Source organism: Bradyrhizobium sp. AS23.2 (assembly GCF_001908185.1).
Classification (GTDB): Bacteria; Pseudomonadota; Alphaproteobacteria; order Rhizobiales; family Xanthobacteraceae; genus Bradyrhizobium.
This window is the reverse complement of sequence record NZ_LGHM01000023.1, coordinates 1-42,926: the sequence shown is the minus strand read 5'-3', so window position 1 is coordinate 42,926 and position 42,926 is coordinate 1. Positions and strand designations below refer to the sequence as shown.

Sequence of the window (42,926 nt, the reverse complement as noted above, 5' to 3'; positions counted from 1 at the left end):
AGCGGCGCGGCCGGAGCCGCCGTCTCGACGGGCGGAGCCTCGGCGGTCTCTGCCGGAGCCGCTTTGACCGCCTCCTTCACGACCTCTTTGGGCGCTTCAGTCACCGCAGGCGCTGCGGGCCCGACCGGCGCAACCGCTGCGGCTGACTCCACTGCGGGCGCAGCAGGCTTTGAGACTTCCTTGGGCGCTTCCACAGCGTGAGCAGCTTCGGGCATGGCCGCAGCAGGCACCGGCGCAGGCTTCGGCGCTTCGGCAACCGGCATCGCGGCGGGAGCTTCCGTTTTGACCTCGGGCTTCACCTCTATCTTGGCTTCTCGCGCGATCGTCTCCGACGTCGGCGGTGCGATCTCGCGGTGGGCGTCCTTCGGCCTCTCGGCCGCCGGCTTTTCCGGAGCCGGCGCCTGTGCGTGACCGGCAGGCTTGGCCTGCGCGATCACCGCCTCGGGCGTCGCGGCCATTTTGCCCTTGTCCGGCTGGAAGGCGACGTCGACGACGTAATTCTTCTCGTCGCGGAAGGCGTGCACGTCGGAATCGCCGATCAACGCGATCTCGACCGTGGTCTGGTCGATGTCGGCCTTCTGCTTGATCGATGCGACGTTCGGCGGCGCGGCGACGACCGCGTCCGCCAGGTCGAAGCTGAGACTGGCGTTGAAGGCGAGCGTGAGCTTCTGCTCGTTGAGCACGGAGGAGACGCCGACGCCGTCGGGCATCTCGAACACGAAGCGCACGAAGGTTGGCTGCACCGAGGCGCGCACGCGGATCTGCGGACGCTTCCTGGTCTCGGCCGCGGCACGCTGCGCGCGCAACGCCCGTTCGGCCACGCGCGCACGCTCGGCCAATTCCTTGACCACGTCCATGGGCAGGCTCGGCGGCGGCCCCTTCCAGCCCTCGGGCAGGAGGTCGATGAAGGTGCGCTCGCCGGCATTCATGGTGTTGACCGTGACGCGCCGCGCCAGCGACAGGCGGATCGCGCTGCCGTCGGGATCGCGGCGGGCGGAGTTGACGTAGTCAGGCGCGGCCTCGGGCACGCGGTCGACGGGAATGTCGACGGGGCGGTCGAAGCGGACGATGAGAATGGAGCCGGCCGTCGTCACCTCGGAGGGAACATCCTCGCCGAGCTTGATCACGAGACGGGCGAATCCGCCGCCGGCCGAAAACGTCGCCTCACCCCGGACCGCATCGGCCGCACGGGCAGGCGCACCGAAGCCGATCAGGAGGCAGGCCGCCAGCACAGGTGCCTTGCGGACATGACGCGACAGCCCCCGCGCCACGGCGCGGGCTCGCGACACAAATCCAGCGGCAGCCTTCTGCGCCATTGGCGGCATTTCTTCCGGTTCGATGGCCCATCCCGGCACTGGCGCCGGCGCGTGCCGTCGACTGTAGGTTTTGCCAATTAAGGACTTCTTAAGTATGCGTCCTCAATTCGGCTTTTGCGTCGGCTTGCCGTCGATCTTGGGCAGGTCGCCGGCCGAGGCCGATTGATCTCCGCCGCCATTGGCACGGCGGGCCATCTCGACGGTCAGCCGCTCGGCGGCCTCGGGCGACATCAGGCCGAGGATGTCCGACATCTTTCGCGGCGCGATTTGCGAGGCGATCTCGATCAACACGCCCATCTCGAGCCGGTCGAACACCCGCGCGGCGTCCTTGGGCTTCATGCTCTCATACATGATCACGAGGCCCTTCATGCGCTGGGCTTCGGCAGCCTTCTGCTCGGCCTGGGTCGTGGAAATGCGGGATTCCACCGCCTTCATCTCCTCGACCTTGTTCTCGATGCGCTTCTCGGCCGACTTCAGCAGGCTCTCGCGGATGTCGATCTCGCGCTGGCGGGCCTCGATCTCCTGGCGGCGCGCCTGCAAGCGTTCCAGGATCGCGCGCTCCGAGGCCGAGACCTGCGGCTGGGCCTCGTCCATATTGACCACGCCGCCTTCGGGCTTGGTCTCGGGAGCAGCCGGCTTCGGCGGCTCCTTCGGTGCGCCATGGGTCGAGCCGGTGATATCCGGGTCGTCGCGGCCGGTCGGGAAGTTCAGATTTTCCTGGGCCCAGGATTTCTTGGTCTGGCTCGGCTGGTAGTCGAAGACATAGCCGCCATTGACCACGAGGCCGGCGACCTTGAGCATGGCGAGGCCTGCGACGGCAACCAGGACGACCGGTATGACGCGGATGTTACGAAAGGACTTCATGCCCTGACTTCATGCGGCAAGACCGTTGGATCGTCGGCGCTCGGAGAATGCTTCCGCCGCAGCCGCCACCGCCTTCGCGGACGAGGGCTTGGCCACGGGCGCCGCAACCGTTTCCGGACTGGCCACGGGGCGCGCGGCAATCGCGATCTTGGACAGGCGCCGCACCACGTTGTCGGCTTCGCCGAGCTGCTTGTAGAGCTGGTCGGACATTTGCGTTGCCGCCGCAAGCTGGCTGCCGAGGTTCTCGTTGACGTCGCGTACCGCCAGCTTCAGCCCGCCGATCGCGCGTTCGGCGATCTCGGTGGCAGTGATCAGCTCGGCGATGACCGCCTTCAGCGAATGCTCGTCGGCCTTGAGCCGGGTCAGGCGCTTGTTGAGCAGGATGCAATAGCCGATGGTGAGCATCAGCAGGATAGCCACCAGCGTTTCGATCGCCATTCCAAGGGAGTGGTTCATGGGGCCTCCATCATCTTGTTCTGCTCATCCACCTTCTCAAACATCGCAAGTGTCGTACTTGGCTTGCGCAGGGGTTTCGTCACCCGAATCGCGACGCGGTCGCCGACCCGGCCCATCCGTCCCTCGGTCAGGGTGACGTCGCCGCAGCGCACGGTCACGTTGGCATCCGCGCGCATGTCCAGCGGCAGGGTGTCGCCGACCTTCAGCCGCATCAGCTGTTTCAGCGGAATATCGGCCTCGTAGAGCACGGCATCGACGGCGATCTCGGCCTGCACGATCTCGGTGGCAAAATGGCCCTCCCAGACCGGGTCGCGGCCGAACTTTTCGCCCATGAACATCTGGAGCAGGACGCCCCGGATCGGCTCGATGGTCGCGTACGGCAGCAGCAGCTCGATGTTGCCGCCGCGGTCCTCCATGTCGATGCGCAGGCGCACCAGGATCGCGGCGTTGGCCGGACGGCTGATCGCGGCGAAACGCGGATTGGTCTCCAGCCGGTCGATCGTGAAGGTCACCGGCGACAGCGGCCGGAACGCCTGCTCGGCGTCGGCCAGCACCACCTCGACCAGTCGCTTGACCAGTTCGGTCTCGATCGTGGTGTAGGGCCGGCCCTCGATGCGGAGCTGGCTCGTGCCGCGGCGACCGCCGAGCAGCACGTCGATCATCGAGTAGATCAGGCTGGAATCGACCGTCGCCATGCCGAAGTTTTCCCACTCCTCGGCCTTGAACACCGAGAGCACGGCCGGCAGCGGGATCGAGTTCATGTAGTCGCCGAAGCGCACCGAGGTGATGCGGTCGAGCGAGACTTCGACGTTGTCGGAGGTGAAATTGCGCAAGGAGGTCGTCAGCAGCCGCACCAGGCGATCGAAGACGATTTCGAGCATCGGCAGACGCTCGTAGGAGACCATCGCCGAATCGATGATCGCGCGAATGCCGGAATGGTCGTCGATCGTGACGTCGCCGACCGTGAAGCCGAGGAGGTTGTCGATCTCCTCCTGCGACAGCACCCGCTCGCCGGAGTTCTTGCCGGTGCCGAGATCGCGGCTGCCGTCCTCGACCATCGCCGCCCATTGCAGGGCCATGGTCTCGGATAATTCGTTTTGAGCAGCAGCCTTCGCGGCCTCGGCGGGATCCTCGGAATCGAGCGAGGCCTCCCACTGGGCGGCAATTGCATCCTGGTCGACTTGGTCGTTGCCCGCCATGATCCCTAGCCCGCCATGCTCACTGGATCACGACTTCCTTGAACAGCACCGCGCTGACCTGGATCGGGGCAACGGCCGCGTTGACGCGCTTGGTCAACTCTTCCTTGAGGCGGAAGACGCCGGCGGAGCCGTTGAGGTCGGAGGGGCGCAGTTCGCGCACATAGGTCTGGAAGATGTCGGTGACGCGCGGCATCGTCGGCTTGATCGCCTCGATCTGCTTCTCTTCCTTCAGTTCCAGCACGATTTTCAGCCGCAGATATTGCACGCGCTCGCCCGGCGCGCCGGCGAGGTTGACCATGATGTCGGGCACGTCGACGAAGGACGGCGGCTTCGGCGGGGGCACCGCCTCGGCGTGATGCTCGTCGTCGCCGTGACGGAACAACAGGAACCAGGTCGCGGCGCCGCCTCCGAGCAGGACGAGCGCGGCGACGATGATCACGATCAGCTTGAACTTGCTCTTCGGGGCAGCGGCTTCCGCGCCTTCGGCGGCTGCGCCGCCTTCCGCTTCATTCTCTGCCATGGTCGATCGCGCTCGCTCATCTCATACGGGGCGAAAGAGCGAAGCCTCCTGGCAGACAGTGACGCGATACAAATGCCCCAGCGCAATGCGCTCCTCTTGCACGCAACGCTACGGTAATAATGGTTAACGGAACCTTTCGATTGGGCCTCAGGTAGGAAAAATCTGCCGGGCAAACATGGCTAACAGAACCTTTCTGCCGCCTTCCCGCGCCTGCCAAAAATCTCCAATACATTGAAATTACACAATTTTCTAGGTTGGCACGACTTTCGCTGAGAGAGGGCCGAGACCCCGCGGTTTGGGAGAACCCGACGGTCTCGATCACGGGGTCCGCCAAGGCGCTTGGGAGAGCGAGGTGGCAGATCTCACTCAGGGGAGATTTCCGATGCAGAACGCGCTTCTGATCGGCTTGTCACGTCAGATGACGTTGGAACGGCAGATGGATGTCATCGCCAACAACGTCGCCAATGCCAACACCAACGGCTTCAAGGCCGACCATTCGCTGTTCGAGGAGTACCTCAACTCGAACGCGCGCGAGGACAATTTCGTCGGTTCCGACCGTCGCGTCTCCTATGTGCAGGACCGCGGCACCTTCCGCGACGTCGGCCAGGGACCGATGGAGCCGACCAACAATCCGCTCGACATGGCGATCGACGGCAACGCCTTTTTCGCGGTGCAGGCCAATGGCGCCGAGTTCTACACCCGCGACGGCAAATTCTCGCTCAACAGCACCGGCCAGCTCGTCACCTCCGACGGCAACCTCGTGCTCGGCACTGGCGGCCCGATCACCTTCCAGCCGACCGACCACGACATCAACGTCGCGCCCGACGGCACCGTCACGGTGCTCGAAGGCACGGCAAAGACCGACTCGATCCGCGGCAAGATCCGCATGGCCTCGTTCGACGATCCGGCCAAGCTGACCAAGCTCGGCGCCAACCTCTACAGCGCCGGCTCCGCGACCCAGCAGGCCAACACCAAGTCCAGCGTGCGCCAGGGCTACATCGAGAAATCGAACGTCAACGCGGTCGGCGAGATGAGCCGCATGGTCGAGGTCATGCGCAGCTACACCGCAATCGCCAGCCTGCTCCAGCAGCAGAGCGACCTCCACAAATCGGCGATCGAGAAGCTCGCCGACGTTCCGGCCTGATTGAGGGAGAACTGACATGCAGGCGCTTCACACCGCAGCGACCGGGATGGCGGCACAGGAACTCAACGTTCAGGTGATCTCCAACAACATCGCCAACCTGCGCACCACCGGCTTCAAGAAGCAGACCGCAGCATTCCAGGACCTAATCTACGAGCACGTCCGCCGCGTCGGCGCCCAGTCGTCCGACCAGGGCACGATCCTGCCCGTCGGCGTCGACATCGGCGGCGGCGTCAAGACCGTCGGCACCCCGCGCAGCATGACGCAGGGCACGCTGTCCCAGACCGGCAACGATCTCGACCTCGCGATCTCGGGCGACGGCTTCTTCAAGATCCTGATGCCTGATGGCACCTACCAGTACACCCGCGACGGCACCTTTCAGACGGACAATCAGGGCCGCATCGTCACCGCGCAGGGAAACCCGGTGCAGCCGACGATCACGATCCCGAACAACGCGTCGGGCCTGACCGTCAACGTGCAGGGCCAGGTCTCGGTGACGCTGCAGGGCTCGTCGGCCTCGACCATTCTCGGCCAGATCGGCCTGACCCGCTTCATCAACAAGGCGGGCCTCCAGCCCGTCGGCAGCAATCAGTTCACCGAGACGCCCTCCTCCGGTCCACCCCAGGACGGCACGGCGACCGCCGAAGGATACGGCAACATCACCCAGGGCAGCCTCGAGCAGGCCAATGTCGACGTCGTCTCGGAGATGAGCGACCTGATCGCGGCCCAGCGCGCCTACGAGATGAACGCCAAGGTGATCAGCGCCGCCGACCAGATGATGCAATCGACCACGGCGCTGTTCCGCTGAGGTGATGACGATGATCCGCACCACCCTCGCCACGATCTCCGCTCTTTTCGCGCTGGCGCTGCCGGTAGAGGCCGCCGACGACGTCGTCGCCGTGCCGACGCTGCGCGCGAGCGTCACCGTCACCGCCGACGTGGTACGGGTCGGCGACCTCGTCGACAATGCCGGGTCCGCCGCGCTGATCCCGGTCTACCGCTCGCCCGATCTCGGCACCACCGGCGCGCTGCCGGTTGCGCAGGTCCTGAGCGTGTTGCGCGCCAAGCAGGTCATCGGCGTGATGACCGGCGACATCAAGGAGGTGTCGGTCACCCGCCCCGCCCGTACGCTCGCCAACAAGGATCTCGAAAACGCGGTCGCCTCCGCGCTCGAGCGCCGCTTCGGCCTCGGCGATGCCGCCAACATCAGCGTCACGTTCGATCGCGGCATCGCCGACATGCAGCTCGATGCCTCCAACACCGGCGCGCTTCAGCCGGTCGCAACCCGCTACGACGCGCGCAGCGGCCGTTTCGACATCGCCTTCGAAATCGGCAATGACAGCAATCCGGCGCCGACCAAGCTGCGCTTCACCGGCACCGCGATCGAGACGGTCGAAGTGGCCGTGCTGACGCGCGACATCGATCGCGCCGAGCTCCTGAAATCCTCCGACATCACGGTCGAGCGAAAGCCGAAGGCGGAAGTCACCGGCGAGCCCGCCTCGCGCGACCGCACCATCGGCATGCAGCTCCGCCGGCCGATGCGAGCGGGCAATCCGATCCGCGTCGCCGACATCGTCAAGCCTGACTTCGTGCAGCGGGACCAGAGCGTCACCGTCATCTACCAGGTGCCCGGGATCTACCTCACCACACGCGGCAAGGCGATGGAGAGCGGCGCCGAAGGCGACACCGTGAGCGTGCTCAACTTGCAGACCAAGCGCACGCTCACAGGCGTCGTCACCGGCCGCGGCCAGGTGACGGTGCAGGGTGCAAGCCAGTCCGCCCCGATGGCGCCCGCGGTCGAGCAGACCTCCTCGCTCCAGCGCGACGAAACGCCGGCTGCGGCCCTCGCCCGGAGCCTGGTCGAGGCTCCACGGTCTCCGGCCCAGATCGCACAAGCCCAGATCCCGCAAGTTCGCGCCTCGCAAGCTCCAGCCAAGTCAGAGTAAGTCATGTCCCCGTTCAGTTCGGCTTCCCGTCTCCGTCGCATCGCGATCTCGGCCCTGCTGCTGGCAACCTGTGCGCTGGCGAGCGGCTGCTCCTCGATCGATCGCCTGTCGCAGATCGGCGAGCAACCGAAGCTGTCCGCGATCGACAATCCGACGACGCAGCCGGGCTACAAGCCTGTGCAGATGCCGATGCCGAAGCCGGAAGTCGCCTCCTACAATCCGAACTCGCTGTGGCGCAACGGCAGCCGCGCCTTCTTCAAGGATCAGCGCGCCCATCAGGTCGGCGACCTCCTGACGGTGACGGTCAATTTCACGGACAAGGCCAACATCGCCAACGAGACCCAGCGCAGCCGAACCGCCACAGAAAATTCGGGGATTACAAACTTTATCGGCGCCCAGACGATTACCCAGCCGCTCAAGATCCTGCCCGGCCGCCTTCTCACCACCGACTCGACATCCTCCGCCGACGGCAAAGGCTCGGTTCAGCGCCAGGAAGCCCTGCAGACCAACGTCGCCGCCGTCGTCACGCAGGTCCTTCCGAACGGAAACCTGGTGGTCGAAGGCAAGCAGGAGATCCGCGTCAACTTCGAGGTTCGCGAACTGGTTGTCGCCGGCATCGTGCGGCCCGAGGACATCCAGAGCGACAACACCATCGACTCCAGCAAGATCGCGCAGGCCCGCATCGCCTACGGCGGCCGCGGCCAGATCATGGACGTGCAGCAACCGCGCTACGGCCAGCAAGTCATGGACGTGCTGCTGCCCTTCTAAGTCTCTCCCGAGCTCCCACATCGTGTTCGCGAACCTAGGCGCGAACGACGATGTACTACGCGGCCCTCGCTAGCTCCCCTGGCGAGGGCCGCATGTATTTTGGCGATGGTGCGGCGCGCAGCGAGTTCAGCGCCGCCGCCCCAGACTCCGTCATTGCGAGCGCAGCGAAGCAATCCAGACCGTCACCGCGGAAAGAGTCTGGATTGCTTCGCTGCTCTCGCAATGACGCGGTGGCGTCAGGTGAACTCCGCCTCGACGGTCCCCAACCCCTCCAGCTCCATCCGCACCTTATCACCGGCCTTCAGCCACAGCGTCTTGACCAAACTCCCGGTCAGCACGAGCTGCCCCGCGTGCAGGCCCTTGCCCTCGGCGGCGAGATGATTGGCGAGCCAGGCGAGCGCGTTGTGAGGGTGGCCGAGCACGTCGGCGCCGGTGCCGTGGCTCACCTCCTCGCCATTGACGATGGCGCGGCCTTTGACCGCCCCCCAGGTCCGGCACCGACGAGCGCGGCACCGCCTCGCCCAGCACGCAACCGGCGGCGAAGAAGTCGTCGGCGATCAGCGTCGGCACGCCCATCGTCTCCCATTTCACATAGCGGTCGTCGACGATCTCGATCGCGGGAGCGTAGGCGTCGACCGCCTCGCCGACCCATTCGGCTGTGAACGGCGCCTCGCCGGCGGCGAGAGTGCGCTGCAGCCGCACCGCGATCTCGCATTCGACGCCGACCCGGACGTAGTCAGAGGCAGCTAGCTTCACGCCGCTGTCATGGACGCCCTTCTGGAACACGCCGCCGCCGCAGGGATGCCTGATGCCGATATAATCCTGCATCACCGGGCTGGTGCAGCCGATCTTGTAGCCGACGAGCGAGCCGACATTCTTCAGCAGAAGGTCGTGCAGCGCGCGCTGGACCTGATAGCCCTCGTCCTCGTCGGCAGGTGGATGCTGCAGCGCCGCGAGTGGCGCACGGTTGCGGCGCGCCAGCGCAATCGCCTTTGCGGCTTCGAGAATGTTGTCCATCGGCGCCGCCTCCCACGCTACGTTGTTCAGAGCGGCAGTTCAGCATTCCCGTCCGGGCCTGACAAGCGCGGGCGGCGTGTCCTCTCAGCCCTTGACGAGGCCGAGGCGGATCAGGCTTTCGGCCGTGCTGAGGATCGCTTCGTCGTTGGAACGAGCCTGCCAGCCGAGCAGCGACCTTGCCTTGGCGCTGGTGGAATGCCTGACCTTGCCGAGCATCGGCACGACGGCACGCAGCAGAGGAATCCGGTTCGCGGCCAGCCGCACCAGCCAGTCCGGGGCCTGGAGCCGAGGAACCCGGCGCGCCCCTGGTCCGAGTTCCCGCCGCAGCACTTTGGCAATGTCGAGGATCGACATCGTCTCGCCGGAGACCGCGATGAAGCGCTCGCCCTTGGCTTCCGGCGCAGTCATCGCCCGCAGATGCAGGTCGGCCACGTCGCGGACGTCGACCACGCCGAAATAGACCCGCGGCACCGCCGGCATGGCGCCGTCGAGCAGCGATTTGACGATTTCGATCGAGCCGGAGAAATCCGGCCCCAGCACCGGACCGAAAATGGCGGCGGGATTGACGACCGACAGTTCGAGCCCGCCACCCTCGCGCGCGACGAAATCCCAGGCCGCCCGTTCGCCCAGCGTCTTGGATTTGACGTAGGGCTGGACGTCGGCGCCATCGAGGTTGGTCCAGTCGGTCTCGTCGAACGGCTTGTCGCGCGGCGAATGGCCGTAGCCGATCGCACCCAGCGACGAGGTGACGACGACGCGCCTGACGCCGGCCTCGCGCGCGGCGCGCAGCACCCGCAGCGTCCCTTCGCGCGCCGGGATGATCATCTCGTTCTCATCGTCAGGCACACTGGTCGACAGGGGCGAAGCGACATGGAGCACGTAGTCACAACCGGCGACCGCCCCGCGCCAGCCGTCGTCCCGGGTGAGGTCGGCCGTGAAGAAGGACAGGCTCTCCGGCGAAGCCGCCCCACCCTCGCGCAGCATTGCCAGCACGTCGGCTTGCCGGTCCGGCCGGCGCACCGTGGTCCGCACCGCGTGGCCGGCGGCCAGTAGGCGCAGGACGACATGGATGCCGACGAAGCCCGACCCGCCGGTGACCAGGACAGTGCTCATTGCCACTCCCTCGTTGCGTGGGCCGCAAAACTCGTTCCGCACGGCCCTGCTCAGGGGCGCATCTGGTCACTATCTCCGAGGGAACAAGTAGAATCCAGTATGGCGCTGATGAACGGTTCCCAACGCTTCGGCGTGTTGCGGCGGTCGATCGGCAGCGTCACCCGGCACATGCTGGCTCCGCAACCACGCGAGCTCAAACAAGGCGGACTGGTGTCGCGCACCGCCTTCGCGGAGAAAGCCGCTACGGGTCGAGTACGAGCTGACCGACGCGGCCTGCGGCTGTTGCCGGCGTTTAAGGAAATGTTGAGCCGGTCCAGGCTTTATGAGGACGCGCACCATGCGGTCTCGCAATTGGCGCACGAGGGGTGATTGCCGCGATACTTGATGCGGCGGGACCGACGTCTCAGCATTCGAGTCGATCTCGTTGATGCGACTCGCAAAACCTCCCTCACCTGAAGTGAAGGCTGTTTCTCATCCAAACTCACGTGAGCTCGGAGGAATAGACCTTAGCCCATTGATCGCGATTCACTTTTCGCGATTGCGCTCGCGCGTTGAGGCGCACGTCTGCTGGCAGCAGGCAAAATGCCAATTGCGGCGCGAAACGGCGCCCTAGTTCCAAAAACAAAGAGCCGCAACTCTGCGGCTCGGACTCTATTCGTCGCGGTAGACCTTCTCGCGTTTCTCGTGGCGCTCCTGCGCTTCCACCGAGAGCGTCGCGATGGGCCGGGCCTCGAGCCGCTTCAACGAGATCGGCTCGCCGGTATCCTCGCAATAGCCGTAGGTGTTGTCCTCGATACGCTGGAGCGCGGCGTCGATCTTGGCGATCAACTTGCGCTGGCGGTCGCGGGCGCGGAGTTCGATTGCGCGGTCGGTTTCGGACGATGCCCGATCGGCGAGATCGGGGTGGTTCACGTTCTCCTCCTGCAGAGCCTGCAGGGTGAGCTTGGACTCTTTGAGGATCTCATCCTTCCAGGCGAGGAGCTTCAAACGGAAGTACTCCTTCTGCCGGTCGTTCATGAAAGGCTCTTTTTCGGTCGGTCGGTAGTTTTTCAACTTTTCCAAGGGCGGCCTATCTGTCTAAGCAACGACTCGCTAACGGAACGGGGTCCCGTTGAGCGGGGCCTTATATAGCGGCCTCCTGTGACAGACAATATTTCCCTGCCCTCGCGATTGGTACCCCCAAGCCCTTGCACAGGAAGGTCTATCCGCAGCCCCGGAGGGCGGCTTTCGGCTCAGTAGCCGACTGTGAAGCGCTGCCTCAAATGGGCCGGCCGCTCGATCTCGTCGGCGAGCGCAATGGCGTAGTCGGCGAAGGTGATCCAGCTTTTCCCGTTCGCATCTGCGAGAAGCTGGTCGCTGCCGAGCCGGAACTTGGCTGTCCGTTCTCCCTCGGTGAACAGCGCCGACGGCGAGAGGAAGGTCCAGTTCAGTTCCTTTTCCTGCCGCAGCAGCTCGAGAAAGGCCGAACCTGCCTCCGCCTCAGCCTTGTATTGGTCGGGAAAACCGGGAGTTGTGACCAGCTTGACGCCCGGGGCGACCTCGAGACTGCCGGCTCCGCCGACGACCAGATAACGGCCCATCTTGGAATCCTTCGCCGCGCCGATCAGCTTGACCGGGTCGCTGGCCAGGAAGTGCACGGAACTCACGGCAACCTCGTGCCCCGACCAGAGTTCGGCGAGACCAGCCTGGTCGAGCACGTCCCCTTTGGTGGGCGTGACATTTGGCAGGGCCGCGATCTTCTCGGGGTTCCGGGCGATAGCCGTGACCGCGTGGCCGCGGCGGGACAGTTCCTTGGTGATCTCCGACCCGGCCCGGCCCGAGGCGCCGGCGATTGCGATTTTCATCGAAGCCTCCTTTGCTTCACTAGTAACTAATAGTTACTAGATATATTAAAGGATGCTGGTGTTAAGAGAGCACTTTGTGCTTACCTGATTACGCCGGAGTAACCGGCAAGCGCCCGAACGAACGGATCGCGAGGACCCGACAATGAAACCCGATGTCTATGCAGCGAACTGCCCCACGCGCCAGATCCTCGATCGCGTCGGCGACAAATGGGCGGTGCTGATCCTGCTGCTGCTGCGCGAGAAGCCGATGCGTTTCAATCAGCTGCGTCGCACGATTGAAGGCATTTCGCAGAAGATGTTGAGCCAGGTTCTCAAATCGCTCGAACGCGACGGCCTGATCAAACGCCGCGCCATCGCGACCGTGCCGGTGACGGTGGAGTATTCGATCACGCAGCTTGGCGTGACGCTGGCGGCGGCGGTCGATCCCCTGCGCGATTGGGCCGAACAAAATCTGAAAGACGTGCTCGCCGCCCAGCGCCGCTACGATTCGCAGCAGAAGGAAGAAGCGGCGTAAGTTGGTGAAGCCAGACCCGTCATCCTGATGTGTGAGCAGCGCGGTGCGTAGCACCGTGCTGTGGGCCTCGAAGGATGTGCGGCCGAGATGCGCCGGCGGGGCCGTCGCCCTTCGAGGCTTGCCCTGCGTTGCAGGGCGCGCACCTCAGATGATGGATAGCGGTCAGGCCTGCCCGGCCTTCGCCAGTTCGACCTCGACGCGCAACTCGATCTCGGAGAGCACGCTATCGAGGCCGGGATCGCCCGAGGACGATTTCAGGTTCGTCGCCGCATCGCGCAGTCGCATCACGGTGGAAGCGTCGAGATTGCCGGACAAGAGCCCCATCTTGAGATCGTCGAGCACGTCGAGCGCGGTCCTGCCGCGGGCGACCGAACGTTTGCGGCGCTCGACCGGATCCTCCTCGATGCCTTGCAGCGCAAGCAATGCGTCGATGTTGGCGGCGGCCTTCGGCGCGGCAGCGGCCCGCGTCTCCTGCGCCGACGAGGTGTCGGGCAACACGAAGGTGCCGGAGCCCGTCCGCCTGGCCTGGCCGGCCGGCGTTCCGAGCGTGGTGCCATTCGGTCCGTAGATGCGCATCGCAGCAATCCAAGTGATCGATGCGTCACCTTCGCTGTTTTATGGTTAACGGCGCGTAAACAACCCGGCAAAATCTGCCGACAGGCGGCAGTTTCGCTCCTCAGGGACAACACCTGCTGGCACCGGCCGCAACGAATTTATTCAACTCATTCAATTACCTAACTCCGCCGCCCCGCGTTGGCACGGCGCTCGCAAGGAAAGCGTCGGACCAGCTCGTCATGGGAGTGTCGCAGACGGTCCGAGATTTGAGGAGCCTCGGGGAGCAGAGGATGCCAGGCGTTCGTTGGATGAGAATCGTTGGGGTGGCCTGCGCCGCGCTGTCAGCGCTGGCGCTCTCGGTCGCGCCTGCAGCCGCGACCTCGCGCATCAAGGATCTCGCCAACATCGAAGGCGTGCGGCAGAACCAGCTCATCGGCTACGGCCTCGTGGTCGGCCTCAACGGCACCGGCGACACGCTCAACAACATCCCTTTCACCAAGCAGTCGCTGCAAGCGATGCTCGAACGCATGGGCGTCAACATCCGCGGCGCCACCATCCGCACCGGCAACGTGGCCGCAGTGATGGTGACCGGAAACCTGCCGGCCTTCGCCACCCAGGGCACGCGCATGGACGTCACTGTCTCCGCGCTCGGCGACGCCAAGGATCTGCGCGGCGGAACCTTGCTGGTCACTCCCCTGCTCGGCGCCGACGGCAACGTCTACGCGGTCGCCCAGGGTTCGCTCGCGATCTCCGGTTTCCAGGCTGAGGGCGAGGCGGCCAAGATCGTGCGCGGCGTTCCGACCGTGGGCCGCATCGCCAACGGCGCCATCATCGAGCGCGAGATCGAATTCGCGCTCAATCGGCTGCCGAACGTGCGGCTCGCGCTGCGCAACGCCGACTTCACCACGGCCAAGCGGATCGCGGCCGCGATCAACGACTATCTCGCCGTCAAGACCGCCGAGCCGATCGATCCCTCGACGGTGCAGCTTTCGGTCCCGCCGGAGTTCAAGGGCAACGTCGTCGCCTTCCTCACCGAGATCGAGCAGCTTCAGGTCGATCCCGATCTCGCCGCCAAGATCGTCATCGACGAACGCTCGGGCATCATCGTGATGGGCCGCGACGTCCGGGTCGCCACCGTCGCAGTGGCGCAAGGCAACCTCACCGTCACCATCTCCGAGAGCCCGCAGGTCAGCCAGCCCAACCCGCTGTCGCGGGGACGCACCGTGGTGACGCCACGCACCAGCGTCGGCGTCACCGAGGACGGCAAGAAGTTCGCCGTCGTCAAGAATGGCGTCTCGCTTCAGCAGCTCGTCGACGGGCTCAACGGCCTCGGCATCGGCCCCCGCGACCTCATCAGCATCCTCCAGGCCATCAAGGCCGCCGGCGCGATCGAAGCCGACATTGAGGTGATGTGATGCAGACCGGCATGATCAACACCGCGCACGTCGTCAACTCCGCTTTCTCGAACTCCGCCTTTTCGGTGGAGAGCTGCAACGGTCGGCCCGACTTCGAGCTCGCCGCCGCGCTGCAGAAGGTCTCGCCGCAGCAGCAGACCAAGGCGCAGAAGACCGCCACCGATTTCGAGGCGATGTTCCTCAACAGCATGTTCTCGCAGATGACCTCGGGCCTGAAGGGCGAAGGCCCGTTCGGCGACACGCCGGGCACCGGCGTGTGGCGCTCGATGCTGACCGAGCAATACTCCAAGAATTTCGCCAAGGCCGGCGGCGTCGGTGTCGCCACCGAAGTCTACCGCACCCTCATCCTGCAGCAGGCGAAAACGATCCGCACGGCATAAGGTCAAACGAGATGAACCACTTCAACGCCTCACGCCAGCCGATGCAAGCGCCGCGCCCGAACAATGCGCCCGAGAGCGCCGCGGCACGCAAGATCGCCGAGCAGCTGATGGATGCGATGAGCTCGCTGCTCGGACTGATCGAGCGCGAGACCGAGCTCGTTCGCGCCGGCAACGTCCGCGAGGCTATGACCCTCGAGAGCAAGAAGCAGGAGCTGTCGCGGAACTATGTCGGCGCCGTCAGCCAGTTGAAGGCGAACCAGGCCGACCTCGCGAAATCCGCGCCCGAGCTGCTCTCGACGCTGCATCGGCACCACGACGCGTTCCGCGCAATGCTCCAGGTCAACCTCACCGTGCTCGCGACTGCACACGCGGTCTCCGAAAGCGTCGTGCGCGGCGTCAATGCCGAGATCCAGAAGCGCAACGTGCCGAACACCTATACGGCGGCGGGGCGTCGCGCCGCTCCCGGCCCGCGCCACATCACCCCGCTCGCGGTCAGCCGCTCGCTCTGAGCACACAAGCCAAGAACACGCGACAATTTTAGCAAAAATCGCGCGGCTGCGTCGTCGCGCGGTTAGGTACGTTTCCTAACCTGACCTTCAATCCTGGCGTTCCATAGTTGCGCGAACAGACGGGTTGGGATTTGACTCGGGGGCAAAGCCAGGAGGCTGCCGTGAGTACAGATTTCAGCATTCGACCGGTGGGGATACCGGTCGCTACGTTACCCATAGCGACATCGAGCGCGGCGGCGAACGATGCCGTGCAGACCGATTTGCCCGCGCGCCAGACCGTCGGCGCGAGCGACGCTGGGGCGGCCGCGCGCTATGATCTGCAGTATAGCCAGAACGTTTCGCATCAGGTCGTGTTCGACCAGGCCGCCGCATCCTTCGTTTTCCAGGTCGTCAACGAGAAGAACGACCAAGTCGTGGAGCAATTTCCGGACGAGGCGATGCTGCGCCGCCGTGCCTATTTCCACGCGCTCGACCTCAGCAAGGCCGATGCAGAACGCCCGCTGTCGACCGATCGCAGCGCCTGAAGTCGTGAAGGCTGATCAGCAGAGCTAAACGGTTTGCTTCAGCAGCTCCTCCTCCCGTCTGATGAGCTTCTGGATCTCCTTCAACGAGTTGTACAGGGAGCCGCTCAGAATCAGCGTGCTTGCAGCCTCGATCGACTTTCTAAAGCTCGGCACCGCCTCGAGCAGATCCTTGACGAAGCTCACATAGAGCTCCTGGTATTTCGGAATATCGTTCTCCAGGTACATCATCTGGATGCAGAGATAGAGCCGCTTCACGGGCGTATTGGCTGTCTCCGCGGTCAGCAGGTCCTTCTCGCGCAGGATCGGCGCCTCTCCCGAGATCAATAGCCTGGTTCGCGTATCGGAGTTGGTGATGAGACTTTGACCGATGATGATTCGCTCGAAGGGCTTCAGTTCAACTTTCAGCGCCATCGCTGTTACCTCCTGCGCTCATACCAAGAACAAGCCGTCTTCGGCTGGCCCATTCGACGAAGCGAGAGATGAAAGGCTCTTGCTCCGGCGGCTGACCAGGTTCATCGGATGGAATCCCACCGCCGGCTGCGCGCAGATCGGCGGAGCCACTTCGAACGTCTGCTTGCGGCCCAAGCCGTGGACTTCCGTTGCCAAACGGTAAATGGATTTGGTTAACGAGACTTTAACTACCCCGGCGCGGCCCACAGACCGGCGACCAGAAGGCTGCGCGATGCGGAGTCCGGCCGCGATCAGGCCAGGTCGGCGTAAGCCGTATTGAGCACGGTCGCCCCGGTCGCGGGATTGGTGACGACCGTCTTGATCTGCGCGTGACCGACCTTCTTCAACAGGAACTTGGTGTCGCCGATTCGGAAGGAATTGTCCTTGATCAGCACGTCCTGGTACTGAATTGGGCCCGTGCCGCTCTGGTATTTGACCTTGGCGCGAAACCCTTGAACGTCGAAGATTGAGAACGAAAACTTCTCGCCTGTGGAATACGCGCCGTTCCAGGTTCCCGTATAAAGGGTGGAATCGACCGGAACATACTTCACATTCGACGACGACGGCGTTGGCGCCGACTTATAGCTGCTGCTCAGAATGCTAAGGATGTCTGCCATCGCTTAAATTCCGCTCAATCGGCACGTCCTCTCAGGCGCGCCCGCCCAATCCCGCCGCGATGTTGCGGTTGATTTCGATCAACGGCTTGAAGTGCTCCCGCTGAGGGCTGATCTGCAGCGCCGCTGTCTGGGACAGCACGAAGACACTGATGTTGGCGATGTTCTGCCGCACGTGCCATGGCTGCGGGTTTTCATCGCGCTGAGCTTCGCTGAGAAAGATCGACCAGAGCTTGCGGTTGTAAATCAGCGCTTCGGACATCTGGGAATAGGTCGCATCCGGATCGGTCATCGCGGCATGCAACTTGTTCGCAGCTTTCAGTAGTGCCTGGGCTTCAATATCTCGGGGGGATGAGGTGGCAGTCGCGACACGCGCGTAGGCTTGAGCGGCAGCACTAGACATTCGTCACCTCAGCAACCCCTTCTTCCGTCCGGCAAGCATCCGGATTCCGTCTTGCTAACGCCTAAAGGCGGCCAATTAAGATTAGCTTACTCGCTGCCCGAATTCGCGTCATCGCTGGACTGCGCCGCGCTTCTGGCCGGTCTGCTTCGGCCGAACTGCCCCAGCCATCGCCAAATCGGAACATCTCGTTAACCACGTTTCGTAAGCAGTGGTTAATCATATTTTAAAAGCTTTTGTTCACACTTGGGATGGCTGAAACCACAAAGCGCATTGACCCGGACCAGGACGCCGGCGGTGCACACCAAGGGAAGTCATTCATGTCCGACGTCGTCCTTACCGCCGCAGTCCGCCAGAACCTGCTCTCGCTGCAGGGCACCGCCGACCTGCTCGCGACCACGCAGGGCCGTCTCGCCACCGGCAAGAAGGTCAACAGCGCGCTCGACAATCCCACCAACTTCTTCACGGCCGCTGGCCTCGATGCCCGCGCCAGCGACATCAGCAATCTCCTCGACAGCATCGGGAATGGTGTCCAGGTGCTGCAGGCGGCTGACACCGGCATCACCTCGCTGCAGAAGCTGGTCGATACCGCCAAGTCGATCGCCAACCAGGCACTGCAGCAGCCAACGGGCTACAGCACGAAATCAAACATCCAGTTCACCGGTACGGGGGTTCCCACCGGCACGGGCGTAGCCACTGCCGCGGACCTCACCACCAGCAAGCTCAACGGCGGTGTTTACACCTTTACGAATGCCGCCGGCACTGCTGTCACGATCACCATCGGCACTTCGCCAACGAGCTTCAATCCGGTGACCAAGACCGCGCAGGTCCAGTCCCTGGCCCAGCTCAACCAGGCGCTCGCGGATGCAGGCGTCAACCTCTCGGGCTCAATCACCGGTTCTGACAGTCTGACTTTCACATCGACCAATGACGGCGCGGGACAAGTGATCACCGGGACCGCTGCACCCACGGCTCCCTCGGCGCTGGACGCGATCAACATCAGTGCCAATGCGGCCGGTGGCGGCGCAGGTGGCGCGGTCGTCGCGGCGGTGCCCGACCCTGTGTCGCAGCAGGCTCGCGCAACTCTCGTCAGCCAGTACAACCAGATCCTTCAGCAGATGACCACGACGGCGCAGGATGCCTCCTTCAACGGCATCAATCTGCTCGATGGCAACTCGCTGAAGATGATCTTCGACGAGACCGGCAAGTCGACGCTCACGATCGCAGGCGTCACCTTCGATCCGAACGGTCTCGGCCTGACCCAGTTGGCCCCCGGCACCGACTTCACCGACAACGTCCTGACCGGCAAGGTGCTGACGGCGCTCAACAACGCCAGCGCCACGCTGCGCTCGCAGGCCTCGGCCTTCGGCGCCAACCTGTCGATCGTGCAGATCCGCCAGGACTTCTCGAAGAAGATCATCAACGTGTTGCAGACCGGCTCGTCCAATCTGACGCTCGCGGACTCCAACGAGGAAGCGGCCAACAGCCAGGCACTCTCGACCCGGCAGTCGATCGCGGTATCGGCGCTCGCGCTCGCCAACCAGTCACAGCAGAGCGTGCTGCAGCTGCTGCGCTGACGGCTCGTCTCCGCTACGCTCGCGATAAGTGGCAGGGCTGTGCCCTGCCGTTTTTTTTTGTCGCAAGACTCATCGACGCTGGCGTTGGATCAACTGCGACTACAGCGCCCGAGCATCTCAAACAACCGATGCGGTCAAAAAAAAAGCGGCAGGACCGAAGTCCCGCCGCCTGCTCTTCAGCTATCCGTTGAACTCAGCGCAGCAGCTGCAGCACGCTCTGCTGCGCCTGGTTGGCAAGCCCCAGCGCCGATGTTGCGATCGACTGGCGGGTCGACAGCGCCTGGCTGTTGGCCGCTTCCTCGTTGGAATCGGCCAAGGTCAGATTTGACGAGCCGGTCTGCAGCACGTTGATGATGTTCTTGTTGAAGTCCTGGCGGATCTGCACGATCGACAGGTTGGCGCCGAAGGCCGAGGCCTGCGAGCGCAGCGTGATGCTGGCGGTGTTGAGCGCCGTCAAGACATTGTTGGTCATGAAGTTGTCGGTGAGGTCAGTGCCGGCCGTAAGCTTGCTCAGACCGAGACCATTGGGATCGAAGGTCACACCTGCAATCGTCACCGTGGACTTGCCGGTTTCGTCGAACACCATCTTCAAGCTGTCACCGTTGAGCAGGTTGATGCCGTTGAAGGAGGCATCCTGCGCTGTGGTCTTGATCTGCTCGATGATCTGGTTGTACTGCGCAACCAGACCGGCGCGGGCATTTTGCGACACCGAGTCCTTGACCGCGGCCGTGACCGAGCCGAGGGTGCCGCTGGCGGCCGCCGTCGAGATGTCGACCGCGTCAGCCGCGGTGGGGGTGGTGGCGGTGGCGCCGGCAGTGATGGTCTGGCCCGACGCATCGTTGGACGAGGTGAAGGTCAGCTTGGTGGGCGCCGCGGCGTCGAACGAGGCCTGCAGGTTGACGCCCGCGTCAGACAGCGCCTGGTTGAGCTGATCGAGCGAGTTCACCGTGGCCGTCTTGGCGGTGCTGTCGAAGGCCGTGTAGGAGGCCCCGATGGTAATCGTAGCCGCCGTACCCGCCTTGGTGGTGAAGGTGATCACCGAACCTGTGAGTGCACCCTGGTTCAGGTTCGCGGCGGTGGCGGTGCCGGCTGCCGCGTTGGCGCCGGTGAAGGCGACGCTGGCCTTCGACGTGTAGCCCGATGGCTGCTGCAGCGCCTGGTTGGCGATCGACTTCGCGGTATCGACCAGCTTGGAGAGCGAGGTGATGCCGGTGTCGGCGGCCTGCAGCACCTGCACGCCGTTGCCGATGCTGTCGAGCAGGTTGCTGATGTCGCCGGCGCGGTTATCGAGGCCAGCGGCGGTGAAGAAGTTGGTGGGGTTGTCGAGCGCGCTGTTGACCTTCTTGCCGGTGGCGAGACGGCTCTGCGTGGTCGCGAGCAAGTCGGCAGTGCCCTGCAGCGAGAGCAGGTTCTGGCGGACTGAGGCAGTGAGGGTGATGTTGGACAGAGACATGAAACAACCTTTCTGGCGTTACACAACATCGGCCTTCTTGGCCGGTACCGGACCCTACGAAGCCATTGATCAACGAAAACTGAATCGATCCGATAGGATGCCGCAATCACTGCGGGCTTCGGAGCTCATGCTTTAAGAAGGATGAAGATCGTTCGGAATACTCCCATCGCACGCCAATGATCGTGGTTAACAGGCAACGAACATGTTGCAGGAGCAATCCCTGACGTGCCAAATCGCGGCCGGCAGCCGTTCACGAACGGCGCGCGATAGTCGCTCGTTACCGAAGCGTTGATGGAGAACAGGCGTGGCCCTAAAGGTCGAGCTCAGAGCACACGAACGCATCATTATCGGCAACTGCGTGATCACCAACACCGATCAGCGCGCCCGCTTTCTCATCGATGGCGACAACGTGCCGATCCTGCGCGAGCGCGACATCCTGACGCCGGAAACCGCCGACACGCCGGCCAAGCTCGTCTATCTGGCGGTGCAGCTGATGTACATCTCGCCCGATCCGCAGAGCCAGCACGGCACCTATTTCAACCTAGTGCGCGACATCGTGACGGCCGTGCCGAGCGCCTGGCCGATCATCGAGGGCATCAACAACAACATCATGAGCGGCGATCTCTACCGGGCGCTGAAGGAAGCCCGCAAGCTGATCGCCTATGAAGACAAGCTGCGGGAGCAGTTCGAGGCCACCCATCCCAAGATCGATGCCAAGATCGATGCCAAGGATGACGTCAGCTCGGCCGCCTGAGCGCTTCACCCATCTGAAACAAAAACGCCCCGGACCAGGTCCGGGGCGTTTTTGTTTCAGGGCCCTCTCCGGTCACTGCGCCGCGAGCGGCGGCGCCGCGACCTCGATCAATCCGTCGCCACTTCGCCGCGCGCCGAACTCCAGCACGGCAGCCACAAGCGCATCGATGTCGGTCTCGTCGGTGCGATGATTGACGATGGCCGCGCGGATCGCGAACTTGCCGTCCAGCGTCGTGCTCGACGGCGCCGCGATGCCGGACTCCTGGACATCGGCAACGATCTCGCGGTTGGTCTCATCGTCGGCGCGGTAGCGGAAGCAGACAATGTTGAGATTGACCGGCGCCAGCAGCTCCAGCCGCGGCTCGGCGAGAACGCGCACTTCCAGATATTTTGCCAACGCACAGCTTCGCGCGATCACCGCACCCAGACGGTCGGTACCGAACGTCTTCAGCGTGAACCAGGTCTTCAGCGCGCGGAAGCCGCGCGATAGGTCGGGACCGAGATCGCAGGGCCAGACCGCGCCCGCCGCAAGCCCCCTCGCCTCGCGACGCAGATAGGCCGCCGGCTGCGCAAAGGCCTGCCGATGCTGCTCGCCGTCCCGCACCAGCAGAAGGCCGGCATCGTATGGCACCTGTCCCCACTTGTGGAAGTCGAGCGCGATCGAATCCGCAAGCTCGATGCCGCCGAGCAGCGGCGCGAGCTCGGCTGAGAGAATCGCAAGCGCACCGAAGGCACCATCGACGTGAAACCAGATTCCCTCCTCGCGGCACAGCGCTGCGATCGCCTTGAGATCGTCGATCGCGCCGATGTCGACCGTGCCGGCGGAGGCGACGACGAGGAACGGCTTGAAGCCGACCTCGCGATCGATCGCGATCCGCGCGCGCAGCGCGGCGACGTCGATACGATGATCGACATCGACGTCGATCTTGCGCAGCGCATCGGTGCCGAGCCCGGCAATGTCCATGGCCCTCGACACGCAGCCATGCGCGGCACACGATGTGTAGGCCGTGAGCAGCGCGCCGTCATTGCCGATACCGTGCTGTCGTGCCACCGTACCGAGCGCGCTCGTCCGCGCCACCAGCACCGCCATCAGATTGGCCATCGACGTGCCTGTGACGAAGATGCCGCTCGCGCTCTCCGGAAAGGCGAAGAGGCGGCGCATCCACTCGACGATCTGGCGCTCGACCTCGATCGGCATGTGGTCGCGTCCGCCAAGATTGGCGTTCAGGCCCGCCGCGAGCATCTCCGCGATCATGCCGACCGCGGTGCCGCCGCCATGCACCCAGCCCATGAAACCGGGATGGACGTTGCCGGTCGCATAGGGCGCAACATGCCCGGCGAACTCGCGATAGACCTCGGCGAGATCGCTCGCCTCGCGCGGCACATCGGCCTTCAATGCCGCGCGGATATCGTCGGGGATCGGCTGCCACACCGGCCGCGCGCGAACATTGGCGATGCTATCGATCGTCTCGTCCAGCATGCGATGGGCGAGCGCGCGAAACGCGCTCCAGTCCTGCGGATCGAGCGAGGTGCGCGTGACGGAGCTTTGCGTGTTGCGGATCATCTCGTTCATGCTGCACTCTTCTTGCTCGCTTCTGCATGGCGCGACAGCATGGCCGTGAACGCGGCAAAGATCTTCCGCATCTGCGGCGGCTTGTACGGAAACACATCCGGCGGATCCATGTTGTGCACCACCGCCGTATTGTCGGCCTCGAAGATCAGAAGCTCGCCGTTCTGGTTCTCAGCACAGTCCACGGTGAAATATTCGAGCCCGAGGCGGCGCGACATCTCGGACAGGGCGGCACGATGACGCGCGGCGAACGCGTCGTCGAAGTCGAGCATGAAGGCTGCTTCCTCCGCTCGTTTCTCGACGCTGAACGCCATGTAGGCGTTGAGATACCAGATATCCCAGCGATCAGCGATCGCCATATGGCAGGCATAGGGCTTTCCGTCGACGACTGCGAGGCGATATTTGCGAAACAGCCCGTCGGGACTGCTGTAGTCGACGAAGCGGGCCACGAAAAATTCCTGCTCCTGACGATCGGTCAGATAGTTGGCAAGTGCGGAGTGGTCGTCGAGCTTCGCAAGTCCCACGCCAGCATGCGTGCCACGCGGCCGCGCGATCATCGGAAAGCGCAGTTCTCTTGTGACGTCTTCACAGGCGATCTGCCCCTGAGACAGCGCGAGCATTTGCGCACGCGCTACGCAAACGGTTGCGGGAATCTCAAGACCGTCGATTCCAGCAAGCAGGCGGTGAAGCTTATCGCGGTCGAGGCTGGCAATCCGATTCGGGCGATTGAGCAACGGCCGCGGCCAGCGCGGCGCGGCACCCTCGATCACGGCAAGCGCGTCGCGACATTCCTCGGAATCGGAAGCTACGACGATAGCGATGTCGTGATCCGGCAAGGACTCGGGCAGACCGACCCCTTTCACGACATAAAGCGTCATCAGTTCGATATCGGAACCTTCGAGTAAAAACTCGATCGGGGTGTTGCCGCCCATGTCGATGGCGGCCGCCAGCGCCAGCACGCGCAAGGATGGCCTTGCGGTCGCGCACGGCGAGCGGAACAGTTGGTGGAAGGCCAGCACCTCTGCTTGAATCGCAAGGCCAGCGTCTTTCTCACCGAGAAGCTGGGCAATCAGCGACAGATCGAGCCCCTCGCCTGCCTGCGCCTTCCCGTCCGCGACACGTGCCATGAGCGAGTCGCACAATGGACGCAGGTCCACGCCATTGAAGGCTTGCTGCGTGAGCTGGGCAAAACCGATGCGATCGGCATATTTCGGCTCGCTCTTGGCGATCGGCAAGTTCGCTTGATGCTGCATATCAGACTCCGGATACGGATAAATGCGACTGCGCCGTCTCGTCGGCACGGTTCAGCAGCAGCTCGATCTTCACCAGAACATCGGCGATGCGATTGAGAATGTGCTGCAGATTGCGTTGGGCCTGTGCCGTGTCCGGCGACCACGCCTCCGTCACGAGCCGCGCACCGACGCAAAGGCGCAGCGCAGCCTGCGGTGCGACGTCGGGCCGCTCCAAGCGAACCGGCTGGCCGATCAGGCAGCGCTGCTCGGCGACCTGCCGGTCGGCCGCGCTACCGCTGATCTCCTCGTTCATGTCACGCACCAGTGCCCGGTGAACGGCGCTGGTCTCGGCAATCGAGACCGGTCTGCCGTCACGCTGCAGCGTGAATGGAAAGATCGTGGCTTGCGCGAACTCTTCGTCGTCCGCGCCACCGCTCTCAGCTGGGCTCGGGACGGCTCGAAGCGACGGTGACAACGCGATCATGCTGTCGATGCCGGCGGCAAGTTCGGCCAGCGCCTTGGCGCGGAAAGCCCCGGGGACGGCATAGTAGCTGCCGATCTCCGCGAGCGCCGCCTCCCAGCGCAGCCATTGACCGAAATTCGGCCGGCGCTCGAAGCGAGAGCGTAGCGCCGTCCAGGCCATCGGCCAGTCGCAGCGACCGGCATAGTCGAAGAAGCCCGGCGCGATCTCGCCAAGTCGATCGACCGCGCGAGAAAATCCCTTGGGAACCAGCAGCGCGCCGCTGAAGGCGGGTCCGCCGAAAAACTTCGAGCCGGTCATCAGCACCATGTAGCCGCGATCGAGGTAGGCGCGCAGACGCCGGCGCCCGAGCCGCATCTGGCAGGCATCGACCATAACCTGCACTTGGCCATGCCAGCGCCTGGCAATCTCGTCGAGGCAGGCCTCGCTTGGGGCACGCCAGCCGAGTTTTGACGAATCCATGATCTGCAGCAGAACGCGGCGGCCTTGCGCGAGGCTGTTCTCGACTGCGCGCAGTACCGTGGCATCCGCATCCGCGCGCATCGCGATGTCGGCCCCGGCCTCGAGCAGCGGCAGCGCGATACTGTCGCCGGCGAGCCCCGCGACCGCGCCATCCTTGCGGACCGCAAAGCCGCTTGCCGTCATGGAACTGAAATGGTGCCCGCGTGCGGTATGGATCGTCCCGCTACCGGTCTGGTCTGCGCCGACCACGATGGTCACCGGCGATGCGCCAAGCACTGCGCGCGCCAGGAACAGGGCGTGGAGCTGCGAGTCCGTGCCGGACGGCGAGAACACGACGTCGACGCGCGGCGCGAGCTGGAGATGGCCGCGCAACTCGTCGCGCATGTCCTCGCAGCGCGCGTCGAAGGCGACTTCGACCTCGTCGAACAGGCACTTGTGCATCAGCTCTTCGCGCGCCAGCGCGGCACGGTCATAGGCTACTTGCGAGATCGTTGACGCCGTCGAGGAAGCAAAATTCCAGAGCTCCGGCTCAGGCGATGCCGCGCAGCCATAGGCGTTGACGCGATCCTTCGGATCGAGCGTCAGCCGCGGATCTCCGCCGGAGACGAGCAGTGTATCCAGCGGAGTGAAGAGATCGAGCAGACGGGTGCGCGAGCCACCGTCGGACGCTCGCTCGGTGATTGGCAGATGGGATGCGCCGGCGCTCATCCCGGAAGGCTCACGCCGCATCGGCCGCGGGCGCCGGCGCGAATTGCGAGGCGATGTCGCCGTGGAATACCGACGGCCCGACGTGATCGAGCGAACTCTGGATGTCGGCCCAGATTTCGCCGCCGATGTCAGTCCAGCGCTTGCAGAAGGCGAAGTCCTCGGAGAGATACGTACCGGTCGCCGGATCGATCATGCATTCGAACAATGCGAACCGGCTCTGGCTTGCGGCCAGCGTGTCGTGCTCGAGATTGGACATGCCGTGCACGGCGCGCTGGAGCGCGAAGATCGAGCTCGCGTAAATGCTCGACACCTGCCCGCCGAAGCACGGCGTGGCCACCACCAGCTGCATCTTGTCCGACATAGACGGCTCCGCCCCGCTCAATCCTCACCAAGAGGTAAAGAGGCATGGTTAACGGCGCCTTAACGTTTCCTTACAGGAACTTGACGAGCGAGAGCTCCGCGAGTTTCGCGGTGGTCTGGTAGGATGCCTGGAGCGCGTTCTGCAGCGACAGGATCTCGCTCGCCACCTGGTCCGGCGAGGTCGACTCCGCCTGGTCGATGATGTTCTGGAGCTGCACCTTGGCCTGGGTCTGGCGCGTGGTCGCGTCCTTCATCGTGCTCTGGGCCATGGCGATGTCGGTCTGGATATCCTCGATGCGCTGCTGCCCGGGCTGCTTGGTCAGCGCCTGGGCCGTACGCTGGCTCAACGCCGCAATCTGCCCACCCGAGTACTGCCCGGTCGGCGAGGTCGAGAACGTGCCGAACACGGCGATCGACTGCAGCTGGCGCCGGATCGCATCCTCATCGGCCTGGGCGCCGTATTGAACCGTGATGGAATCGTCGACCCGCGCCACCGCGGTGGAGCGCGCCGAGCCCGGTCCGTCATTGCCGGTGTACCATTTCACGGTGTTGGCCGAGCCGTTGACTAGCGTTGTCGCCGAGCTCGCGGGCGAAGTGCCGACGCGCAATGGTGGCTGCGTAGCTGTCACCGGGGTCGAGCTGAAACCGAGCGAACCGAGCGCGGCCACCGCGCCCGGAGTCGAGCCCGATATGCTCAGGCTCGCCGCATCGTCGGTGTTGATCGTGATTGCGCCGCCGTGGATCGCCGACGGCTTCGAGGTCCCCGTGATCGAGTCGATCTTGCTGAGCAGGGTCTGGATACTGTCGGTGACATTGAGCTGATTACCGGTCGCGCCCGAATTGACGAAGGTCAGCGTGGTGCCGTTGACGGTAATGCTGTCGCCGAAGGAGAAGCCTGGCGAGATCGAGTCCGAGGGAGCCGTGCCGGACAGTGCGGTCGCCCCGCTGATCGGTGTTGCCGCCTGGCTGGTCTTGGCACTGCCAATCGCCGAGCTCGCGGTGTTGAAGAAATTGTCGCCAGCCGTGATCGCAGATGCCGCCACCAGCGAGGTATTGGCGAGCTTCGTGATCGCTGTGTTGAGGGCCGTATTGAGATTCGCGGCAGTGTTGGCCGGACTGGTCGAGTCGATCGCAAAACTGCCGGCGGGCGTCGGCGTGGCCGTCGACGCGGTCAGGTCGATCTGCTCGGTCGATCCATCGGGCAGCGTGAACTTGACGCTCAGCTTGTCGCCGTTGCTCGGGTTGGTGCCGTTGAGATCAACCGAGAACGACACCGGAGAGCCGCTCGGGCCGGTGACGGTTGCCCCCGTCAACGTCGAAGAAACTGCCGCGATCTTGAGCCCGAACGGCGAGCCGGCGACGTCCTCCGACACCTTTACCGAGCTCGGCGTCGGCTGCGTCTGCACCAGCCGCCCCATGCCGTTGGTGCCAAGGTCGGCGGCCTGGCGCTCGGCCATGACGGTCTTCAGGCCCGCCTGCGTCGTGGTGCCGTTGATGATGTCGTCGGCATTGGCGACCGACTGGGTGTTGAAGGCCGTTCCGGAGAACAGGTAGCGATTGCCCGCCTGCGTGTTCAACACACCGACCATCGAGCCGAACTGGGCCGCGGCCGTGCTCTGCGCAATCGTCTGTCCGTTGACGTTGAGGTCCTGCCCGGTGTTCGCGGCTCCTGTCTGCACAGTGCTGCGAATGGTCGTCAGCGCCTGCAACGCCGTATTGGCGAGGTTGATGCTGACATTCACGTTGGTGATCGTGTCGGTATAGGCGGCGATGTTCGACAAGTGCGCCCGCGAGGCGATTGCAAAGCCCTCGTTGGTGCCCATCCCGGAATAGTTCTGCGACAGCTTGCCGGTCGAGAGTTGCGTCGACAGGTCGGTGAGCTGCTGGTTGATGTTGCGGATCTGGGAGCCGAGAACCGACGAGGAGTAGTTGATGCTGCTGATCGACATCTTTCAGAGCCCTGTACTGGTTACGCTTGAGCCTGGAGCAACGTGTTCATCATGCTCTGCACCACCGACATCACGTGCGCGTTGGCGGCATAAGCATTCTGAAGCTGGATTAGGTTCGACATCTCCGAGTCCAGGTTGACGCTGGCAGTCGAGTTGAACTTGGCCTGGAGCGTCGAGACCACGACGCTCTGGCCCTGCTGGAGCTGGGTCGCCTGGGTCGCGGCATTGCTCTGGACGCTCAGGAACTGCTGGAGGTAATTGGAAATGCTGCCGCGGAACGGCTGGCTCGCCGAGCCGAGACCGGTCTGCGGCGAATAGGAGTACACCGCCGTAGTGAGCTGCGAGTAGAGATAGTCCGAACGCGTGGTGTCGCCCGCGGGCGTCACGGGCGAGGTGCTGTAGACCGACATCCGGGTCGGATCGGTCACCAGCTGCGTATTCACCGCGATGCGTCCGGCAAGGCCGGTCATCTGCGAGCCCGAAGCCGTGATCGCGCCGGTGTAGAGCGCCTGCCCGCCGTCGGTGAACAGTGGTAGTTGCGGATTGCCCGAGGTGAGCGAGGAGATCGTCTTTGTGATCGAGGACGAATTGACCTTGGCGAGGCCGGTGCCGTCATCGGTGATCCTCAGCGTCGTCGCCGGCGACGGAGCCGCGGAGAATGTCAGATGCGTGCCGGAAAGCGCGGTGTTCAGCGCAGAGGCGATCGCGCCCATGCCGCCGGAAAAGTTGACGCCGACCTGCATCGGGTTGGCATTGGTGGCGTTCTGCAGCGGCAGTGCCGCCGGATCGGTGACGTTGACCAGCGTGATCTGGCGCTGGGTGTTGGTCGTCGTGTCGGTATAGGTGATGTTGACGGTGTTGCCCGGCTGCGCACCGGCGAGGTCGACGTTGAAGCCGGCCGGTGGACCCGCGACCGCGCTGCCGGCCGTTGTCTTGTCCGAGAGCGCGCTCGACATCGTCGCGGCGAGCTGGTCGATCTGGTTCTGCGCCTGCACCAGCGTCTGGTCGCGCAGCTTCAGATCGGCCGCGATCTGTCCGGAAGAGACAACGTTGTTGGCGACGACGTCGAGCGACGAGCCGTTCGGCAGCTTGATGGTCAGCGCGCCGACCCCGGACTTGGCCGGGTCGGTGTTGTAGAGCGACGTCGCCGACAGGGCGCCGGCGGACGAGAAGGAGAATTGCGAGGCGAGCCCGGCGCCGACGAGCTGGATGCCGGTGGTGGTGTAGATGTTGGCCTGGTTCGAACCGTCGGTCGTGACGCGAACGTCGACATATTTCGACAGCGTATTGATCGCCTGATCGCGCTGATCCATCAGCGTTGCGGCGGTCGGATCGTTCGGCAACAGCCCCTGGAGCTTGGTGTTGATGTCGGCGATCTGCTGCATTGCCGCGTTGGCCTGCTGCGCCGAGGTGCCGAGGTCCTGGTCGACGTTGGAGCGCAGCGACTGGATGCCCTTGGTGGTGGTGTTGAGCTGCTGCGCCAGCGCCTGCGCAGCACCAACGGCGACGGTCTGGGCGGACGACGAGCCTGCGCTCGTCGACAGCGCCTGCAGCGCGGTGGTGAAATTGTTCAGCGCGGTTTCGAGCGTGCCGCTGTTGCCCGGCGTGCCATAGACATTCTGAAGCTGCTTCAGGATGTTGGCTATCTGGTCGGCATAACCGCTGCCGCCGGTCTCGGTACGCAGCTGATTCAGCACATAGCTGTCGAGCTCCCGGCTGACGCCGGTCGTCATCGCCGTCGCACCGAAGTCGCCGGTGGTGACCTCGATCTGGTTCGGCGTCTGGACGACGTAACCCGGCGTCTGCGAATTCGCGACGTTCGAGGAGACGATCGAGAGCGCGGCCTGGTTGGCACGCAGACCGCTCATCGCACTGGCGAGGGCTGAACTCAAACCCATGTTGACTAGCCGCCTTTGGTTATGTCACGCGCCGATCAGCGCAACACGTTCAGGAGGTCCTGCACCATCGAATTTGCCGTCGTGATCACCTTGGTGTTGGCCGAATAGGCCTGCTGGGTCACGATCAGCTTGGTGAACTCGTCGGCGATGTCGGTGTTCGAGCCTTCCAGCGACGAGCCGCTGATGGTGCCTGAGGCCCCCTCGATCGCCGGACCCGACAGGTCGGTGACCGCATAGGCGCCGCCGTCCATCGCCTTGAGGTAGTTGGTGCCGTTGAAGTGCGACAGCGTCACCTTGGCAAGGTCGAGGTTCTGACCGTTGGAGAAGGTGCCGATCACGAGGCCGTTGTTGCTGACAGAGACCGAACGAAGCTGACCGGCCGCGTAGCCGTTCTGCGTGATGGTGTTGATGGTCACCGCGCCACTGGTGGTGGCATATTGCGTCAGTCCGCCCGAGGAGATGTTGAAGGCCACCGAGCCGAGCTGCTGACCGCTGACGCTGACGTTGTTGATGGTGATGCCGGAGCCGCTCGGCGAGGTGAGCGAGCCGTCGCTGGCGAAGGTGAAGGCCTGGCCGGTGTTCACCCAGGCGGTCTGCGTACCGGTCGCATTCGGGTCGGTCTGGTAGAACAGGTTCCAGGTGTCGGAATGCCCCGCACCGAGCGAGGCGCTGTCGGTCTTGGCCCAGCGCAACTGCAGGTTCACCGGGGTGCCGGCAGCGTTGTAGGCGGTCACCGCACCGCCACTGATCGACTCCTTGGTGAAGGTGTCGACGTCGCTGCCGATCACCGTACCGGTTCCGACCGTGCCGGTGCCACGTGGCTGGTTTACCGGGCTGGTGAATCCGAGCGCGGAGGCGGAGAACGCAGACGCCGTGCTCTGGATGCTGAGGTCCTGCGCCGTGCCGGTGTGGAACGTGATGGCACCGTTCGCGGTGTTGATGGTCGGCGCTACACCCGTGGCGGTGCCGATCGCCGCAAGCAGGTCGCCGACGGTGCCGTCGGCGGGAACGTGCGTCGCGTCATGCAGGCCGCCCGCCGCGGTAATCGTGATCGTCGTCGCAGGGGACGTACCGACGATAATGGTATCGCCTGCCGCAAAGCCTGTTGTCAGCGAGTCGCTCGGCGCGGTGCCCGACAATTTCGTCGCTGCGGTGATCGGCCCCCCCAGACTGTTGTTGGCACCCGTCAGGCTAGTTTTGGTGGCATCCGTGCGCGGAGCCGGAGAGCCGACCGGCAGCGGATTCGACGTGAAGTCAGCCGGATCGAGACCACCATAGGCCACGAGCGTGCCGCTCGCCGCAGTGGAGCTCGCCACCGTCTTCGGCTGCGTCGGCAGATTCGCTCCGTACTGGATCGAGCTCGTCGCCTGCGCCGGGACAAAGTTGTTCTGGAACTGCAGCACCGTCGGCACGCTGCCGGTCGGATTGCCCGTCTTCGGATCCACCGTGACGCCCATCAAATAGTAGCCGGCGCCGTTGACGAGATTGCCGTTGGCATTGAGCTGGAAGTCGCCGCGGCGGGTGTAATAGTTGACGCCGTCGAACACCGGCACGTTGTCGACAACGCCGCTCGCCTTCTGCACCGAGAAGAAGCCGTCGCCGGTGATCGCCATATTGGTGGCGACAGCAGAGGACGAGATCGTGCCCTGCGAGGTGATGGTGGCCTTCGCGTTGGCCGTCACGCCGCCCGCGACCTGCTTGTTCGGCACCGAGGCGTCGGGAATGAGATCGACGAAGCTGGTCCCGATGCCCTTGTAACCGGTGGTGGATGAGTTCGCGATGTTGCCGGAAATGTTCTGAAGCGCGAAGGACTGCGCCTGCAGGCCACCCACCGAGGTGTTCATTGCATCGAAGATACCCATAACTTTGTCTCCAAATCCGATCTCGGCGGCGCCGACGCATGGCCGCAATCGGAGGAGACAGTCGCAAAGGCTATGCCAATGCGGGTACTCTCAACAAATCAATGACTTAAATAGACAGGCCCCGGTCGGATGACCGGGGCACAATTGCCGGGCCGGCAACAATTGCCGGGACGTTAGGTCTTTCCGGGGCGGTCCACAGGACCGAACCCGGAATCTCGAGATTCTCAGATGCGCAATCGCGCACCGTAGCTCGATGCTTACGCATCGCCCCGGAATGACAACTACAACTGCCTACGTGGCCGACGCAGCAGCCGGGTGGAAGACCAGCCCGAAACCGTCGATGCAGTAGCGCAATCCGGTCGGCTTCGGACCGTCGTCGAAGACGTGGCCGAGATGGCCGCCGCAGCGCCGGCAATGCACCTCGGTGCGAACCATGCCGTAGGTACGGTCCTCGGTCTTGCCGACATTGCCCTCGATCGGCTGGTAGAAGCTCGGCCAGCCGGTGCCGCTCTCGAACTTGGTATCAGACGCAAACAGCGGCAGGTCGCAGCCGGCGCAGGCGAAGATGCCCTTGCGGTGCTCGTTGAGCAGCGGGCTGGAGCCAGGCCGCTCGGTGCCCTGATTGCGCAAGATCTCATATTGCTGCGGCGTGAGCTGGGCGCGCCACTCGGCTTCAGTCTTCTGGATCTCGAACTTTTCCGCGGCCTTCTCTCCGGCCTCGGCCGGGGACCCTCTCAGCCAGCGGAAGGCCGAAAGGCCGAACAGGCCGGCGACAGTCGTCAACAGGATGCGGCGGTCAAACATCTCATTCTCCGTGCGCGGGGAGTCCACGCCCTGAGATACGGGCTCTAACGGCCGACGTTACACTTCCGGGCGGAGTTTTTCTCAACTTATTGCGAGACGCTGTGGTCATGAGAAGCCGGTTCCACCTCCTTGGCCACAGGTTTCGGCGGCGGGGTCGGCCGCGGCCGGACACCAGGCGGCGGACGTCGCGGACCGGTACCGGCGGCCCGGTTAGCCGAGGCCAGACGCGCCTCGCGTTCCCTGTCCTTGACCCGCGCCCGTTCGCGGTAGCGGGCAAGCGAGCCTGCGACGGCCGAACTCGCCCTGCCCCAGATCCCGACCAATTGGCCGGCGACGCGTCCGGTCGCACCGCCCGCCCAGACCAGCTCGAACGGCGAGAACAGCCGCCAGCGCTCGTCGCCCCACAGGATGCTGCGCGCGATCAACTGTCCGGCCATGGCCGAGGTGTTCATGCCGTGGCCGCCGAAACCGCTCGCCACCCACAGACCTTTGCGCAACTGGCCGATCTGCGGCATGCCATGCACGGTCTGACCGGTGGCACCGCCGAACATGTCGGTGACCTCGACATTGCCGAGTTGCGGAAAGATGGATCGGATCCGTCGCCTGACGGCGCCCGCAAACCGCTGCGGACGCGCAGCCCAGGTGGTCTCCGGGCTCTCCCACATCAGCCGGTCGCCGTCGACGATGCGGAAGTGGTCGACGCCGTCGGAATCCATCACCGATCCCTTGAAGGCGATGATCTCATGCACGCGCTCACCGAGCGGCGCGGTGATCCCGGCATAGCGCCAGACCGGCAGCAGCGTCTCCGACAGGCGCCTCAAGGGCGCGCCGAGATGGATGTTGCCGGCGAGTACGATGTGCGTGGCTCGCAGCCGCGCCGAGGGCGTCACAATGCGCTTGCGGACGCCGGAATGATCGATGCTGACCACCGGCGTATCTTCGAAGATGCGCGCGCCGGCGCGCCGCGCCAGCGCAGCAAGGCCGTGCACATATTTGCGGCCGTCGACCTGGAACGCCCGGGGATAATATACGCCGTGGAAGTAGTGATCGGTCTTCAGCACCTCGCGAACGCGATCGGCCTGCCAGCCCTCGACCTCGGTGTCGAAATCCTCGCTCAGCGTCTGCAACCGGCTGATCAGCCGGTCGCCGGCATCGACATTGGAGACCTCAAGCACGCCGTCGCTTGGGCCGATCCCCGGCATGTTCTCTTCCGTTGCGTTGGCGCGGACGAACTCCGCGCCCTCCTTCGACAATGCCCACAATTCGCGCGCGTCCTCGAAGCCGATGCGCTCGATCAGCTCGGTGAGCGGCAGTGCAAAGCCCGGCATCACCGTGCCGAGTTGGTTGCCGGAGGCGTTCCAGCCGATATGGCGGCCCTCGAGCACCGCGACACTGGCTCCCAGCCGGGCCGCCTCCAGCGCGATGGAGAGCCCGGCAAGCCCCGCCCCGATGACGCAGATGTCGGCGTCGAGATCGAACGACAGCCGCATGCGCTCACGACAGCCGGCTTCTTCCTGGGACGCGCTTGTGAAAGTCTCACTCATGTCGTTTTCTTAAAGGACCGATCGGGCGCTTGTCACCTTGTCCTCAACCGGCGCCTGTAGATTATTCTGGATGCGTAACGATTCGAGAATGCCATGCGCCGTTTGATGCTGCTGCGTCACGCCAAGACCGAGACCGACGCGCCGAGCGGCCGTGACCGGGATCGCCGCCTCGACGACCGCGGCCACAGGGATGCCGCGCAGATCGGCGACTGGATCGCCGCCCATCCGCCCTTCCCCGATACCGTGCTGGTGTCGCATGCGGTCCGGGCCCGGCAGACCTGGGACATCGCCTGGACCGCGATGGAGAACCGCGTCGCGGCGCCGCAGGTCGAGATCCTGCCGGAACTCTATGGCGCCCATCCCGCGCAGATCCTGGAGTCCGTTCGCACTGCAACCGTCCCGGCCAACCCGAAGCGGTTGTTGCTGGTCGGCCACAATCCCGGCATGCACGAGGTCGCGCTCATGCTGATGGGCGGCGGCGATCACGCCGGCACCAAGGCGCTCGCCCACAACCTGCCCACCGCGGGGCTTGCGATCTTCGACTTTGACGTCAAGGATTGGGAGGACGTGGCCTACCGCCGCGGCAAACTGGTGCTGTTCGTCAGCCCCAAGCTGCTTCGAACGGGATGAGACGCGCGGGCGCGGTCTCGACTGGTTGATCCAGCCTGGTCAATAGGGAGGCGTAGATGTTCAAGTCCATTCTCGTGCCCATCGATCTCGCCGATACCGATCTCGCCAAGCCGGCGATCGCAACTGCGTTGACACTGTCGCAGACCTGGAACGGATCGATACGCTTGCTCAACGTGCTGCCGATGACGCCGGTAATGCTGGCCGAATACGTGCCGGCCGATTTCGACGAGCAGCAGCGCCAGACTTCGGAAGAAGCGCTCGCCATCGTCGCACGCGAATCCGGCATCGAGCCTTCCCGCATCTCCAGCGTGGTGCGCCAGGGCGGCATCTATCACGAGATCCTGGAGGAAGCAGTCCACATGAAGGCCGACCTGATCGTGATGACCTCGCACCGGCCGGCGATGCGCACCTATTTCCTCGGCTCCAACGCCGGGCACGTCGTGCGTTATGCGAAGTGCTCGGTGCTGGTGGTCAGGCACTAAGCTCGGAGCAATAGCGTGAAGCAATGGTGGCGGAGATGGATTTACGAAGTCCCGCTCGCGATTGGCGACGCCTTGTGGGAGGTGCTGGTCGTACAATTGGCGGCGCTGCTGGACAGACTGACGGTGCGGAAGGTCATCGCCTTCATCCCCGTCGCTATCATCGTATTAGCCTACTATCACAGGATCCCAATTCCGCCGGAGCTGATGCTGGTCGGCGATTTCCTCGCCTATATCGACATCTTCTCGGTGCTGTTCCTGCTAGGCGTGTTGAGCCGCGTCACGACGATTCTGTTCGTCGTGAGGCAGGCGGCGGCGCGCATCGCCCTACTCGTCGGCAGCGTCGTCGCACATATGCAGCGCCTGGACGTCCGGCATCGGCGCGAACGCGGCACGCCAACACGGCCTCGCCGCAAGCCGGACCGTACTGAGGATGATTGGGCTTTTGGCAGCGCGTGGGACCAGGTCGCGATCGCCTGATCCCAGCGGCGGGGCGCTGCGCCGTAGCTCGTAGCCCGGATGGAGCGAAGCGCAATCCGGGGCCAATGCGTCCGCGGGCACGAATCCTGGATTACGCTTACGCTCCATCCGGGCTACAAGATTTGTGTTGCCTGACGGGCAAAACATACAAATCGCAGGTCAATCCGCTCGGCTAAATATATTCCACTTTACCGAAATTCCGAAACGGCGTATGTATCGCCTTACTCCGGCCCAAGGAAGAGGGGCGCATCGCGATCGTCACGACACGCGGGCCGGGTGGCGGTGGACGAGGGCCACATCGGCGCGAAATGCTACGCAGGGCGGGCAACCGTCAGCGAGGGCGTCGCGCAAACGACCAGTGCGGCTCGCGTACGGCAAAATCGTGTCGTCCTGGCGCCCGGAGCCTGTGCGCCAAATCTTGCGGTGATGCGACGGCCCGACCGGGTCCGCGCGTCAGCCGTCCGTGAGGTGACGGGGGCAATAGTGCATCGCTCCCCGGGGAGAGCGCGACATAAGCCGTAAAACCACTGCGCAGGGAAGGCCGGGATGTCTTGGCTTCACCTGTATGCCGCTGTGCAGATTTCGTAGCGCAACTTTCGCACAGTGGACCGCGGGTGCCAGCCGGCATCCGGCCTTCCCTGCGCCCTCTTTCACGGAGGGCAACGACGCAGCAAAGCTCGGGCGAAACAAGCCGCGAGGACGCAAGCCTATGTCAGTCATCTAACAACGGTCTCGTGCCCCGGACGCTGCGCAGCACCAAGAGCGCGTTTACGCGCCTCTTCGACGCGCTATGGTGGTGCGCTGCAGAGCCGGGGCCCATGCATCAGCGATCCGTGTGGATTCCTGGGTCCCGGCTCTGCGGGGCGTCACCGCGTGCCGCACCGCGTCCGGGACACGAGAGGGACGAGTGTCGCTACTCCGCACGCCGTCAGCTCAAAGATACCGCGTCAGTTCGGCCTTGACCTGCCCGTAGACCGCGTCCTCGATCTGGCTGCGCGTGATCCCGATGTCGCGCAGGGCGCGGTCGTCGAGCTCGCACAGCGTCTTGACAGCGGAGCGGTGCTCCAGGCGGTCGAACAGCGCATAGGCGCCGCTGGCGAGCGCGCGGAAAAATCCGCCCGATGAGGATGGGCGTAAACTCCGCCCGGCAGTTTGCGAGATCGTGTTCATTTTTCTTCTCCGGCCTGCTGTCCACGCGGCAAAGCGGATGCCGTTGGCGCAGACGCGGAAAGCGCCTGAACCCCATTTGCCGTCGGATTGCTCTCGCACACCTCGGCTCAATCGCGGACCTTGATGGAACTTAAATGCTCCAGTACATTGCTCGGTACAAGGAAAACATTGCTCTCGGTGCAATAATGTCCAAGTTCGAGTACGTGAAGCTTGCCGATGCCATTGCCGCCGATATCTCTAACGGCACGTTAAGGCCCGGCGACCGGCTGCCGCCGCAGCGCAATTTTGCCTATGATCGCGGCATTGCGGTCTCGACCGCGAGCCGGGTTTATACGGAGTTGCTCCGCCGCGGCCTCGTCGTCGGCGAGGTCGGCCGCGGCACCTTCATCTCCGGCGATATCAGGCGCGAAGTCGAGACGATGAGCGAGCCGCGCGATGCGCGCATCGACTTCGAGGTCAATTACCCCCTGGTGCCGCAGCAATGGGCCATGATCGCCAAGAGCCTTGCGGGGCTCGAGCGCGTCGACGCGCTCGAATCCGTGCTGCGCATCTCGACCAGCACCGGCACCAAGAGTGCGCGCAATGCCGCCGCCGCCTATCTCGCGCGCAAGGATTTCGCGCCGCAGGCCGAGCAGATCGTCTTCACCGCCAATGGCAAGCAATCGCTCGCGGCCGCGCTCACGGCGCTCGTGCCCACCGGCGGCCGCTGCGGTGTCGAGGCGCTGACCTATCCTTACGTCAAGAGCATCGCCGCGCGGCTCGGCGTGACGCTGGTCCCGATTCCGATGGACGAGTACGGCGCACGGCCCGACGCCATCCAGAAAGCGCATCGCGAGGCCCACCTGTCGGCGCTGTATCTCCAGCCCATCATCCAGAATCCGCTCGGCGTCACCATGAACGCGACACGGCGCGCCGACATCATGCGCGTCGCCGAAAAGCTCGACCTCACCATCATCGAGGACACCGTCTATGGCTTCCTCGCCGACGACACGCCGCTCGCGGCGCTCGGGCCGGACCGCTGCATCGTGCTCGACAGCCTCTCCAAGAAGGTCGCGCCGGGGCTTGCGCTCGGCATCCTCGTCACGCCGCCGCATCTGCGCGAGAGCGTGATGAGCGCCGTCCGCACCGGCGGCTGGATCGCCTCAGGCCATGCGGTTGCGGCCGGGCAGCGGCTGATGGCCGACGGCACCGTCGCCGAGCTGACGCGGCTGAAACGCATCGACGCCGCGCGCCGTCAGCAGACCGCGGCAAGGCTGCTGGCCGGCTATCAGCTCGCCGCCGACCCGCGCTCCTATCATCTCTGGCTGACGCTGCCGCCGCACTGGCGCTCGCAGACCTTCGTCGCGGCGGCAGCCCGGCGCGGCATCGCATTGACACCATCCTCGACCTTCGCGATCGCGCATGGCCACGCGCCGAATGCCGTGCGCCTGGCGCTCGCCCCGCCCTCGCCCGAGCAGCTCGACTCCGGTCTGCGCACGATCGTGTCGCTGCTCGGCACCAAGGAAGAGGATTTCGACTCGACAGAGTAGCCAGAGCGTTTTCGAGCGAAGTGGATACCGGTTCGCGTAAAGAAGACGCGTTAAAACAAGAATCTAGCCCCTCGCCTCTCAGGGCTCCGGCCATTCCGCGATGAAGCCCTTCGCCTTGTACGGCTCGATCTTGTCCCATTCGTGCAGCATGCGGCGGCAAAATTCGGCGTCGGTATGCCATTGCCCGCGCGGTGTCGCGAAACTGTCGACGGTGACCAGCATCTTCTCGACCTCGGGCCAGTGCCGGTGCAGCGTCATCGGGTAGCGCCGCGCGGTCCAGGTGTTGCCAAGGCAGATCACGCGGCGGATATTCCGCAGTCCCAGCGCCGCCTCGATGATCGGCAGCGAGAGGATCACGTTCTCACCGGTGTTCATCGCACGATGTTCCTCGAGGATCCGGTCCGCCGGAATGCCCGCCGCGACCATCGCCGCCTTGATGATGGTGCACTCGGATTGCTCCGAGCCCGGCGTCACGCCGCCGCTGACAATCGACCAGCGGAAATAGCCCTCACGCCACAGCCGCGCCGCGGTCTTGGCGCGCAACGCGACATCCTCTCGCGTGCCGAACATGAACAACAGATCGGCCGGCGCGAGTGGCGTGTCGATCAGATGCCTGCGGTTGATCTCGGAAATCTCATCCGCGCTCGGCAGGCGAGCGCTGCTATCCTTGGTCGACATGCCTGCACGATGCGGCAGCGGCGCACGACCGCGAAGTCACGTTTGATTGCGGCCGGTTGCAAAGCTAGGGCAGCAGCGACCCGGGCAGACGGTCGAGCGTATAGCTCCGCGGCTGGTTGCGCCGCACGAAACCGCCGACCTGCCAGGCGAACAGCGCGGCAAAGCCGACGATGAACAGCGCGCCCGCAAATTCGCCGATCGCAAGCGCGCGGATCAATAGGCCCGCCATCGCCACCGTCAGCACCGCCAGGAACGCCAGCACCGCCGCATAGGTCTTGCGGCCAAGCCCCGCAGTCAATTGGGCGCGGCTACCGGCCTGCGCCATCCGCGCATGCAGCGCGACGATGAACGCGCGAAAACCGTTGTCTTGTGGCGCCATCAGCGCCGCGGTCTGCCAACTCGTCGACAGGATCGCGATGCGGCCGCCACTGGCGTGGCTGATGTCGGCGCGAAAGCGGTGCTGCTGCATCGACACAGGGCGGAACGACAGCCGGATCGCCGAGATCTCGTCATAGCGCCACAGGCCGGAACGGCCTGCGATGTGCCAGGAAAGCCCCTCCTCTGTCAGCTCGAAGCGATGCGCCGAGCCGATCAGCGATGCCTTGTAGGCATAGCTCCTGGCCGAAGCGTCCTCAGCTCCCAAAACCTGCATCTTCAAATCAATACCATCCGCGCAATCCCGTCTGCGATCCGCTTGCGCGATCGCCCTCGCCCATCCTACAAGCGGGGCATGGCTGAGACGACCTTTTTTCCGCGCCGCCTGATTCTCGGCGCCGCCGTGATCTCCGGCGTGCTGCTCGCGGTCGCGGTGCACATGCTGGGCGCGCGCTACGGGCTCGACCTCGGCGGCCTCTGGCGCTCCGACACCCATGAGTTCATACCCGCGGGCGCGGCGATCGCCTGGTGGCTGATCGCGACCGTCGGCTTTTCCGGCGGATATTTCACGGCGACATTGATGCAGAGCGCCGTCTCCGGCCAGATCCCGCAACGGATGCGGCAATTCCTGATCGCCGTCGGCGTACTCCTGCTTGCGGGGGCGGGCCAGGTGGCCTCGGCGCCGAGCCCGATCCCGACCGTCTCGGGTGTGCTCGCCGGGCTCGCCGCGCTGTGCCTCGGCGCCGTGATGGCGTTCTGCGGCGCGCATTTCGCACTGCGCCGCGGCTAGAGCATGACCCGGAAAAGTGTGAAGCGGTTTTCCGGAAAGATCATGCTCAAACCATAATCTCCTTCACCCTGACGCGCGCAGCCTTGGGCGTTCCAGCATTATCGTGACGTCTGACGCAGGCCTCGGCTTGCTGAACAGATAGCCCTGCGCCTGCGTGCAGCCTTCGCGCCGCAGGAGCTCGAGCTGCTCATCGTTCTCGACGCCTTCCGCGGTGGTCACGATGCCGAGGCTGCGCCCCAATCCCGTCACCGCGCGGATGATCGCCACGGAATCCTCGCGCGTCCCAAGCTCCGACACGAAGGAGCGGTCGATCTTGATCTTGTCGAAGGGGAAGCTGCGCAGATAGCTCAGCGACGAATAGCCCGTGCCGAAATCGTCGAGCGAGATCCGCACGTCCATGGCGCGCAGCTCGTGCAGCGTCGTCAGCGTCGCCTCGCTGTTCTGGAGCAGCACGGATTCGGTGATCTCGAGCTCAAGGCGGCGCGCCGCGAGCCCCGAGGCGGCCAGCGCCTCGGTCACGGATGCGATCAGGTTCGGGTTCTTGAACTGCACCGGCGACAGGTTGACGGCAACACCGATATCGTCCGGCCAGGTCGCTGCGTCAGCGCAGGCGCCACGCAGCACAAGCTCGCCAAGCTGGACGATGAGTCCGGTTTCTTCGGCGAGCGGAATGAAGTTGATGGGCGAGATCAGGCCGCGGTGCGGATGGTTCCAGCGGAGCAGCGCTTCGAAGGCGACGACGCGATCGCTGGCGACGTCGCGGATCGGCTGGTAGTACACGGCGAATTCATTGCGTTGCAGCGCCGCGCGCAAATCCATTTCCAGAAGGCGCCGCGCCTGCGCGCGGGCATCCATGCCGGTCTCGAAGAAGCGGTAGGTGCCGCGGCCGTCTGCCTTGGCGCGGTACAGCGCGAGGTCGGCGTTCTTCAGCAGTTCATCGGGGTTGTCGCCGTCCTGCGGCGACAGCGAGATGCCGATCGAGACGCCAATGACGATCTGATGATCATCGATCTCGTAAGGGGCGGAGATCACTTCGACGAGACGGCCGGCAAGCACTGTTGCGGCGGCTTCCTCGGACCGGCCGATCTGAACCACGGCGAACTCGTCACCGCCGAGCCGCGCCACGGTGTCGTTCTCGCCGACACAGGACGCAAGCCGCCGGCCAACCTCTTTCAGCAGCGCGTCGCCGATCGGATGCCCCAGCGAGTCGTTGATGTCCTTGAAATGATCGAGATCGAGACAGAGCACCGCGAGCTGGTCATTTGTCTTTGCCCGGCGCAGTCCCTGTTCGAGCTGCTCGTGGAACAGCACGCGGTTCGGCAGATTGGTCAGCGCATCGTGGCGCGCCATGTGCGAGATCTTGGCTTGCGCCTCCAGCCACTCTGTAATGTCCTCGAAGGTCGCGACCCAGCCACCGCCCTGCATCGGCTGGTTGACGACCCGGATCGAGCGGCCGAGCCGATTGACGACGTCGGTCGTGGTGCGCCCCTCACGCGCATCGGCGACGAGGCGCGCGAAGAACTCAACGGGATCTCCGTTCCACTGGCCCTTGCCCTGCTCTTCTTTCAGCACGTCGAGCAGCGGGCGGCCGGTGAGCTGCATGTCCGAGCGGCGCAGCATCGCGGCGTAGCGCTCGTTGAAAAGCAGAATCTTGCCGTCGGCATCGAACATGCACAGGCCCTGCGACATGTTCTCGAGCGCGGTATCGAGCACGACCTGCTGACGTCCGAGTTCGCCCTTGGCGCGACGGTCGAGCACAGCCGCGGCGAGCGCGATAGCGAGAATGCCAGCGGCCGCGCCGGCAGTCAGGATGGACAACGACGCCGGCGGGATCGAAAGACCGCCGATCACCAGCGAAGGATCGGGCGTCAACTCCAGCGCCCCCATCGCGGTGAAATGGTGTGAGACGATGGCAACCGTCAGCAGGACCGTCCCGCCCAGCGCGTTGGACAGGCTGTCGCCTCTTCCCGCGACGAACAGGGCGAACGATCCAAAGACGATGCCGAGCAGGATCGAGACTGTCACGGTACCCGTTGCCCAGCCGACATGGGCGGGAATCTCGAACGCCATCATGCCGGTGTAATGCATGGCCGCCACACCACCGCCGACGACGGCACCGCCAAGCGCAACCAGCGGCCCCCGCGTCGTCGAAACCGAGATGCTGAGACCGATGAAGGTGACTGCGATCGCAAAGATCAGCGACAGGACCGTCACTGGGATGTTGTAGGCGCCGCCGGCGCCCGGCCCGTATGCCTGCATCGCGATGAAATGGGTCGCCCAGATGCCGCAGCCGGCAACGGCAGCATCCAGCGCGATCCACGCTACGCGAGAACCTCCACGCGCAGCACGGGCCCGATGAAACAGGCTGATCGCCGCCGCGCTTGCGAGCAGACACACCGCGCCGCCAAGTGCGACCAGGCGCCAATCGTGCTGGTCCGTGAGACAGTAAAGAACTTGATACATCGCCGGTCCCTGTTGGACAGGCACTAGTCACGTGAATCTAAAGTTCGCCACATAATGTCTGCTGAGCTTTGTGACAGAAGCGTTTGACGGAAGCCAAGATCTGGTCTGCGGACTTGGTCCATTTGAAGGGCTTC

General features: G+C 64.5%; 42 protein-coding genes and 2 pseudogenes. 17 read left to right on the top strand and 27 right to left on the bottom strand.

Translation table 11 applies throughout. The features are described 5' to 3' along the window. The 5 genes and pseudogenes from AC630_RS05070 to fliL all read right to left on the bottom strand — a co-directional run. Positions 1–1,316, bottom strand: a pseudogene (locus AC630_RS05070) (tetratricopeptide repeat protein); the annotation flags it as partial. A 102-nt stretch (positions 1,317–1,418) separates the two neighbouring features. Continuing rightward, positions 1,419–2,180 (bottom strand): MotE family protein, encoded by a 762-nt coding sequence (locus AC630_RS05065; RefSeq protein ID WP_074117371.1) that lies wholly within the window; start codon positions 2,178–2,180, stop codon positions 1,419–1,421. Positions 2,181–2,189: 9 nt separating this feature from the next. Next, positions 2,190–2,636 carry a DUF6468 domain-containing protein gene (locus AC630_RS05060; protein ID WP_074117370.1) on the bottom strand — a complete coding sequence of 149 codons (447 nt, stop codon included), beginning with the start codon at positions 2,634–2,636 and terminating at the stop codon, positions 2,190–2,192. Continuing rightward, a complete protein-coding gene (gene fliM, locus AC630_RS05055) occupies positions 2,633–3,835 on the bottom strand; it encodes a flagellar motor switch protein FliM (RefSeq protein ID WP_074117369.1) in 1,203 nt (400 codons plus the stop codon). Before fliM ends, AC630_RS05060 begins: the two co-directional genes overlap by 4 nt. Before the next feature lie 19 nt (positions 3,836–3,854). Then, the gene (gene fliL / locus AC630_RS05050; protein WP_074117368.1) at positions 3,855–4,355 is read right to left on the bottom strand and encodes a flagellar basal body-associated protein FliL; all 501 of its coding nucleotides are present in this window, start codon (positions 4,353–4,355) and stop codon (positions 3,855–3,857) included. A 382-nt stretch (positions 4,356–4,737) separates the two neighbouring features. On the opposite strand from fliL, the gene flgF reads away from it, so the two are divergent. From flgF to flgH, 4 genes are read left to right on the top strand one after another with little or no spacing between them, the layout of a single operon-like run. Further along, positions 4,738–5,499, top strand: a complete 762-nt coding sequence (gene flgF, locus AC630_RS05045; protein ID WP_074117367.1) for a flagellar basal-body rod protein FlgF — start codon at positions 4,738–4,740, stop codon at positions 5,497–5,499. Between the two features lie 16 nt (positions 5,500–5,515). Beyond that, complete coding sequence (flgG, locus tag AC630_RS05040) at positions 5,516–6,304, top strand: flagellar basal-body rod protein FlgG (protein WP_074117366.1); 789 nt, start codon at positions 5,516–5,518, stop codon at positions 6,302–6,304. 10 nt (positions 6,305–6,314) lie between these two features. Then, positions 6,315–7,442, top strand: coding sequence for a flagellar basal body P-ring formation chaperone FlgA (gene flgA / locus AC630_RS05035; protein ID WP_074117374.1), 1,128 nt, complete (start codon positions 6,315–6,317; stop codon positions 7,440–7,442). Positions 7,443–7,445: 3 nt separating this feature from the next. Then, positions 7,446–8,210 carry a flagellar basal body L-ring protein FlgH gene (gene flgH, locus AC630_RS05030; RefSeq protein WP_074117365.1) on the top strand — a complete coding sequence of 255 codons (765 nt, stop codon included), beginning with the start codon at positions 7,446–7,448 and terminating at the stop codon, positions 8,208–8,210. Positions 8,211–8,446: 236 nt separating this feature from the next. Here flgH and AC630_RS05025 read toward each other — a convergent pair. Together AC630_RS05025 and AC630_RS05020 are read right to left on the bottom strand one after the other, a co-directional pair. Then, positions 8,447–9,227 (bottom strand): annotated as a pseudogene (locus tag AC630_RS05025) (2-keto-4-pentenoate hydratase). Positions 9,228–9,311: 84 nt separating this feature from the next. After that, on the bottom strand, positions 9,312–10,340 hold the full coding sequence (locus AC630_RS05020; protein ID WP_074117364.1) for an SDR family oxidoreductase: 1,029 nt from the start codon (positions 10,338–10,340) through the stop codon (positions 9,312–9,314). Between the two features lie 99 nt (positions 10,341–10,439). On the opposite strand from AC630_RS05020, the gene AC630_RS45220 reads away from it, so the two are divergent. Continuing rightward, complete coding sequence (locus AC630_RS45220; protein ID WP_074117363.1) at positions 10,440–10,709, top strand: winged helix-turn-helix transcriptional regulator; 270 nt, start codon at positions 10,440–10,442, stop codon at positions 10,707–10,709. A 282-nt stretch (positions 10,710–10,991) separates the two neighbouring features. Here AC630_RS45220 and dksA read toward each other — a convergent pair whose 3' ends face one another. Next, the gene (gene dksA / locus AC630_RS05010; RefSeq protein WP_008554760.1) at positions 10,992–11,357 is read right to left on the bottom strand and encodes an RNA polymerase-binding protein DksA; all 366 of its coding nucleotides are present in this window, start codon (positions 11,355–11,357) and stop codon (positions 10,992–10,994) included. 215 nt (positions 11,358–11,572) lie between these two features. After that, a complete protein-coding gene (locus AC630_RS05005) occupies positions 11,573–12,184 on the bottom strand; it encodes an NAD(P)-dependent oxidoreductase (protein WP_074117362.1) in 612 nt (203 codons plus the stop codon). Positions 12,185–12,326: 142 nt separating this feature from the next. On the opposite strand from AC630_RS05005, the gene AC630_RS05000 reads away from it, so the two are divergent. Next, positions 12,327–12,698, top strand: a complete 372-nt coding sequence (locus tag AC630_RS05000; RefSeq protein WP_074117361.1) for a winged helix-turn-helix transcriptional regulator — start codon at positions 12,327–12,329, stop codon at positions 12,696–12,698. A gap of 162 nt (positions 12,699–12,860) precedes the next feature. Here the strand turns inward: AC630_RS05000 and AC630_RS04995 are convergent, their stop codons facing one another. Beyond that, positions 12,861–13,274, bottom strand: coding sequence for a flagellar assembly protein FliX (locus AC630_RS04995; RefSeq protein ID WP_074117360.1), 414 nt, complete (start codon positions 13,272–13,274; stop codon positions 12,861–12,863). A gap of 269 nt (positions 13,275–13,543) precedes the next feature. Between AC630_RS04995 and AC630_RS04990 the strand changes: the two genes are divergently transcribed. From AC630_RS04990 to AC630_RS04975, 4 genes are all read left to right on the top strand, one after another. Beyond that, a complete protein-coding gene (locus AC630_RS04990) occupies positions 13,544–14,668 on the top strand; it encodes a flagellar basal body P-ring protein FlgI (protein WP_074117359.1) in 1,125 nt (374 codons plus the stop codon). Then, positions 14,668–15,048 (top strand): flagellar assembly peptidoglycan hydrolase FlgJ, encoded by a 381-nt coding sequence (gene flgJ / locus AC630_RS04985; protein ID WP_074117358.1) that lies wholly within the window; start codon positions 14,668–14,670, stop codon positions 15,046–15,048. Before AC630_RS04990 ends, flgJ begins: the two co-directional genes overlap by 1 nt. An 11-nt stretch (positions 15,049–15,059) precedes the next feature. Beyond that, complete coding sequence (locus AC630_RS04980; RefSeq protein ID WP_074117357.1) at positions 15,060–15,557, top strand: hypothetical protein; 498 nt, start codon at positions 15,060–15,062, stop codon at positions 15,555–15,557. Between the two features lie 161 nt (positions 15,558–15,718). After that, complete coding sequence (locus tag AC630_RS04975; protein WP_074117356.1) at positions 15,719–16,081, top strand: hypothetical protein; 363 nt, start codon at positions 15,719–15,721, stop codon at positions 16,079–16,081. 24 nt (positions 16,082–16,105) lie between these two features. On the opposite strand, the gene flbT (AC630_RS04970) is transcribed toward AC630_RS04975, so the two are convergent. From flbT (AC630_RS04970) to flaF, 3 genes are all read right to left on the bottom strand, one after another. After that, positions 16,106–16,492 carry a flagellar biosynthesis repressor FlbT gene (flbT, locus tag AC630_RS04970; protein WP_074117355.1) on the bottom strand — a complete coding sequence of 129 codons (387 nt, stop codon included), beginning with the start codon at positions 16,490–16,492 and terminating at the stop codon, positions 16,106–16,108. Positions 16,493–16,782: 290 nt separating this feature from the next. After that, a complete protein-coding gene (locus AC630_RS04965; protein ID WP_074117354.1) occupies positions 16,783–17,148 on the bottom strand; it encodes a hypothetical protein in 366 nt (121 codons plus the stop codon). A 31-nt stretch (positions 17,149–17,179) separates the two neighbouring features. Next, complete coding sequence (flaF, locus tag AC630_RS04960) at positions 17,180–17,548, bottom strand: flagellar biosynthesis regulator FlaF (RefSeq protein WP_074117353.1); 369 nt, start codon at positions 17,546–17,548, stop codon at positions 17,180–17,182. Between the two features lie 317 nt (positions 17,549–17,865). On the opposite strand from flaF, the gene AC630_RS04955 reads away from it, so the two are divergent. Beyond that, on the top strand, positions 17,866–19,122 hold the full coding sequence (locus AC630_RS04955; RefSeq protein ID WP_074117373.1) for a flagellin N-terminal helical domain-containing protein: 1,257 nt from the start codon (positions 17,866–17,868) through the stop codon (positions 19,120–19,122). A gap of 193 nt (positions 19,123–19,315) precedes the next feature. On the opposite strand, the gene AC630_RS04950 is transcribed toward AC630_RS04955, so the two are convergent. After that, a complete protein-coding gene (locus tag AC630_RS04950; protein ID WP_074117352.1) occupies positions 19,316–20,575 on the bottom strand; it encodes a flagellin N-terminal helical domain-containing protein in 1,260 nt (419 codons plus the stop codon). A 304-nt stretch (positions 20,576–20,879) separates the two neighbouring features. On the opposite strand from AC630_RS04950, the gene flbT (AC630_RS04945) reads away from it, so the two are divergent. After that, positions 20,880–21,329: a flagellar biosynthesis repressor FlbT gene (gene flbT / locus AC630_RS04945; RefSeq protein WP_074117351.1), complete on the top strand. Its 450-nt coding sequence runs from the start codon at positions 20,880–20,882 to the stop codon at positions 21,327–21,329. A gap of 72 nt (positions 21,330–21,401) precedes the next feature. Here flbT (AC630_RS04945) and AC630_RS04940 read toward each other — a convergent pair whose 3' ends face one another. From AC630_RS04940 to AC630_RS04900, 9 genes are all read right to left on the bottom strand, one after another. Continuing rightward, complete coding sequence (locus AC630_RS04940; RefSeq protein WP_074117350.1) at positions 21,402–22,901, bottom strand: pyridoxal phosphate-dependent decarboxylase family protein; 1,500 nt, start codon at positions 22,899–22,901, stop codon at positions 21,402–21,404. Beyond that, on the bottom strand, positions 22,898–24,151 hold the full coding sequence (locus AC630_RS04935; RefSeq protein WP_074117349.1) for an ATP-grasp domain-containing protein: 1,254 nt from the start codon (positions 24,149–24,151) through the stop codon (positions 22,898–22,900). Before AC630_RS04935 ends, AC630_RS04940 begins: the two co-directional genes overlap by 4 nt. A 1-nt stretch (position 24,152) precedes the next feature. After that, positions 24,153–25,802: a hypothetical protein gene (locus AC630_RS04930; protein WP_074117348.1), complete on the bottom strand. Its 1,650-nt coding sequence runs from the start codon at positions 25,800–25,802 to the stop codon at positions 24,153–24,155. Further along, a complete protein-coding gene (locus AC630_RS04925) occupies positions 25,792–26,142 on the bottom strand; it encodes a hypothetical protein (protein WP_074117347.1) in 351 nt (116 codons plus the stop codon). The genes AC630_RS04930 and AC630_RS04925 overlap by 11 nt, the downstream gene beginning before the upstream one ends. A 70-nt stretch (positions 26,143–26,212) precedes the next feature. Then, positions 26,213–28,090 (bottom strand): flagellar protein, encoded by a 1,878-nt coding sequence (locus tag AC630_RS04920; protein WP_074117346.1) that lies wholly within the window; start codon positions 28,088–28,090, stop codon positions 26,213–26,215. Positions 28,091–28,110: 20 nt separating this feature from the next. Then, positions 28,111–29,988 (bottom strand): flagellar hook-associated protein FlgK, encoded by a 1,878-nt coding sequence (gene flgK, locus AC630_RS04915; protein ID WP_074117345.1) that lies wholly within the window; start codon positions 29,986–29,988, stop codon positions 28,111–28,113. A gap of 35 nt (positions 29,989–30,023) precedes the next feature. Continuing rightward, complete coding sequence (locus AC630_RS04910) at positions 30,024–31,850, bottom strand: flagellar hook protein FlgE (RefSeq protein WP_074117344.1); 1,827 nt, start codon at positions 31,848–31,850, stop codon at positions 30,024–30,026. A gap of 291 nt (positions 31,851–32,141) precedes the next feature. Continuing rightward, on the bottom strand, positions 32,142–32,654 hold the full coding sequence (gene msrB, locus AC630_RS04905; RefSeq protein ID WP_074117343.1) for a peptide-methionine (R)-S-oxide reductase MsrB: 513 nt from the start codon (positions 32,652–32,654) through the stop codon (positions 32,142–32,144). Positions 32,655–32,740: 86 nt separating this feature from the next. Continuing rightward, positions 32,741–34,198, bottom strand: a complete 1,458-nt coding sequence (locus AC630_RS04900; RefSeq protein WP_074117342.1) for an NAD(P)/FAD-dependent oxidoreductase — start codon at positions 34,196–34,198, stop codon at positions 32,741–32,743. Between the two features lie 93 nt (positions 34,199–34,291). Between AC630_RS04900 and AC630_RS04895 the strand changes: the two genes are divergently transcribed. From AC630_RS04895 to AC630_RS04885, 3 genes are all read left to right on the top strand, one after another. Next, positions 34,292–34,828 (top strand): SixA phosphatase family protein, encoded by a 537-nt coding sequence (locus AC630_RS04895; RefSeq protein WP_074117341.1) that lies wholly within the window; start codon positions 34,292–34,294, stop codon positions 34,826–34,828. A 56-nt stretch (positions 34,829–34,884) separates the two neighbouring features. After that, entirely contained in the window at positions 34,885–35,310 is a 426-nt protein-coding gene (locus AC630_RS04890; protein ID WP_074117340.1) for a universal stress protein, read from the top strand. Positions 35,311–35,406: 96 nt separating this feature from the next. After that, complete coding sequence (locus AC630_RS04885) at positions 35,407–35,787, top strand: hypothetical protein (protein ID WP_245330261.1); 381 nt, start codon at positions 35,407–35,409, stop codon at positions 35,785–35,787. 933 nt (positions 35,788–36,720) lie between these two features. Here the strand turns inward: AC630_RS04885 and AC630_RS04875 are convergent. Then, complete coding sequence (locus tag AC630_RS04875; protein WP_074117338.1) at positions 36,721–36,957, bottom strand: DUF1127 domain-containing protein; 237 nt, start codon at positions 36,955–36,957, stop codon at positions 36,721–36,723. A 185-nt stretch (positions 36,958–37,142) separates the two neighbouring features. Here AC630_RS04875 and AC630_RS04870 point away from each other — a divergent pair, with 185 nt between their 5' ends. Next, positions 37,143–38,486: an aminotransferase-like domain-containing protein gene (locus AC630_RS04870; RefSeq protein ID WP_074117337.1), complete on the top strand. Its 1,344-nt coding sequence runs from the start codon at positions 37,143–37,145 to the stop codon at positions 38,484–38,486. Between the two features lie 78 nt (positions 38,487–38,564). Here AC630_RS04870 and AC630_RS04865 read toward each other — a convergent pair whose 3' ends face one another. Together AC630_RS04865 and AC630_RS04860 are read right to left on the bottom strand one after the other, a co-directional pair. Next, the gene (locus AC630_RS04865) at positions 38,565–39,164 is read right to left on the bottom strand and encodes a YdcF family protein (RefSeq protein ID WP_074117336.1); all 600 of its coding nucleotides are present in this window, start codon (positions 39,162–39,164) and stop codon (positions 38,565–38,567) included. 64 nt (positions 39,165–39,228) lie between these two features. Continuing rightward, complete coding sequence (locus tag AC630_RS04860) at positions 39,229–39,816, bottom strand: hypothetical protein (protein WP_074117372.1); 588 nt, start codon at positions 39,814–39,816, stop codon at positions 39,229–39,231. A gap of 78 nt (positions 39,817–39,894) precedes the next feature. Here AC630_RS04860 and AC630_RS04855 point away from each other — a divergent pair, with 78 nt between their 5' ends. Beyond that, positions 39,895–40,329: a hypothetical protein gene (locus tag AC630_RS04855; RefSeq protein ID WP_074117335.1), complete on the top strand. Its 435-nt coding sequence runs from the start codon at positions 39,895–39,897 to the stop codon at positions 40,327–40,329. 63 nt (positions 40,330–40,392) lie between these two features. Here the strand turns inward: AC630_RS04855 and AC630_RS04850 are convergent, their stop codons facing one another. Beyond that, positions 40,393–42,792: a bifunctional diguanylate cyclase/phosphodiesterase gene (locus tag AC630_RS04850; protein WP_074117334.1), complete on the bottom strand. Its 2,400-nt coding sequence runs from the start codon at positions 42,790–42,792 to the stop codon at positions 40,393–40,395. Positions 42,793–42,926 lie beyond the last annotated feature (134 nt).

Excerpts from the sequence above, each read along its gene's own strand:
- flgG (WP_074117366.1), top strand. The coding sequence starts at position 5,516 with ATGCAGGCGCTTCACACCGCAGCGACCGGGATGGCGGCACAGGAACTC.
- AC630_RS04980 (WP_074117357.1), top strand. The coding sequence starts at position 15,060 with ATGAACCACTTCAACGCCTCACGCCAGCCGATGCAAGCGCCGCGCCCG.
- AC630_RS04940 (WP_074117350.1), bottom strand. The coding sequence starts at position 22,901 with ATGAACGAGATGATCCGCAACACGCAAAGCTCCGTCACGCGCACCTCG.
- fliL (WP_074117368.1), bottom strand. The coding sequence starts at position 4,355 with ATGGCAGAGAATGAAGCGGAAGGCGGCGCAGCCGCCGAAGGCGCGGAA.
- AC630_RS04850 (WP_074117334.1), bottom strand. The coding sequence starts at position 42,792 with ATGTATCAAGTTCTTTACTGTCTCACGGACCAGCACGATTGGCGCCTG.
- AC630_RS04910 (WP_074117344.1), bottom strand. The coding sequence starts at position 31,850 with ATGGGTATCTTCGATGCAATGAACACCTCGGTGGGTGGCCTGCAGGCG.
- AC630_RS05000 (WP_074117361.1), top strand. The coding sequence starts at position 12,327 with ATGAAACCCGATGTCTATGCAGCGAACTGCCCCACGCGCCAGATCCTC.
- AC630_RS04855 (WP_074117335.1), top strand. The coding sequence starts at position 39,895 with ATGGCTGAGACGACCTTTTTTCCGCGCCGCCTGATTCTCGGCGCCGCC.
- AC630_RS05065 (WP_074117371.1), bottom strand. The coding sequence starts at position 2,180 with ATGAAGTCCTTTCGTAACATCCGCGTCATACCGGTCGTCCTGGTTGCC.
- AC630_RS04965 (WP_074117354.1), bottom strand. The coding sequence starts at position 17,148 with ATGGCAGACATCCTTAGCATTCTGAGCAGCAGCTATAAGTCGGCGCCA.
- AC630_RS04870 (WP_074117337.1), top strand. The coding sequence starts at position 37,143 with ATGTCCAAGTTCGAGTACGTGAAGCTTGCCGATGCCATTGCCGCCGAT.
- flgJ (WP_074117358.1), top strand. The coding sequence starts at position 14,668 with ATGCAGACCGGCATGATCAACACCGCGCACGTCGTCAACTCCGCTTTC.
- AC630_RS05060 (WP_074117370.1), bottom strand. The coding sequence starts at position 2,636 with ATGAACCACTCCCTTGGAATGGCGATCGAAACGCTGGTGGCTATCCTG.
- AC630_RS04900 (WP_074117342.1), bottom strand. The coding sequence starts at position 34,198 with ATGAGTGAGACTTTCACAAGCGCGTCCCAGGAAGAAGCCGGCTGTCGT.
- AC630_RS04955 (WP_074117373.1), top strand. The coding sequence starts at position 17,866 with ATGTCCGACGTCGTCCTTACCGCCGCAGTCCGCCAGAACCTGCTCTCG.
- AC630_RS04930 (WP_074117348.1), bottom strand. The coding sequence starts at position 25,802 with ATGCGGCGTGAGCCTTCCGGGATGAGCGCCGGCGCATCCCATCTGCCA.
- flgA (WP_074117374.1), top strand. The coding sequence starts at position 6,315 with ATGATCCGCACCACCCTCGCCACGATCTCCGCTCTTTTCGCGCTGGCG.
- flaF (WP_074117353.1), bottom strand. The coding sequence starts at position 17,548 with ATGTCTAGTGCTGCCGCTCAAGCCTACGCGCGTGTCGCGACTGCCACC.
- AC630_RS05020 (WP_074117364.1), bottom strand. The coding sequence starts at position 10,340 with ATGAGCACTGTCCTGGTCACCGGCGGGTCGGGCTTCGTCGGCATCCAT.
- flgK (WP_074117345.1), bottom strand. The coding sequence starts at position 29,988 with ATGGGTTTGAGTTCAGCCCTCGCCAGTGCGATGAGCGGTCTGCGTGCC.
- AC630_RS04890 (WP_074117340.1), top strand. The coding sequence starts at position 34,885 with ATGTTCAAGTCCATTCTCGTGCCCATCGATCTCGCCGATACCGATCTC.
- AC630_RS04950 (WP_074117352.1), bottom strand. The coding sequence starts at position 20,575 with ATGTCTCTGTCCAACATCACCCTCACTGCCTCAGTCCGCCAGAACCTG.
- AC630_RS04990 (WP_074117359.1), top strand. The coding sequence starts at position 13,544 with ATGCCAGGCGTTCGTTGGATGAGAATCGTTGGGGTGGCCTGCGCCGCG.
- AC630_RS04895 (WP_074117341.1), top strand. The coding sequence starts at position 34,292 with ATGCGCCGTTTGATGCTGCTGCGTCACGCCAAGACCGAGACCGACGCG.
- AC630_RS04935 (WP_074117349.1), bottom strand. The coding sequence starts at position 24,151 with ATGCAGCATCAAGCGAACTTGCCGATCGCCAAGAGCGAGCCGAAATAT.
- AC630_RS45220 (WP_074117363.1), top strand. The coding sequence starts at position 10,440 with ATGGCGCTGATGAACGGTTCCCAACGCTTCGGCGTGTTGCGGCGGTCG.
- msrB (WP_074117343.1), bottom strand. The coding sequence starts at position 32,654 with ATGTTTGACCGCCGCATCCTGTTGACGACTGTCGCCGGCCTGTTCGGC.
- AC630_RS04865 (WP_074117336.1), bottom strand. The coding sequence starts at position 39,164 with ATGTCGACCAAGGATAGCAGCGCTCGCCTGCCGAGCGCGGATGAGATT.
- fliM (WP_074117369.1), bottom strand. The coding sequence starts at position 3,835 with ATGGCGGGCAACGACCAAGTCGACCAGGATGCAATTGCCGCCCAGTGG.
- AC630_RS05005 (WP_074117362.1), bottom strand. The coding sequence starts at position 12,184 with ATGAAAATCGCAATCGCCGGCGCCTCGGGCCGGGCCGGGTCGGAGATC.
- flgF (WP_074117367.1), top strand. The coding sequence starts at position 4,738 with ATGCAGAACGCGCTTCTGATCGGCTTGTCACGTCAGATGACGTTGGAA.
- flgH (WP_074117365.1), top strand. The coding sequence starts at position 7,446 with ATGTCCCCGTTCAGTTCGGCTTCCCGTCTCCGTCGCATCGCGATCTCG.
- AC630_RS04920 (WP_074117346.1), bottom strand. The coding sequence starts at position 28,090 with ATGTCGATCAGCAGCATCAACTACTCCTCGTCGGTTCTCGGCTCCCAG.
- dksA (WP_008554760.1), bottom strand. The coding sequence starts at position 11,357 with ATGAACGACCGGCAGAAGGAGTACTTCCGTTTGAAGCTCCTCGCCTGG.
- AC630_RS04995 (WP_074117360.1), bottom strand. The coding sequence starts at position 13,274 with ATGCGCATCTACGGACCGAATGGCACCACGCTCGGAACGCCGGCCGGC.
- flbT (WP_074117355.1), bottom strand. The coding sequence starts at position 16,492 with ATGGCGCTGAAAGTTGAACTGAAGCCCTTCGAGCGAATCATCATCGGT.
- AC630_RS04860 (WP_074117372.1), bottom strand. The coding sequence starts at position 39,816 with ATGCAGGTTTTGGGAGCTGAGGACGCTTCGGCCAGGAGCTATGCCTAC.
- AC630_RS04875 (WP_074117338.1), bottom strand. The coding sequence starts at position 36,957 with ATGAACACGATCTCGCAAACTGCCGGGCGGAGTTTACGCCCATCCTCA.
- AC630_RS04925 (WP_074117347.1), bottom strand. The coding sequence starts at position 26,142 with ATGTCGGACAAGATGCAGCTGGTGGTGGCCACGCCGTGCTTCGGCGGG.